The organism is Neorhizobium sp. NPDC001467 (assembly GCF_050275975.1).
Classification (GTDB): Bacteria; Pseudomonadota; Alphaproteobacteria; order Rhizobiales; family Rhizobiaceae; genus Neorhizobium.
Window position 1 is genome coordinate 668,238 of record NZ_JBNNPS010000001.1, and the last position, 57,671, is coordinate 725,908.

The window sequence follows — 57,671 nt, forward strand, 5'->3', positions numbered from 1 at the left end:
AAGGGGCCCCGTATTACCGCGGCAGGCCGGTCGAAAGATCACCAAAAATCAGTCCCCCAGTCTTCCGCCCGGAGTTGTTTGCGCCTCCGGATCGCATTGATTATTAGGTCTTCCCGTGCTCGCAAATTGCCCGAACGGACGCAGATTGCTGTGTTTGTTGGAAATTGGCAAGAAAAAGTTTTCTAACACTCGTTGAAACGACTCACAGGCCTGACGCGCGGAAAGCCTTGACAGGCAAGGCCTTAACGCCTGCTTCGCAAAAACGCGGACGGATTTTGGTCAGTAGCGGTAAGAATATCTAAATCAGTGTCGGAATTTGGCACAGAATCTCGCGGATGCCGGGGGTTGGGTGCTTATCCTCATGCTTCAGGCTGGCCTTATAGTCGTGACGGGTCATGCAATTTCCGCGAGCAGTCTTTGCGAGGGAAGGCGAAGGCCTCCGTGACCGGAGAGCGGCTTTCCGCCTGTGCGCGGCTGCGATGCCGTCACGGCGAGCACGGTAGCCAATCACCGCAAGAGCCGCTTGTCTGAAAGAACCGCCAGGCACCGCTTTATACTTGAATAAGGGCGGCACATTCGACATAGAACCAGATGGCAAAAATTCAGACTGTTCCCCTCTCGAACCCTTAGGATGACCTTATCATGGCCTTTCTTGCTGATGCCCTTTCCCGCGTAAAGCCCTCGGCTACCATCGCCGTTTCGCAGAAAGCGCGCGATCTCAAAGCAAAAGGCCGCGACGTGATCGGCCTGGGTGCCGGCGAGCCGGATTTCGATACGCCAGACAATGTCAAGCAGGCGGCAATCGATGCCATCAACCGCGGCGAGACGAAGTATACGCCGGTTGCCGGCATTCCGCAGCTGCGTGAGGCGATCGCTGCCAAGTTCAAGCGCGAGAACGGTCTCGACTACACCGCTGCCCAGACGATCGTCGGCACGGGCGGAAAACAGATTCTCTTCAATGCCTTCATGGCCACCCTTAACCCGGGCGATGAAGTGGTGATCCCTGCGCCTTACTGGGTGTCCTACCCGGAAATGGTGGCGATCTGCGGCGGCAGGCCGGTGTCGATCTCGACAAGCCAGGAGAACAATTTCAAGCTGACGGCCGCCGAACTCGAAAGCGCCATCACGCCGAAGACGAAATGGTTCGTGTTCAACTCGCCGTCCAACCCGACCGGCGCAGCCTATAGCCATGACGAACTGAAGGCACTGACGGATGTGTTGCTGAAGCATCCGCATGTGTGGATCCTGACGGACGACATGTACGAGCACCTGACTTTTGGCGACTTCAAGTTCGTCACCCCGGTCGAGGTCGAGCCGAAACTCTATGACCGTACGCTCACCATGAACGGTGTGTCGAAAGCCTATGCGATGACAGGCTGGCGGATCGGCTACGCTGCCGGGCCGATCGAGCTGATCAAGGCGATGGACATGATCCAGGGCCAGCAGACATCCGGCGCTTCTTCGATCGCCCAGTGGGCCGCTGTGGAAGCCCTGAACGGCCCGCAGGATTTCGTTGCCAAGAACAAGGCGATCTTCGAAGGCCGCCGCGATCTCGTCGTGTCCATGCTCAACCAGGCAAACGGCATTGTCTGCCCGAAGCCGGAAGGGGCGTTCTACGTCTATCCGTCCTGTGCCGGTTTGATCGGAAAGACCGCGCCGTCGGGCAAGATCATCGAAACGGACGAGGATTTCGTCACCGAACTTCTGGAAACCGAAGGCGTGGCGGTCGTCCACGGTTCGGCTTTCGGCCTCGGTCCGAATTTCCGCATTTCCTACGCGACGTCGGAGGAGCTTCTCGAGGAAGCCTGCACGCGCATCCAGCGCTTTTGCGCTGCCTGCCGCTGAGCGCTCTGCACGGCTAACGAAACGGAAATGGTCCGCTGGAAACGGCGGGCCATTTTCTATTTGCAATCCCGGTTACGGATTTTGCTGTCCGGCAGGCGGTTCAATGTCAAGCTTGCCCGCGGGAGAGACGTCAGGCCTTGGTCAGCCTGACGATGGTGGAGCTGCCGCCGCGGCTTTCGGTGACGGCGTAGACGGCGCCATCCGGCCCGACCTTGACGTCGCGAACGCGGGCATCGAGCGAGACGCGTTCCTCATGCGCGACCTTGTCGCCATCCATATGTAAGATGACGACCCCTTGCGAGACGAGACCGCCGACGAGGAAGGCGCCTTTCCATTCGGGAATAGCGTCACCGTCGTAAAAGGCCATGCCGGACGGTGCGATGACCGGGTCCCAGTAATAGACCGGCTGTTCGGTCTGCGCCTTGGCGGTAATGCCGTCGCCGACCGGGCTACCGCTATATTCGACGCCGTAGGTCACTTCGGGCCAGCCGTAATTCTTTCCCGCTTGCGGACGGTTCAGTTCGTCGCCGCCCTTGGGGCCGTGTTCGACCGTCCACAGCCGTCCCTGGCCGTCGAGCGTCGCGGCCTGAAGGTTGCGATGGCCGAGGCTCCAGATCTCCGGGCGCGCGTCCTGCGTCGATACGAACGGATTGTCTGCCGGAGCCTTCCCCGCAGGATCGATGCGGAAAACCTTGCCGAGGCCGCTGGACAGGTCCTGCGCCTGCACGCGTGGCTCAGGGTCGGAGCGTTCGCCGACCGTGACATAGAGATGGCCTTCCGGGGAGAAGACGAGGCGCGAACCGAAGTGCTTGTTTCCGTCATAGCTCGGCATCTGCTGGAAGATGACGGCGACGTCTTCGAGCCTGCCGCCGCCGGCCTCATCAGCCACGAGTTTCGCGGTTGCGACGGACGTGCCGTTGCCGTCTTCGCGCTCTTCCGAGAAGGAGAAATAGATCCGGCCCGAATCCTGGTAATCGGGAGCGAGCGCGACATCGAGCAGACCGCCCTGGCCGGCGGAGAGAACATCCGGAACGCCTTCGATCTCGGGACCAGCCTTGCCGTCCTTCGAAACGATGTGCATGGCGCCCTGTTTGGCGGTCACCAACATTCGGCCATCGGGAAGAAATTCCATGGACCACAGATGCGGAAGGTCCTCGGCTACCGTCTCGGTCGCAATCTTCGGCATGGCATTCGGCTGCGGGGCGCGCGTCTGGTTGGCGAAGGCGGGCTTCTGCTCAGGCGCGTTTGCGGCTTTCGTTTCCGCGGGGCGGGGGCCGGCGCTGGTCTGGGCCAGAACGGGGCCGGCGAGGACGGTGGTGGCGAGCATGGTACCGGTAAGCAGGCGGATCAGGCGCGTCATGAGGAAATCCTTCTCGTCGCAGTGGCGCCGACATGACACGACATGCCGGCAGGATACGCGCTCTATCTAGAGCGCCACCGCGCGAGAGCCGCACACGCCGTGTTCAACATTACTTTATCATCCGCGCCGCCCTGGCCCGGGGACCTGACGCGACGCTCGAAAGGCTTGCGCAAACGATCCCGCTTCCGCCGGCAAGTGGCGGAAGCAACTGGCTTTTCGCCCTCAGAGCCCAAGCACCGTCAGCATGATGAACGTGGCAAACAGCACGAAATGCGTCATGCCCTCGATTGCATTGGTCTCGCCATCGTTGAGATTGATGGCGGCGACGACCAGGGTGATGACGACCATCACCGTCTGCACCGGCGTCATTGCCATGATGAAGGGCTGGCCGGTATAAAGGGCGATCGCTTCCATCACCGGCACGGTCAGGATGACGGTAGACAGCGAGGCGCCCATGGCGATGTTGATGACATTCTGCATCCGGTTCCTGAGCGCCGCACGCAGGGCGGTCAGGATTTCCGGCGCAGCAGAGATCAGGGCAACGACGACCGCCATGAGAGCGGGCGGCGCAGCTGTTCCTTCCAAGCCTGAATCAAGGAATGCGGCCATGAATTCGGCGAGAAAGCCGATGACCACGACGCCGACAAGGATGACGCCGATGGAAACCGCAGCACTCGTGTCGTCGCTGTCCGCGGCGCTGTCCTGGACGGTATGCGCTACTTCACCCCCCGTGACCCCCGGCTGGTCGCCAGACGCGCGAACAGCGGTGTCGACGGAGTGCGGGGCAGCGTTGATGGCGGCGAGAGGGCTGGAAACGGAAAGAGGGACCGCAGCCGCATTAGTGACGGCACCGACGGGCTGGGCGCCGCGGGATGTCTGGCGCGGCTTCGTGTAGCTGTAGCTGAAGAAGTAGCTGTGCGGGCCGACCTGCATCTTCAGGAAGAGCGCATAGAGCGCCACCATCGCGACGATCGTGAAACCGGAATAGTAGTGCCAGCGGTCGTCGGGAACGAATTCCGGCACGATCATAGATATGCCCATGGCGGTAAGAATCATCACGCCATAGGTCTTTCCCGAATTGTCGTTATAGGGCTGTTCGCCGTGGCGCAGGCCGCCGAGCAAGGCGGCGAGCCCGAGAATGCCGTTGATGTCCAGCATGACGGCCGAATAAATCGTGTCGCGCACGAGGGTCGGCGAGCTGCTGCTGCCGAGCATGATGGCAAGGATCATCACCTCGACGGCGACTGCCGAGAGGGTGAGGATCATCGTGCCATAGGGATCGCCGACCTTGTGGGCAAGGATTTCGGCATGATGGGCGACACGGGTCGATGCCAGAACGATGACGGCAATCAGGACGGCTGCGGCGAACAACGACACTATATGCCCGGCGCCGAGCAGGCTGTGTTCGACGAAGATGCAGGCGATGGCCACAAGTGCCGCCAGGATCAGCGATTTCTCTTCTTTCAGCAGCAGCGCTAGGTCCGTCATGAGTTCCATCGATGCGATTGTTCAGGAGCCGGCATGTAACGCCGAAGCCGCAACCATCAAGCCCAGTTTTGCGCGGCGCCACTATTGGTGCCATAGTTGCAGCAGCGGGTGGGAACTTCGGGCCTTCTCGACGCTTCTCTCCTGCATGCGAATGCCGGCGCGGTCCCATCGGATCATGCCGGCGGCGTGACAAGACTGCCCAGATCAAGGAGGGAAAGCATGACCAAGGTTGTCTATCAGATCGTCGAACACGACGGAGGCTGGGCCTACCGCCTGGACGGCGTTTATTCCGAGACGTTTTCGACCCATCAGGACGCGCTTGCAGCAGCGCGGATCGTGGCGGCGGAACAGCAGGTAGGCGGCGAGCCGGAAGAGATCAGCTGGCAGGATTCCAAGGGTGTATGGCACACCGAATACAGCGATGGCGGTGATCGGCCGGAAGCCGAAGTCGTGGACGAAAATGACGACGCGGCGCGGCGCGCCTGAGCCGCCGTGGTCCTGAGGACATTGCAAACGGATCAGGCCCGCCGCTGGCGGGCCCTCATGCTTCGATCAGGCGGTATCAGGCCGGTACAGCTTCCAGGGACGGATAGTCGGTATAGCCCTTGGCACCGCCACCGTAGAAGGTTTCGACTTCCGGTTTGTTGAGCGGCGCGCCGGTCTCGAGGCGTTCGACCAGATCGGGATTGGCGATGAAGGTCCGACCAAAGGCGACGACATCAGCATAGCCGCTTTCAACCGCCGCCTTGGCGCTTTCGGCGTCATAACCGTTGTTGACCATCCAGGCGCCGGTTCCGCCGGCTGCGCGATATGCCGACTTCATGGCGTGGTAGTCGAAGGCTTCGTTGCCCTGCTTGAAATCGCGCGGACCGCCGGTTGCCCCCTCGATGACGTGGATGAAGGCAAGATGGCGCTTGCCAAGTTCGCCGGCGACGTAATCGAACAGCGGTTGCGGCTCTTCCTCGACAATGTTGTTGGCCGGCGTGACCGGCGACAGACGCAGGCCGGTCCGGCCGCCGCCGATTTCTGCAGCAACGGCATCAACGATTTCGAGAAGAAGGCGGGCTCGGTTTTCGATCGATCCGCCATACGCATCGCTGCGCTGATTGGCGCCGCGCTTCAAGAACTGGTCGATCAGATAGCCATTGGCGCCGTGAATCTCGACGCCGTCGAAGCCGGCCGCGATAGCGGCGCGGGCGCCCTTGCGGAAGTCTTCGACGATGCCGGGGATTTCGGACAGTTCCAACGCGCGCGGTGCGGACGTTTCGACAAACGCGCCGCTGCCGTCCGGGTTGACGACATAAGTCTTGCCATTGGCGGGAAGGGCGGATGGGGCGACGGGCGCATCACCGTTCGGCTGCAGCGACGTGTGGGATACCCGGCCGACGTGCCAGATCTGCGCCACGATCTTGCCGCCGCGCTGGTGAACAGCCTCCGTCACCTTCTTCCAGCCTTCGATGGCCTGGGGCAGGTACAGACCCGGCACGTCGGCATAGCCCTGGCCCTGCTGCGTGACCGGCGTACCTTCGGTGATGATCAGGCCTGCGCTGGCGCGTTGTTCGTAATAAACCACATTGAGATCATTGGGCACGGCCTGGGGCGAACGGTTGCGGGTAAGCGGCGCCATCGCCACGCGGTTCTGGACGGCGATATCGCCAATTGTTGTCGGGTCGAACAGGCTGGTCATGAAGGCTCCTTTTGCTTCACAGGAATGGTCGGGTTTCAGAGGGTCTTGCGCAGGTCTTCGATGAAGGCTGTGATCCTGTCCTCGTTGCGATGGTAGAAGGACCACTGGCCAACACGCCTGAGCGTGATGAGGCCGGCTTTTTCGAGAACCGAGAGATGTTGGGAAACGGTGGACTGCGACAGGCCGCAGCATTTTTCGAACTGGCCGGCGCAAATCCCCACTTCGAGCGGATGCGCCTGGCTCGCGAAGTGGTTTTCCGGTGCGCGCATCCATTCCAGAAATTCGACGCGTTTCGGATGCGAAAGCGCCTTGAGGATTTCCGCCCTTTCGTCAGGGTCGAATGGATGTTTATGCATATCGGTCATGGACGATATATAAATCGGCGCGATCCGATTTAAAGACGTAGGCGCGGACGTTTCCCATGTCGAAGGCAAAAAAAAGGGCCAGCGGATATCCGTGGCCCGTAGGTGTGAAGGTTTTCAAACCTCCAGAGGGGAACAGCCGGCAAGACGACGAGGGGTTCGTCAATACGGCCGGCTGATCACGGACATGGGGTTTCGGCCCATGGCTGACAAGAGGGCCATCGGTCTGCGACGGTATTTTTGTTGGCGTGAAAAACACGGTGCGGCAACCCGGGGCAAGGGCAGAAGAGCGGGCAAAAAAAAGGGCCACCGGATTGCTCCAGGGCCCTATAGGTATGAAGGTCAAAAACCTCCAGAGGGGAACAGCTGCTGCGGTGGAACTGGGAGGAAAGCCACCATGTGCATCAGCTGTGTGCGATATGGGCGTTTTTTGTGCAGCCCGCAACGCTTTATTGTGCAATCCAGCTATGTTCCCGGCGCAGCCCTGACGTCACGAGCCTGTCACATTCTGCACGGGTTGCTGCGAGAAGCTCAGCCTGAGGGGGGCCGTGGTTAGAAATTCCAGTTGCGGGCCTTGGCGACGATAAAGTCCCGGAAAACCTTGAGTTTTGCGGCGTTCTTGATTTCGTCGGGATAACAGAAATAGGTATCGAAGGAGGGAATGTCGGCGTTGATAGCCAACTGGATCAGGCCCGGATCCCGCCCGACGATATAGTCTGGCAAGACGGCAATGCCGATGCCGAGAAGGCAGGCGCGTTTGATAGACGTCTGGCTGTTGATCTGCAGATGCGGGGTGCGGGGATTATCGGATGAGCGGCCTGCATCTTCGAGCCAGTTCACGTCCAGCAGGTAATTCGGTGCCGGCAGGCCGAAACTGATGATTCGGTGATTGTCGAGGTCCTCGACCGTCTGTGGCTCTCCGAATCGATTGATGTAGGACGGTGCCGCATAGACGTGCATGTGCACGGTGAAGAGCTTGCGCTGGATAAGGTCGGACTGCTGCGGCTGGCGCAGGCGGATGGCGCAGTCCGCATGGCGCATGTTGACGTCGACTTCTTCGTTGTCGAGGATCAGCTGAATCGACATTTCCGGATACAGTTGCAGGAATTCCTGCACCTTGTCCGTCAGCCAGCCCTGGCCGAGACCAACCGTCGTGGTGACGCGCAGCTTCCCGGACGGTTTGTCCGTCGTCTCGGTCAGCTGCATCTTCACCGTTTCGAGCTTCAGGAGCACGTCATGGGCGGTGCGATACAGCAATTCGCCCTGTTCGGTGAGAATCAGGCCGCGGGCATGACGATGGAACAGTTTGACGCCGACATCCTGTTCCAGCGCGCTGACCTGACGGCTGATTGCCGACTGGGACAGATGCAGCTTGTCCGCCGCATGGGTGAAGGACCCAGCCTCCGCCGCCGCGTGAAAAATGCGCAATTTGTCCCAGTCCAGAGGCACCACCATGCGATGTCCTTCTCGTCGTCGTTATTCGGCGGCTTCTGCAATCGGCAGGATGCCGGCAAGGAAACGTTCCGCCTCGAGGGCAGCCATGCAGCCCATTCCCGCCGCCGTGATGGCCTGCCGGAACGTGTCGTCGGTGACGTCGCCGGCGGCAAAAATGCCGGGCACGTCGGTCGCGGTCGAATCCGGCGCAGTCCAAAGATAACCGTTGGACTTCACTTTCAGCTTGCCCTTGAACAACTCCACGGCCGGCGCGTGGCCGATCGCCACGAAAACACCGTCGATCGTGCTGTCACTGATCGCTCCGGTGCGGGTGTCGCGCAGACGCACGCCTGACACCGAAGGCGGCATGGGCGGCTTGGCCGGCGTGCCGGTAATTTCGGCGATCTCGGTGTTCCACAAGATCTTGACGTTCTCGCGCTGGAACAGGCGTTCCTGCAGAATTTTTTCCGACCGGAAGCTGTCGCGGCGGTGCACGACCGTGACCGTCCTGGCAATGTTGGAGAGGTAGAGGGCTTCCTCTACGGCGGAATTTCCGCCGCCGACAACGATCACGTCCTTGTTGCGGTAGAAGAAACCGTCGCAGGTGGCGCAGGCGGAAACGCCAAAGCCCTGGAAAACCTGCTCGCTCTCGATGCCGAGCCACTTTGCCTTGGCGCCGGTGGCGATGATGAGCGTGTCGGCGGTCCAGACCTGGCCACTATCCGTCTTCACCGTGAAGGGGCGACGTGTGGTTTCAACTTCAACGACGAGGTCGTTGACGATTTCGGCGCCCACATGCCGTGCCTGACCGAGCATCTGGTCCATCAGCCACGGACCCTGGATCGGGTCGGCAAAGCCCGGATAATTCTCGACGTCGGTGGTGATCATCAACTGGCCGCCCTGTTCCATCCCGGCGATCAGCACGGGCTTCAGCATAGCGCGCGCGGCATAGATCGCCGCCGTATATCCGGCAGGGCCGGAGCCGATGATGAGAACCTGAGTGTGGCGGGCAGACATGGGACGATCCTTATACACTGTCGCGGCGCAGGGCCTGGAATGTTTGAAAGCTCGACCTCTATATGGTGACGCCTCGGCATTCCACCGCCGACGAACCTTCATTTATGATTGTTCCATGCGGAGATTCAAGGGCAGCCATGCATTTCCAACAGGTCTTCGCGCGGCTGTGCAACAAACCATCGTCCTGATGGAAGATTGTTGCGGAAGACGGCGATTGCTGTAGAGGATGCTTGCGTGAGCAAGACAGAAAGGCAAAGCCGTGATCCGCGTCGAACTGGACAGCATTGATCTGAAAATTCTGCGCGAATTGCAGGCGGATGGTCGCATGACCAATGTCGAACTTGCCGACCGGGTCGGTATTTCCGCTCCACCCTGTCTGCGGCGGGTGCGCAAGCTGGAAGAGAGCGGCATTATCGAAGGCTATCATGCCATGCTCAACGGACCGAAGCTCGGCTTCGATCTCGTGGCGTTCTGCATCGTCGGACTGAAGCACCAATCGGAAGCCAACCTCAAATCCTTTGCCGCTGCGACAGGCGAATGGCCGACGGTGCGGCAAGCGTGGATGGTCTCCGGCGACAGCGACTTCCTGCTCCATTGCGTTTCGGAAAATCTGACCAAATTCCAGGACTTCGTGATTGAGGTTCTGACCGCGAACGAGCATGTGGACACTGTCCGGACGATGCTGACGATCCGTGAAGTCAAGAAGATGGGACTGATCGAGATGTGAGGCGCCACTGGTCTGCGCATGCCGAGACATGCCAGGCCATCGCTTCGAGCCGCTCGAACGTCAGGCCAAGTCGTTGCCGCTGGCTTTTCTCAAACGCCGTGCGCCGGGATGCGGATGCGAAATTGATGACAATGACGCGCATGCGCGGATCTTGTCCGGAAGCTTCTCAGACGCTGGTCGTGAGACAATGACCGCCAGCCAGACGGGTGTAGATGGCGTTCAATTTCGCAGCCTCTTCCTCGATGCTGAACTGTTCGGCAGCCCGCGCAAGCGCGCAGGCGGCGGCCGAGACCCGACGCGGTTCGTCATCCATGAAGCCCGCGGTCGCGATCGTCATGGCGTCGAGATCGTCGCGCGGCACAATGCTGCCGGTTTCGTGTTGGCCGGTCTCGACGAGTTCAGAAAAGGCGCCGACATCGGTGGCCACCACCGGCACGGCGGTCGCCATCGCTTCCAGAGGGGTCAGTCCGAACCCTTCCCAGCGCTGCGGTGCGACGAAAAGATCAAGCGCTCTATACCAGTCGGCGATATTGGTGTGCTCGCCCACGAACAGGATCCGATCGGAAAGCCCGGCTGCGGCGACGCGGGCCTTGAGATCGTTTTCGAAACTCACATGCGGCGCGGTCGCACGACCGGCAACGATGGCCGTCCAGTCAGGGCGCTGCGGCAAAAGACGGATCATGCTGTCGACAAACAGGTCCGTGCCTTTCTGGTGACGCACCCTGCCGAAACAGCCGACAATCTTCTTTGCGCTATCCAGCTTGCAGGCGCGCTTGGCTGCGGCTCTATCGGCCGGCGGTGAGAAACGTACCGTGTCTATGCCGTGCAGCACGACCGTGCTGGGCACGTGGAGATAGGCCGCCGTGCGCGCGCTGGTGGCCACCACGGCATCCATTTTCGAAATCAGCCAGCGCGTCCAACGGGTGTGCGCTCGCTGCGAAGCGGACGTGAAGACGACGCGGATCTTCATCCGAAGCACATCGCGCATGACGATGGCCGGCAGCATTTCGAGATTGCGGCGGGCATGCCAGACGCGCACCTGCCCGTCCGCAGGCGCTGCCCATAGCTGCGCGAGGTCCCTAAACCGTATAAAGGGGAGGGTGCTGGGCAGGCCAGGCCCCAGCGACGCAACATGCTGACCCTGCCGGTTCTGGACCGGCAGAAGCTGGATGATGGTCGATGTCACGCCCGAGAGACGGCGTTTGAAATTCGGCGCAATCACCTGCACCTTGCGAATGTCGGCAAGCGGCACGTCGGGCTCCGGCAGGAAGGCGTGGGGCTGTTCAGCCCCAGGTAACGGCGATGATTTCGTAGGCCTTGGAGCCGCCGGGAGCGACAACCTCGATCGAATCGCCCGCTTCCTTGCCGATCATCGCACGAGCGATCGGAGAGGAAATGGAAATGCGGCCCTGTTTCACATCGGCTTCCTGATCGCCGACAATCTGATAAGTCTTCTCCTCGTCGGTGTCCTCATCGACGAGCTTGACCGTGGCGCCGAACTTGATGGTCGAGCCGGACATTTTCGACAGATCGATGACCTCGGCGCGCGCCGTCAGGTCCTCAAGTTCCGTCACCCGGCCTTCGTTGTGGCTCTGTGCTTCCTTGGCTGCATGATATTCGGCATTTTCCGAAAGATCGCCATGCGCGCGCGCTTCAGCGATGGCCTCGATGATGCGCGGACGTTCTTCCTGCTGGCGCCAACGCAGCTCCTCCTGAAGCTTCAGGAACCCGTTCGACGTCATCGGTACTTTTTCCACCATTTCCTCGTCCTCGACCCTGTATCCGCCACGCGCGGACACAAAAAGAAAGAGGTCCCGGAGCAAAACTCCGGAACCGTCCGAAAATCATTATTTGCATCAGTATAACAGAATTCTGACGGCAAATTCCAACAAAAACGAAGATAGGGCAGGCGGCGCGATTTTCACAGAGGGACGCCGGTTTTTACAGACTTTCTTGACAAGGCGGCCAAGAACGGATAGTGAACGCGCTAATGAAGAAGTCGCTCAAAGAACGTCTCGCCATTCTGTCCGATGCCGCCAAATATGATGCGTCCTGCGCATCGAGCGGCACGACGAAAAGGGATTCGTCAAAGAGTGGCGGGCTGGGTTCGACGGAAGGCTCAGGCATCTGCCACGCCTATGCACCGGATGGTCGCTGCATTTCGCTCCTCAAGATCCTGATGACGAATTTCTGCATTTATGACTGCGCCTATTGCATCAACCGGTCGTCAAGCAATGTCGAGCGGGCGCGCTTTTCGGTCGAGGAAGTCATCTGGCTGACGCTCGAATTTTACCGGCGCAATTATATAGAAGGTCTTTTCCTGTCCTCCGGCATCATCCGGTCGTCCGACCATACGATGGAGGAAATGGTACGCATTGCGCGTGAACTGCGCACCGTCCACAATTTTCGCGGTTACATCCATCTGAAATCCATACCGGAAGCTTCGGCGCATCTGATCGAGGAGGCGGGTCTTTATGCCGATCGGCTGTCGATCAATATCGAATTGCCGACGGATGCCGGGATCGGCAAGTTCGCGCCCGAAAAGCATCCTGACAATATTCGCCGGTCGATGGGCAATCTGCGGCTCAAGATCGAGGAAATGGCCGATCCGACTATGCAGACGAAGCGGCGCCGAAAATTTGCGCCGGCAGGACAGAGCACGCAGATGATCGTAGGGGCGGATGCAGCCGACGATGCCACCATTCTGGGCACCAGTGCGCGTCTTTACGGAAGCTATGGCCTCAAACGGGTCTATTACTCGGCATTCAGCCCCATCCCTGATTCCTCGAAGAACCTGCCGCTGATCAAGCCGCCTTTAATGCGGGAGCATCGTCTGTACCAGGCGGATTGGCTTTATCGGTTCTATGGTTTCGACATCAGCGAAATCACGTCATCGCAACCGGGCGGCATGCTGGATCTCGATCTGGATCCAAAGCTGGCCTGGGCGCTGGGCCATCGCGACCGGTTTCCCGTCGATGTCAATCGCGCCGACAAGGAGACCCTTTTGCGCGTGCCCGGCTTTGGCACCAAGACGGTAAAATCCGTTCTGTCGGCGCGCCGGTTCCGGCGGTTGCGGCTTGAGGATATCGGACGACTCGGTGTTTCGCTGAAAAAGGTGCAAGCCTTTATCGTCGCCGAAGGATGGACACCGCATCGACTGGTTGATCGCACCGATCTGCGCGCAATGTTCATGCCCAAGCCGGAGCAATTGTCGCTGCTATGACAGAGACCTGCTTTCTGGAGGGGCGAGGCGAGCTTCGCGAATGGCGGGATGCGGCAAGACGCTTCCTTCTGGCGGGCATCGAACCGCAGCACATCGACTGGCGATTGCGCAGCGAGGCGCAGGGGCTGTTCGATGATGATCCATCCGACACGCGGGATCTGGCCGTCACGAACCCGGACCGGCAGATCCATGTGCCGCCGGCGTTTCTCAAGCTTGCGGATGCTGTCGTCTGCCATTCCGATCCGGGCCGCTTCGCGCTGCTCTATCGCCTGCTGTACCGTCTGTTGCAGGATCGCCATCTTCTGGACGTCAAATCGGATGTTGATGTGGTGTCGGCGTATAAGATGCAGAAATCGATCGGCCGCGACTACCATAAGATGACCGCCTTCGTGCGTTTCAAGGAACTGCCGCTGGCGCCGGGTGTCGCCGGTCGGCGGCGCTTCTTTGCCTGGTTCGAGCCGGATCACTTCATTGTCGCCCGCGTCGCGCCATTCTTCCAGCGACGCTTCACCGACATGGACTGGATCATTGCCACACCGAAGGGATCGGCATCCTGGGACGGGGACAGTTTGCGCACGACGACCGGTCCCGCCACAAAGCCGGATGTAAAGGACGACACGGAAGAACTGTGGCGCACCTATTACGCATCCATCTTCAACCCGGCCCGGCTGAAGGTGAAGATGATGATGACGGAAATGCCGAAGAAATACTGGAAGAACCTGCCTGAGGCCGACCTGATACCGGGGCTGATTGCCGGTGCGGAAGCCAGCGTGATCGACATGGCGCGTCGGCAGGCGAGCGAGCCGCTGCCCTTTCACCACCGACTGCAGGAAGCGGCCGCCCGGGTGCCGGCAATGCCGGCCCCGACGGCCGGAACGATCGATGCCCTGCGCGAGGAGGCGCGCCATTGCAGCCGTTGCGACCTTCACTGTCGCGCCACACAGACGGTTTTCGGAGAAGGGCCGGCCGATGCGCGGGTGATGATTGTTGGAGAACAGCCCGGCGATCACGAGGATCTTGCCGGACATCCGTTCGTTGGGCCTGCCGGACGGGTGTTCGACAATGCCTTGTCGCTCGCCGGGATCGAGCGTCACCGGCTCTACGTCACCAATGCCGTCAAGCATTTCAAGTATGAACCGCGCGGCAAGCGGCGCATTCACCAGCGTCCGAACATGGGAGAAGTGCAGCAATGCCGCTGGTGGCTGACGCAGGAAATCGATCTGGTCAAGCCGCGCCTGATCGTTGCCATGGGTGCGACGGCTCTGTTTTCGCTGATCGACCGGAAAGACCGGCTGGATGATGTGCGAGGACGGCCGATTCGGATGGACGCTGAGCGAACGCTTTTCGTGACGGTTCATCCATCCTACCTGCTGCGAATACCGGATGAGGGGCGCAAAGCGCAGGAGCTGGGCCGCTTTCACGACGATATGGCGCATGTCGCCCGCCTGGCATCGTGATGTCCGTCATACGCGCTGACGGTCAGCGCCACAGACCCTCCTCATTCGCCGCCTTGACGAAATCGATGAAGGCACGCAGCGGTGCGGGTACCAGCCGGCGGCCGGGATAATAGAGAAAAGGGCCGGAATAACTCTGCCACCAGTTTTTCAGGACGGGTTCGAGTAGCCCGCTATCGAAATAGGGTTGCAGCCAGTCTTCGAAGAGGGCGATGATGCCGGTGCCGGCAATGGCCGCCTCGACAGCGAGATCGCTGGCGCCACCCGCCGAAACGATCAGCGGCCCGACCGGGTCTACGCGGACGATCTCGTCATCCCTTTCGAATTCCCAGGGTGTCGTCATCGCTCCGCTTGGAAAGCGCCCGCGGATGCAGGCGTGACCCAGCAGATCACTCGGATGCTGCGGTCGGCCGGCGCGGTCGAGATAGGCGGGTGAGGCGGCTGTGGCACTGCGCTGGATGCGCGGGCCGATCGGCACCGCGATCATGTCCTGCTCCAGCCTTTCGTCATAACGGATGCCGGCATCGCAGCCCGCCGCCAGAATATCGACAAAACTTTCATTGGTGACGATTTCGAGGCGGATATCGGGATAGGCCGCGAGGAAAGGCGAAACGATCTTCGGCAGGACGAGGCGGGCAGCGCTGACCGGAACGTTGAGGCGAAGCGTGCCGGCCGGGCGATCGCGAAAACCATTGACGACGTCGAGGGCGGCCTCGACTTCGCTCAGTGCCGGCGTCAGTCGATCCAGCAGGCCTTGGCCGGCCTCGGTCGGGCCGACGCTGCGGGTCGTGCGGTTGAGCAGCCGGACGCCAAAATGGGTTTCGAGGCGGCGCACCGCGTCGCTCAACCCGGAGGCGCTGCTCCCGGTCACACGCGCGGCCTCTCGAAATCCGCCGGCGCGCGCCACCGCAACGAAAGCGTTAAGATCGCCCAGATCGATATTCATTGTCCGTTTCTCCGCACAAGCCGTACGGATTGTACGCCATTCTCCAAGACATAGTCGTGATCTATCTTCATCTCAACGCAACAGGAGAACGACCATGACCAATATCGAGAAAGCAGGGACGTACAAACTCGGCGACCGGACGGTGAAGCGCCTTGGTTACGGCGCCATGCAGCTTGCCGGGCCGGGCGTCTTCGGGCCTCCGAAGGATCGCGGCGGCGCGCTGGCCGTCCTGCGTGCGGCTGTGGACGCCGGCGTTGATCATATCGATACGAGCGATTTCTATGGCCCGCATGTCACCAACCAGTTGATCCGCGAAGCCCTGCATCCCTATCCCGACGATCTGACCATCGTCACCAAGGTCGGGGCGAGCCGTGGCGCCGACAAGTCCTGGAATGTTGCCGCTTCGCCGGAAGAACTGACCAGCGCGGTCCACGACAATCTGCGCAACCTCGGTCTTGATGCGATCGACGTCGTCAACCTGCGCATCATGTTCGACGTGCACGGACCGGCGGAAGGTTCCATCGAACCCATGCTGATACCGCTTGTCGAGCTTCAGCAGAAGGGCCTGATCCGCCATATCGGTCTGAGCAACGTCACCGCGAACCAGGTGGCTGAAGGTCGCCGGATTGCCGACATCGTCTGCGTCCAGAACATGTATAATCTCGCCCATCATCAGGATGACGGCCTGATCGACGAACTCGCACAGGCCGGCATTGCCTATGTGCCGTTCTTCCCGCTCGGTGGTTTCAGCCCGCTGCAATCGACCACCCTGTCGGACGTGTCGGCACGCCTCGGCGCGACACCCATGCAGGTGGCGCTGGCCTGGCTCCTGCATCGTTCGCCCAATATCCTGCTGATACCCGGCACATCCTCGGTCGCACATCTGACGGAAAACCTGGCAGCGGCCGATCTGGTTCTGTCGGATGATGTGCTCAAGGACCTGGACGCCGTGTCGAATGGCTAGCTTTTACCCCGAATAACAAAAGGCGCCGGGCGATGACTGTTGCAGTCTCGCCCGGCGCCCGTTTTTCAGCTCTCGATTTCCGCCCTCGCGGAACCCGAAAGCCTCGTCTTATCCAAAATAGCTCTGCAGCGGGCGGACTTCGAGGTTTCCGGCCTTCAGCGCCTTGATCGCCAGGGCGGCGGCTTCGGCACCGGCCATGGTGGTGTAATAGGGCACTTTCTGCATCAGCGTGGCGCGACGCAGCGACTTGCTATCCGAGATCGCCTTGTTGCTGTCGGTCGTGTTGATGACCAGCTGGACCTGACGGTTGCGGATGGCGTCCTCGATATGCGGGCGACCTTCCAGAACCTTGTTGACCTTGGTCGCCTCGATGCCGTTTTCACCGAGGAAACGGGCGGTGCCGCCGGTCGCCAGAACCTTGAAGCCGATCTCGACAAGAAGGCGGATGGCGGGCAGGACGCGTTGCTTGTCGCTGTCGCGCACCGAAACGAAGACCGCGCCATCACGCGGCAGTTCAACGCCGGCACCGAGCTGGCTCTTGGCAAAGGCCAGCGCGAAATCGGTATCGAGACCGATGACTTCGCCGGTAGAGCGCATTTCGGGACCAAGCAGCGTATCGACGCCCGGGAAGCGGGCGAAGGGGAACACGGCTTCCTTGACGGCGATGTGCTTGAGGTTGCGCGGGTCCGGCTTGGTGCCGTAGGCGGCAAAGGTCGCGTCAAGCTGTTCGCCGGCCATGGCGCGGGCGGCAATTTTGGCGATCGGCGCACCGATCGTCTTGGCGACGAAGGGCACGGTACGGGAGGCGCGCGGATTGACTTCCAGCACGTAGACCGTCTCGTCCTTGATGGCGAACTGGACGTTCATCAGGCCAACGACGTTGAGCGCCTTGGCCATGGCGGTTGCCTGACGTTCCAGCTCATCGATCATCGCGTCCGACAAGGTGCGCGGCGGCAGCGAGCAGGCGCTATCGCCCGAGTGAATGCCGGCTTCCTCGATATGCTCCATGATGCCGGCAACGAAGACGTCCTTCCCGTCGCAGAGGCAGTCGACATCCACTTCGATGGCGTTGGACAGGTAGCTGTCGAACAGAAGCGGGTTCTTGCCGAGAAGCGTGTTGATCTGTCCGGTCTTGTCGTTCGGATAACGCTGCTTGATGTCTTCCGGCACCAGTTCCGGCACGGTATCGAGCAGGTAAGTCTGCAGTTGACTTTCCTGGTGGATGATCTGCATGGCGCGGCCGCCGAGAACATAGGACGGGCGCACGACCAGCGGGAAGCCGATCTCGGACGCGACGGTGCGGGCCTGTTCGACCGAATAGGCGATGCCGTTGTTGGGCTGCGTCAGGTCGAGCTTCATGAGCAGCTTCTGGAAGCGGTCGCGGTCTTCGGCCAGATCGATCATGTCGGGGGCAGTGCCGAGGATCGGGATGCCGTTCTTTTCCAGCGCCTCGGCGAGCTTCAGCGGGGTCTGCCCGCCGAACTGCACGATAACACCGACGACTTCGCCCTTCTCCTGCTCCGCGCGCAGAATTTCGATGACGTCTTCCGCCGTCAGCGGCTCGAAGTACAGGCGGTCGGACGTGTCGTAGTCGGTCGACACGGTTTCCGGGTTGCAGTTGATCATGATCGCCTCATAGCCGGCATCCTTCAGCGCGAAGGCGGCGTGGCAGCAGCAATAGTCGAACTCGATGCCCTGGCCGATACGGTTCGGTCCGCCGCCGAGGATGACGACCTTCTTGGCGTCCGACACTTCGGCTTCCGAGCGCAGCGCGCCGACGAAAGGCGTTTCGTAGGTCGAGTACATGTAGGCGGTCGGCGAGGCGAATTCGGCAGCGCATGTGTCGATGCGCTTGAACACGGGCCGCACGTTCAGTGCGTTGCGCAGTTCCGCGACTTCCTTCGGGCGCTTGGCGCTGAGCGAGGCGAGGCGGGCATCGGAGAAACCCATGGCCTTCAGCTTGCGCAGGTTTTCCGCATCGGTCGGCAGGCCATGCTCGCGGATGCGGGCTTCCATGTCGACGATCGCCTTGAACTGCGAGATGAACCACGGATCGATCTTGCAGGCTTCGTGCACTTCAGCTTCCGACATGCCGAGACGCAGGGCCTGTGCAACCTGGCGCAGGCGGTCCGGGGTAGGCGTGCCGATGGCGGCGCGAATGGCGTTCTTGGAGCCTTCGCCTTCCTCGATACCGGGGATCTCGATTTCATCGAGACCGGTGAGGCCGGTTTCAAGGCCTCGCAGCGCTTTCTGCAGCGATTCGGCAAAGGTGCGGCCGATCGCCATGACTTCACCGACCGACTTCATGGCAGTGGTCAGGACCGGCGAAGCGCCCGGGAATTTTTCGAAGGCAAAACGCGGGATTTTTGTGACGACATAATCGATCGACGGTTCGAACGAGGCAGGCGTTGCGCCGCCGGTGATGTCGTTTTCCAGTTCGTCCAGCGTGTAGCCGATGGCGAGTTTTGCCGCCACCTTGGCGATCGGGAAGCCGGTGGCCTTGGATGCCAGAGCCGAGGAGCGCGAGACGCGCGGGTTCATTTCGATGACGACGAGGCGGCCGTCCTTCGGGTTGACGGCGAACTGCACGTTCGAACCGCCGGTCTCGACGCCGATCTCGCGCAGAACCGCGATCGAGGCGTTGCGCATGATCTGGTATTCCTTGTCGGTCAGCGTCAAAGCCGGCGCGACAGTGATGGAATCGCCCGTGTGGACGCCCATCGGATCGATGTTCTCGATCGAGCAGATGATGATGCAATTGTCCGCCGTGTCGCGGACAACTTCCATCTCGTATTCCTTCCAGCCAAGCACCGACTCTTCGATCAGCACTTCCGTGGTCGGCGAGGCATCGAGGCCGGAATTGACGATCTCGAAGAATTCCGAACGGTTATAGGCAATGCCGCCGCCGGTGCCGCCGAGCGTGAAGGAGGGACGGATGATGGCGGGCAGGCCGACATGATCGATCGCCTGGGCGGCGATGGCCACCGCATGCGCCATGTAACGCTGCTTGCGATCGGTCTCGCCGAGGTTCCACTGGTTTTCCAGCTCGTCCAGCGCCTTGTCGAGCGCATCGCCGGACAGCGTGTCCCGCAGTTTGGTGCGTTCGGCCTCATGGGTCTTGCGGTCGGCATCCTTGATGTCGGTGGCGTTGGCAAGCATCGAGCGCGGGGTTTCCAGGCCAATGCGGGCCATGGCCTCGCGGAACAACGCGCGGTCCTCGGCCATGTCGATGGCGGCCGGCTTGGCGCCGATCATCTCGACATTGTAGCGGTCAAGCACGCCCATGCGCTTCAGCGACAGCGCGGTGTTGAGCGCTGTCTGGCCGCCCATGGTCGGCAGCAGCGCGTCCGGGCGTTCCTTGGCGATGATTTTTGCCACGACTTCAGGGGTGATCGGCTCGACGTAAGTTGCGTCGGCGAGGCCCGGATCGGTCATGATCGTGGCTGGGTTGGAGTTGACCAGAATGACGCGAAAACCTTCCTCGCGCAGCGCCTTGCACGCCTGGGTGCCGGAATAGTCGAATTCGCATGCCTGGCCGATGACGATCGGACCCGCGCCGATGATGAGGATCGATTTGATATCTTGGCGCTTTGGCATGGTCTCTATCCGTCGTTTCTGCGCGAAAAGCCGGCTCGGGGCGTGGAAGCTCCGGTCGGGTCGCGTGCGTAACATTTTTTCTGGCTAGACGCGGCTTATAGGCAAATGTGCCGGGTATGAGAACCCCATAAATCGGCAAATCGACAGGTTTCCTGTCATATCTGTCCTTGCGTCCTAACCAAACATTAACGGCGGGCCAATACAGCCAATTTCGAGCATTCTAAGTATTTCTACAATTCCAGGGGGGTGGGGTTGCATGTTTTACGAAGGCATTTCCGGTATTCATTCCGCATTCATAGCGATAGTCCGCGCTCGCCTTCGAAGCGATGCTTACGCGTATATTATAATAATTTTATATACGATGTCGTGTATCGGTATTGTCTGGGCATACGGCGCAGCCGAGAAACTGTCGCACGCCTTATACTTCGGTCAATGGACGGCGGTGTTTCTGCTGACGATGCTGTTTGCCGCACTGGTATTCGATTTCGCGCGGCTTCTGCACCGTTTCAACAGGCGGCGCGGTCTGGCGTTCAGGCGCATTTTCTCTGCAGAGCGCATGGCAGCATTGGTGTCAGGCATATTGCTGATGGGCGCACTGATGTTCTTTCAAGGCTCGTTCACGACGATCAAGAACATGCTGCCGCTTTTCAAGGGCGGGTTCACCGACGACCGTTTTCAGGCAGAGCTCGATGCCTGGCTGCATCTGGGTTTCGATCCCTGGTCATGGGTACACATGCTGGGCAGCGGCTTGGTGACGCGCGTGCTGGAATTCAATTACAGCGTGCTATGGTTCGCGCTGTGCTTCGGCATCCTGTTTTTCGTTGCGACATCACCGCTGGCCGACGGCGTGCGCAGACGCTATCTGGCGATGTTCATTTTCGTCTGGATCATCTGCGGCAACGTGCTGGCCGGACTGTTCCTGTCGGCCGGTCCGCTGTTTTACGGCGAAGTCGTGGGCGATCACGAGCGTTTCGCCGAACTCATCGCATGGCTGGGACGTGGGCAGGATGCGAATATCGTCATGGGCTATCGCGATTACCTTTGGGAGCTTCACGACAGCGGCAAAGCCGGGTTCGGTAGCGGTATCTCGGCTTTTCCGAGCGTTCACGTCGCGCTGACCATGATGAACGCGCTGTTCGTCAACCATTATTCGCGGCGCCTGGGGCTGTTTGCCTTTGCCTATGTGGCGGTTATACAATTCAGTTCGGTCTATCTCGGCTGGCATTATGCCATCGACGGATATGTTTCGATCGTGGCCGTCACCGCAGCCTACCTGTTGATTGACATGCTTTCGCGTCGGCGCCCGGGCGGCGCTCCGGCCGGACTGCCAGTGCCGTCTGCCGCCTAAGCTGCGCTCTCTCGGTGTTTCCGCATACAGCACCCGTGGATTTCGACGGGTGCCCGCCTATATATCGCTGCCTGTCATCGGACCCTGGAGGATGAAGCATGCAGTGGAGAGGTCGGCGCCAGTCGGACAATGTCGAGGACCGTCGCGGCGGTGGATCGCTGGGCGGGGGCGGTTTTCGCATTCCCATCGGCGGCGGCGGGCGCGGCGGCGGCATCAGCATCGGCGGCCTTGTGCTCATTCTCGGTATCTGCTGGCTGACCGGCATCAATCCGCTGACACTACTGTCCGGCGGGGATATCATGGGCGATGGCGGAAGCGGCTATGAGCAGACTGCGCAGCGCCGCGCGCCTGCCGACGACGAGATGAGCCAGTTCGTGCGCACCATTCTGGCCGATACCGAGGATACCTGGACCCGCGTGTTCCAGAAGGCCGGCGAGCGCTACCAGGCGCCGACGCTCGTCATGTTCAGCGGTGGAACCAGATCGGCCTGCGGTACAGCCTCTTCGGCAACGGGTCCGTTCTATTGTCCGAGCGACCGCAAGGTTTATCTCGACACCGGTTTTTTCCGTGAGCTCGATCAGCGCTTCGGCGCTTCCGGCGATTTTGCCGAAGCCTACGTCGTGGCGCACGAGATCGGCCACCATGTCCAAAACCTTTTGGGCGTGCTGCCCAAATTCAACCAGGCGCGGCAGCGTATGAGCGAGGTCGAGGCAAACCGCATGTCGGTGCGGGTCGAGCTTCAGGCGGACTGCTTTGCCGGCGTCTGGGGCAAATATACCCAGCAGGAAGGCATTCTCGAAAGCGGCGATCTGGAGGAGGCGCTGAACGCCGCGCAGCAGATCGGCGACGACACGTTGCAGAAGCGCAGCCAGGGCTATGTCGTGCCGGACAGCTTCAACCACGGTACGTCGGCACAGCGGGTCAAGTGGTTCAAGCGCGGCTTCGACAGCGGCGATATCGGCAGCTGCGATACGTTTTCGGGCGATGTCTGACAGAAGGCTGGGTTGAGCAGACGTCAATCGTGATTTCGCGCGCAGAAATCGTGCCGGTTGGATGCGCCTATGTCTTGCTATCACGTCCGATATGGGGCGGCCGGAGAGGGTTTGCGGCCGCTACGGCAATCCGGGCTTCGACGCGTCATGCTTCTCGACATGAAGCCGAAACGGGATGAGCACGCCGATGACCGGCCGAGCGGTCGTCGCGGCTTGCCCTGCCGCGTGCTCTGGTCTAAGGCGAAAGCCTATCGCCGCTTTCGGGACCTGGAAGCGGCGTTTTCCATTCGGAGATTCATGGCATGTCAGTGGCAGCGGCGGTTCCCGTAACGGCACCTGAAAAGAGGGTGGACAACAGGTGGCTGACGCATATGCGGGCGACCCTGCTTCTCGGCGTGCCGCTGGTCGGCGCGCAACTGGCGCAGGTGGCGATCCATACGACTGACGTCATTCTGGTGGGCTGGCTCGGCACGACGGAGCTCGCCTCGGTGGTCATCGCCACCCAGCTTTATTTCATCGCCTTCATTTTCGGCAGCGGCTTTACCAGCGCGATCGTTCCGATGGTGGCGCAGGCAATCGGCCACGGCGATACGACCGGCGTGCGTCGTTCTGTACGCATGGGACTTTGGGTCGTGCTGGCCTATTGCGTTCTGGTCTCGCCAATCCTGTGGTTTTCCGAACCACTGCTTCTGGCCTTCGGCCAGGAACCGGATGTGGCCGCCACCGCGCAGACCTATCTGCGGATCGCGCAATGGGGCATATTCCCGGCGCTCGGCTTTTTCGCGCTGCGTGCCTTCGTCACGGGGCTGGAAAAGGGCGGCATGGTGCTGTTCGTCACGCTCGGCATGTTCGCAATCAACCTGATTGTCGCCTATGTCCTGATCTTCGGTCATTTCGGTGCGCCGCAGCTGGGCTTGCGCGGTGCCGCGATCGCCGCCGTGTGCGCCAACCTGACCGGTTTCGTCATCATCGTTGCCTATATCGAGGTTCTCAAGGACACGCGATCCTATGAGATTTTCGTACGGTTCTGGCGGCCCGACTGGGGGATGATCCGCGAAGTGTTCGTGCTCGGCCTGCCGATCAGCTTTACGATCCTTGCCGAAACCAGCCTGTTTGCCGCAGCCGCCCTGTTGATGGGCATGATCGGCAAGCTGGAACTGGCGGCACATGGCATTGCGCTGCAGCTGGCGTCCATCGCCTTCATGATCCCGCTCGGCCTCGCGCAGGTGGCGACCGTTCGCGTCGGCCTGGCGCATGGCCGCCGCGACCTTCTGGGTGTGCGGCGCGCAGCCCTTTCCGCGCTCGTAATCGGCGCTGTGTTCACCATGATCGGCGGCTTGCTGTTCATGGGGCTGCCGCGTTTCTTCGGCGGCCTGTTTCTCGATACCAGCAAGCCTGACGCGGATATGGTTCTCGGCCTTGCGACGCCGCTGATCATGCTTGCCGGTGTCTTTCAGCTCGTCGACGGTTTACAGGCGGTGGGAGCGGGTATCCTGCGTGGGCTCAAGGACACGACGATCCCGATGATCCTGGCGCTGATCGCCTATTGGCCGATCGGCTTTGTCTGCGCATGGGTGTTTGCTTTTCCGCTCGGTCTGCGCGGCGAGGGGGTCTGGATCGGTTTCGTCCTGGGCCTGGCGGCGGCGGCCGCCTTCCTGTGCGGCCGTTTCTGGATGCTGGTCAGGCACCAAAAAGAAACGGCCCGCTGAAAGCGGGCCGTTCGTTTGTCTTGCTGACTTGGCGTCTCAGCGCTCGGCAAGCGCCGGCTCGCCCTTGTTCTCGCGCAGCATGTTGATGAAGCGACGGAAGAGGTAATGACTGTCCTGCGGGCCCGGAGATGCTTCCGGGTGATGCTGGACGGAGAAGACCGGCTTGCCGGAGAGACGCAGGCCGCAATTCGAACCGTCGAACAGCGAAATGTGAGTCTCTTCAACGCCTTCCGGCAGCGACTTCGAGGATACCGCGAAGCCGTGGTTCATCGACACGATCTCGACCTTGCCGGTCGTGTGATCCTTGACCGGATGGTTGCCGCCGTGATGGCCCTGATGCATCTTCTCGGTGGTGGCGCCGAGCGCCAGGCCAAGCATCTGGTGGCCAAGGCAGATGCCGAAGGTCGGCAGCCCGGAATTGACGATGTCCTGAATGACCGGAACGGCATAGGTGCCGGTGGCAGCCGGATCGCCGGGGCCGTTGGACAGGAAGACGCCATCGGGCTTGAGGCCGAGGATGGTTTCGCTCGACGTGTCGGCCGGAACCACTGTCACCTTGCAGTCGAGGCCGGCAAACAGGCGCAGGATGTTGCGCTTGACGCCGTAATCGACGCAGACGACGTGGTATTTGGCATCGGCCGGATCGAGATCCGCAAACTCCTCGTTCCAGACCCAGGGTTTCTGTGCCCATTGCGAGGACTGGCCCGACGAGGCTTCCTTAGCGAGATCAAGGCCCACAAGACCGCCCCAGGCCTTGGCTTCGGCTTTCAGCGCCTCGATGTCGAAATTGCCGTTCGGATCATGGGCGATCACCGCATTGGGGGCACCATTGGCGCGAATCCAGGCGGTCAGCGCGCGCGTATCGATGCCGGACAGGCCGATGACGCCGCGGGCTTTCAGCCACGCGTCGAGATGCTTTGCCGCGCGGTAGTTCGACGGTTCGGTAATATCTGCCTTGAAGATGGTGCCGACGGCGCCGCGGCGCGCTGCCGGCGTCAGGTCTTCGATATCTTCCTCGTTGGTGCCGACATTGCCGATATGCGGGAAGGTGAAGGTAACGATCTGGCCGAGATAGGAAGGGTCGGTGAGGATTTCCTCGTAACCGGTCAGCGCCGTGTTGAAGCAGACTTCCGCGGTTACCTTGCCGGTCGCGCCGATGCCGGTGCCCTCGATTACGGTGCCGTCGGCAAGCACGAGAAGAGCGGTGGGTTTGCTGGTCGTCCAGGGAGCGGTAGAGGGGGCTGTCGCGGTCATTCGGTTCGTCTCCGCCCGTGTCCGCCAGAGGGTTCTAGCAGAGTGCAGGGCCATCACTGTGGTCGCAAGGGAAGGGGCGCGCGAGTGCTCGCGCGAAAACCTTCGTTCAATTGGGTGCTAGGTGCGGGAAAATATCGAAGCACGGGTTCGCGGTCAACCGATTGCGCCAACGGTTTGGCCATTTATTCCTGTATCGGTCGATTGAACGGGCGATGCGCCTCGTCTATCTAGGCCTGACACTGTCATATCAGGTCGAAACGGCCTTCAAGGAGTAAGCCCATGATCCGCGAAACGCTTTCCACAGCCATGAAGGAAGCGATGAAGGCCAAGGACACCCGCCGTCTTTCGACCGTGCGGCTGATGCAGGCCGCCATCAAGGATCGCGACATCGCCAATCGCGGTGCCGGCAAAGAGGACACGAGCGAAGACGAAATTCTGCAGATCCTGCAGAAACTGGTCAAGCAGCGCGAGGAATCTGCCAAGATCTACGACGAGGCCGGCCGCGCCGAACTCGCGACGCAGGAGCGCGAGGAAATCGCCGTCATCAAGACCTTCATGCCGGAACAGCTGTCCGACGAGAAGGTGGCTGAAATCATCGCCGGTATCATCGCCGAGACAGGCGCCTCCGGCATCAAGGACATGGGCAAGGTGATGGCGGCGCTGCGCGAGCGTTATGCCGGCCAGATGGATTTCGGCAAGGCATCGGGCACGATCAAGGCGCAGCTCGGCTGAGGCAGGTCGAGCCAGGCACAGGCAAGGACCTGAACAGGAAAAGGCCGGGATCCGATCATGGGCCCCGGCCTTTTGCTCTTCATCCATCCCGCCGGCCGACTGCGGACTGGCCGCCGGCGAGGTAGGCGGCCAATATCGCCATGATGGCGACATCTCCACCCGAAGAGCGAAGGAAGTTTGCACCCGGTTGCGCGGTGCATTATCGGCGCTTCACAAAAAGCCGCTGACGCTTCCTGACCTGCGTGGAGATTGCGTCCGCAAAAGACGTTTTTCAAATTACAAGAATGTAATTTGTTCGCGGGTGATGTTGCCGCAAATCCGCCTGATCCTCGGCGTTGGGATGCCGGATTGGCCTGTGAATAGCGGGCACGACGCCTGCGGACTCATGCTATGGAATGGTGTTTCGGCCGACGGCTGCTTATATGGAAGCAGGCTTTGAGGTGACAATGCGCTTTTCCGATACCTTTCTTGATGAAATCCGTGACCGCGTGCCGATCTCTTCGGTGATCGGACGCCGCGTCACGTGGGATCGCAAGAAGACAAATGTATCGCGCGGCGATTACTGGGCCTGCTGCCCGTTCCATGGCGAAAAGAGCCCGAGCTTTCACTGCGAAGACCGCAAGGGCCGTTACCACTGCTTCGGTTGTGGCGTTTCCGGCGATCATTTTCGCTTCCTGACCGAGCTGGAAGGACTGAACTTCCCCGAGGCCGTGCAGCAGATTGCCGACATGGCCGGCGTTTCCTTACCCGCGCCGGACGTGCAGGCCCAGAAGCGCGAGCAGCAGCGCACCAGCCTGCAGGACGTCATGGAAATGGCGACGCTGTTCTTTCAGGAACAGCTGCATGCCCCTATCGGCGCCAAGGCGCGCGCCTATCTGCGCGATCGCGGGCTGACCGCCAAGACCATCGAGACGTTCCGACTGGGCTTTGCCGCCGACAGCCGCAATGCGCTGAAGGAGCATCTTGCCGGCAAGGGCGTATCCAAGGAGCAGATCGAGGCCTGCGGGCTCGTTCGCCACGGCGAAGGCATTTCGGTGTCCTACGACTATTTCCGCGATCGCATCATGTTCCCGATCCTGTCGGTGCGGGAAAAGGTGATCGCCTTCGGTGGCCGCGCCATGGCGCCCGATGCGCCGGCCAAATACATGAACTCGCCCGAGACCGAACTCTTTCACAAGGGCAATGTGCTTTATAACCATGCGCGGGCGCGTCAGTCGGCCCTACTGGCCGGTCGGCAGGCCGGACGCAGCGAGCCGGGCGATGTGATTGCCGTCGAAGGTTATATGGATGTGATCGCGCTGTATCAGGCCGGCGTGGAAAATGCCGTCGCGCCGCTCGGCACTGCGCTCACCGAAAACCAGCTGGAACTGATGTGGCGGATGACGCCGCAGCCGATCCTCTGTTTCGATGGCGACAGCGCTGGCATCCGCGCCGCCAATCGCGCTGCCGATCTGGCGCTGCCGCATATCAAGCCTGGCCGGTCGGTTCGTTTTGCGATGTTGCCGGACGGCAAGGATCCCGACGACCTCGTGCGGCAGGAGGGGCGTGCGCCATTCGATCGCGTTCTGGCTGACGCCAAGCCGCTCGCGACCATGATCTGGCAGCGCGAGTCGACTGGCGCGACGTTCGATACGCCGGAGCGGCGGGCCGAGCTCGAGGCGCGGCTGAAGCAGATCGTCTCCGTCATTGCCGATGAAAACGTGCGCCGCTATTACCAGCAGCATATGCGCGACCAGCTGAACACGCTGTTTCGCGGGTCGGAGCGTCGCTCCGGTTTCCAGCCGGGCGGTGGCGGTGGCCGCCAGAATTTTCGCGGCGGATCGCAGCAGGGCCGCGGCGAGTTTCGCGGCAGCATGACAGTGTCTGACCGGCTGGCGAAATCCGGCCTGGTGCGTGGTCATCTGGAACTGCCGGCGCTGCGCGAAGTGGTCCTGGCGCTCACCGTCGTCAACCATCCGCAGCTTCTGCTCGACCAGTATGATGATGTCTCCACAGTCGAATTCGAAAACCGAGATCTGCAGCGGTTCTGGGCCTGCGTGCTGGCCATCATTACCAAGGCGGGAACGCGGGCGACGCCGGCACTGGTGCGCGAAGAGCTGGAGGAGAACGGTTTCGCCGATCTGCTCAAATCGATGACCGTCCAGGTGCGCAATGCCCGCCTTTGGACCGCCACGGAAGAGGCGGACATGCAGGACGCGCTGCAGGCCTATATGCAGACCCTGGCGCTTTATCTGCGCAACAAGGAACTGCGCTGGCAGAAGATCGAGCTGGAGCGGGAAATCGCCGAGACACCCGGCGACGAGCCGGAACGCGGCGACGCTCTTTTGCGCGCGTTGTCGGAGGTTCACAACGAGATCCTTCGGCTCGAAAACCAGGAAGCGATCATCGATGGTTTTGGTGTCATGTCGGGCCGGATCAAGGGTGCCGCCGTGGGGCATGGATAGCCAGACGTGCCATCTGTTTTTGTACCCAACCGAGACTTGTCTTTGCCGAGGGTCTGCCTACATATCAGCCGGACGTAGTGATAGGGGTCTAAATCCCGCGTACCCAGCGCTCTCAAATTTTTCCGGTCAGGGCCCGATTTAAGTGGGTATTTGCCCGGAAGAGCTTGACGGGAAGGAATTTTGTGGGAATCACCGTTTCAGGCAGAATTAGGTGGACGGATCGGACAGGCCAAGGAGCTGCAAGCTGGGCTCCGATGGCAGACCGATCCTTTATGGCGAACGCCGGCGGCGTGGTTAAGCACGAATTAAAGGTCAGTCGGTTAGGTGAGTGATTGCGATTCGCGGTGGCGGGTGGCACATCACCCGTAATAGGCATTACCCGTAACCGCGACGGAATGGCGTCCAGGGAAAGCGACGAAATAAATGGCAACTAAAGTCAAAGAAAACGAAGAAGCAGAAACCGAACGCGAAGGCGCTACGGATGGTCCGCTTCTCGATCTTTCCGATGACGCGGTCAAGAAAATGATCAAGGCCGCCAAGAAGCGCGGCTATGTGACCATGGACGAGCTGAATTCGGTGCTTCCCTCCGAAGAAGTGACGTCCGAGCAGATCGAAGACACGATGGCCATGCTTTCGGACATGGGTATCAACGTTGTCGAGGACGAGGAAGCCGAGGAAAAGGCCGAATCGGACGACGACGGTGACGACGATTCCGACAGCGAGGGTGGCGAACTGGCGCCCAGCGGCGGCACGGCCGTCGCGACCGCAAAGAAGAAGGAACCGACCGACCGTACCGACGATCCGGTGCGCATGTACCTGCGCGAAATGGGGTCGGTGGAGCTGCTGTCGCGCGAAGGCGAAATCGCCATTGCCAAGCGCATCGAGGCCGGCCGCGAGACGATGATTTCCGGTCTCTGCGAGAGCCCGTTGACGTTCCAGGCGCTGATTATCTGGCGCGACGAACTCAACGAAGGCACGACGCTGCTGCGCGAGATCATCGACCTCGAAACCACCTATTCCGGCCCGGAAGCCAAGGCTGCGCCGCAGTTCCAGAGCCCGGAAAAGATCGAGGCCGACCGCAAGGCCGCCGAGGAAAAGGAAAAGACCCGGCGCGCCCGCAATCCTGCCAATGACGACGACATCACCAATGTCGGCGGCGGCGACATGCCGGCCGAGGAAGAGGAAGAGGACGACGACGAATCGAGCCTATCGCTTGCCGCCATGGAAGCGGAACTGCGTCCGCAGGTCATGGAAACGCTCGACGTCATCGCCGATACCTACAAGAAGCTGCGCAAGCTGCAGGATCAGCAGGTCGAGGCCCGCCTTTCCTGCACCGGCACGCTTTCGAGCGGGCAGGAGCGTCGTTACAAGGAGCTTAAGGATCAGCTGATCACGGCGGTCAAGTCGCTGTCGCTGAACCAGAACCGCGTCGACAGCCTGGTCGAACAGCTCTACGACATCTCCAAGCGTCTGATGCAGAACGAGGGCCGTCTGCTGCGTCTGGCCGAATCCTATGGCGTCAAGCGCGATTCGTTCCTTGAACAGTATCAGGGTGCCGAGCTCGATCCGCACTGGATGAAGTCGATCGCCAATCTTGGCGCGCGCGGCTGGAAGGAATTTGCCAAGTCGGAAAACGACACGATCCGCGACATCCGTCAGGAGATCCAGAATCTGGCAACGGAAACCGGTATTTCGATTTCGGAATTCCGGCGCATCGTGTCGATGGTACAGAAGGGCGAGCGCGAAGCGCGGATCGCCAAGAAGGAAATGGTCGAAGCAAATCTTCGCCTCGTCATCTCCATCGCCAAGAAGTACACCAATCGCGGCCTGCAGTTCCTCGACCTCATTCAGGAAGGCAATATCGGCCTGATGAAGGCGGTCGACAAGTTCGAATACCGTCGCGGTTACAAGTTCTCGACCTATGCGACCTGGTGGATCCGTCAGGCGATCACCCGTTCGATTGCCGACCAGGCCCGCACGATCCGTATCCCGGTGCACATGATCGAGACGATCAACAAGATCGTTCGCACGTCGCGCCAGATGTTGCACGAGATCGGTCGCGAGCCGACGCCGGAAGAGCTGGCCGAAAAGCTTGCGATGCCGCTCGAAAAGGTCCGCAAGGTCCTGAAGATCGCCAAGGAGCCGATCTCGCTCGAAACCCCGGTGGGTGACGAAGAGGATAGCCACCTCGGTGACTTCATCGAGGACAAGAACGCGCTTCTGCCGATCGACGCCGCCATTCAGGCGAACCTGCGCGAAACGACGACCCGTGTCCTGGCATCGCTCACCCCGCGTGAAGAGCGCGTTCTGCGCATGCGTTTCGGTATTGGCATGAATACCGACCACACGCTCGAGGAAGTCGGCCAGCAGTTCTCGGTTACCCGCGAACGTATCCGCCAGATCGAAGCGAAGGCCCTGCGCAAACTGAAGCACCCGAGCCGTTCGCGCAAGCTGCGCTCGTTCCTCGACAGCTGATCGGCTGACGGTACGAAGACATCAACAGACCCGGTCCACCGAAAGGTTGGCCGGGTTTTTGTTTGGCTCAAGAGTGTGTTCAGAGCAGTGTGCAGCGGGCGCCAAGGGTATTGGCGGCGGTGGCGAAGCGTTTGTCGAGTGTGACAATTTCTGCGTTGAGTTCCGTCGCTGCGGCGAGGTGAAGGGCGGCGCCGGAGCGGAGGCCGGTTTGGCGGTGATTGCAGTATGTTGCTGCGATATTGAAATGTGCGCGCTTGATCGGGAAAAGCCGGAGCGATTTATCCAGCAGCAGGGAGGACTCCAGAAGCGCAGCCTGATGTTTCTCAGCGGAAATCTGCCCAGTCCGATATTTGAGGGATAGGGCAGAGAAAATCTCTGTCAGCGTCCAGTCGCTTACCGCAAATGCCGAAGAGCCTTGTTTTTCAAACCACGCTTCGACCTTGGGCGCCTCGCCTTCATCAGTTAGAAAAGCGATGATAACCGACGTGTCGATGTAAAGCATCAGTAGCGCTCGTCGTCACGCATCCGCCGCATGAATGTGCCGGCGTCCTCACTTTGGGGAGGCATGCCGTTCCTCAGAATACGGAGCCGTTCGAAGTCGATAGGTTCCTTCTTTCGTCCACTGTCATGGGGCCTGACAGGCGCGCTCAACGTCGCCACCGGCTCGCCATCCCGCAGGATCTCCACCCTTTCGCCGCGTGCCACGCGGTCGATCAATTCGCCGAGCTTTTCCTGCGCTTCTGCAACTGACACGGCTGCCATCGGAACCTCCAGGCTTCACGGCAGGCATCATACGCTCGGGCAGATATTCCTGCAATCAATGAGAAACGCTGTTGGAAAACACGTTGACCACCACGACGCCGGCAATGATCAGGCCAAGGCCGATGATGGCGGCAAGATCGAGCGTCTGCTTGAACAGGAACACGCCGACCGCCGATACCAGCACAATGCCAAGTGCACTCCAAATGGCATAGGCAATACCGACCGGCATGGTTCTGAGCACGATCGACAGTAGATAGAAGGCGGCGCCGTAACACAGCGCCATGCCGATCGTCGGCAACGGCCGGGTGAATTGCTGGCTCTGCTGCAGGAGCGTCGTGCCAACGACTTCGAGCGCGATGGCGGCGGCCAGCGAACCATAGGTGAGGAGAACAGGGTTCATGGTTTCGATGTCATGGTGTTGAGTTGAGCATGCAGCCGGTCGAGTTCGCCGGCCGGTAGACCGGCAATTTCGGTGAGGTTGGCAAGCCAGATGCCGTCCGCCGCGTAGCGCGCCAGTGCCAGCTGCGGATCGCTATCGGTCGCGGCATGGCGCTTCACACGTTCCCGCATCCAGTCGCACCACAGCCCGCGCAGCCTGGCATCCGTCATGCATGAGAGGGACAACGCCGCCCATGGGCTGCTGGCGCCCTCCCGGGTCACCTGAAAAAAGGCGTCGATATAGGCGCGGGTGAAACGGCCGTGTGAGACCGGGTCCGACGCCATGCGGGTGTCGATCTCATCGTCGAGCGTGGCAAGGAGGTCTTCGAACACAGCCGCAATCAGCGCCTGCTTGCTCGGAAAATGATGCAGCAACCCGCCCTTCGTCACCTGCGCGGCATCAGCAACGGTTTGCAGGGTCAGGGCGGTGAGCCCCTCTTCGGCGGCTTGGCGGGCGGCGTGGTCGAGAAGGGAGCGGCGGACCGCATCCGGCTGTTTTTCGCGACGATGAGCTTGTGACATGGCCTAAACATACCGGTTGGTCGGTTTGTTTGCAAGGGAGCGAAGATGCTGCGTGATCGTCTTTTGATCGCCGCCAGACTCGATCCGGCCGGACATTCGTTCTACATCAGCACAATGGTGGACAGGACGACGGACAGCGCGACGACACGACAGCGGATGCTGGGTTGGGGGATTGCCGCCTCGCTTGGCATCCATGCCGTTATTGCCTTCATCGCCCTTTACGACCTTCCGGCCGTTCTGCCGCAGCAGCCGGCGGAAGAGGCGCTTAATGTGGAGATCGTCATGCCGATAGCCGGGCAGGAGAACCCACGGGGCGAAACCCACGCGCAGCCCGACCCTACGACGCCAGAGGCGGCCGAGCCGGACACGGTGGAGCCTCCATCCGCTGCGCCGCCGCAGTTGTCATCCGCGGAAAAACCGCAGCTGCTGCCTGCGGGCAACAAACCGGCCGGGCCTTCCGCGAGCGAGAAATCGCCAAATGAGATAGACCTGGCTGAGAAAGCTCCGGCAGGCTTGCCCGGGGCCGCTGCCGTCAAATCTCCGGCAACCGCAGAGGATCAGGCCGCAGACGCTGGGGCAGCTGAACCTCTGCCGCAAGGCGCCGCCCCCACGGCGCCGCAGCCGGAGCTGGCTCAGGTTGATAGGGCCCAGTCGACGCCATCCCAATCTCGGCAGCACAGTTCGCAGGAGGCCCAACCCGTAGAGCCAAGGCCGGAAAAAACCGAGGCCGAGGCGGCCCAGGACGCCGAAGCCGCGCCCATGCCGCAAGCCGAGCAGAGGGAGCCATCGCAGCGCGCGGCCGGCACGCCTCTGGATCGTCTGCGCCCGGTCTTCCAGTTTGGCGACACCGATGCGAACCTGGATACCGGTGGGGGTCCGGATAGCCAGGCTGACGCCGACGCCGCATCCACGTTTGCCGCGGAGGACGAAGCGGCAACCGTGGCCGGCATTGCGGATGAGCCGAATGCCGAGCCGCCAACCGACCTCACCAACCCTGCCTCCCAGAGGCCTACGGATGGTGCCGCCGCGGACGCAGCCGGGACGACAGGTCGCGGAACGGATGGGACCGAGGCGGATGGTCCCAGAACGGCTGATCCGGTAACGGACAGTGTCGCGAAGGACGAGTCTACAACGGGCGAGGTGGCGACGACGGGCGAGGCGGCAGCGATGGACGGTGCCGGTACGCGTGAAGTCGGGACAAATGACGCCAGTGACGAGGCAAGGCCCAAAGCCGACGGTGGCGCTGGCGATGAGCCGCGGCCCGACGTGTCCGAACAAGACGGCCTTGCTGCGGCCGCCGTTCAGCCGGATCGAGAGCGAGCTGAAGGAAAGGACGACGGCCAGGGTGCCGGCGAGGGCGCCGGCAACGAAGACGAGCCGGGTGCTGACAAAGGCCTGAGTGCTTATGACGGCGCGGTCGCTGGCGATGGCCAGGATGGTGGCATGGGGCGGAATGCCGTCGTTGGCCAAGGCGTTGACGCGGCCGACGCCGAGACTGGAGCTTCAACCCCTGCCGTTCCACAGATACTGTCGGTGCCGCAGAGCGGGGCGGGTGCGGACGGTCGCCCCAGCGTGCCTGCCGCCTCGCAAGCGCCTGGCCAATCGCCTTACCAGGCGGCGGAGGGAGCCCGGCCTGACTCTGTCAGTGATGGTTCGAATGGGGCCGGCAAAGACGCGACGTCAAAGTCGGGCGGCGGGGCCAACGCCAACGCCGTTGGCGGGGCCGGCCCGGACGCAGTTGCCGGGGTACGCGACGCGCCTGCCGGCGTGAAACGCGACGACGCAGCCGGCAGCGGACGCGACGATGCTGCCGGCGGCACGAGTGGGCGCACTTCTGGTGGGGCGGACGAGAACGCCGGATCTTCGGCGTCCGGTGGACCGGAGGCGATGTCCGACCGACCTGGCGGCAGGGCAAATGAACAGGGCGCACCAGGCGACGCGGCAGCCATGGCGCCGGCAAAGCGCCTGTTTTCGCGCCGTGTCGCCAATCAGCCGATGGCCGTCATGGCGATGAACGTGATGACCCGGGAGCAGCGCGCCGCCGAATTATGCAGTACGGAGCTGCGCGAACAGCTGCGGCATGGCACGCCCGTCTATAATCCCGATATCCTGCCGCGGCCGCAGCTGACGGGAGAAAACAGCATCGAGGTTCAGGCGGTGGGCTTTCGTGCCCGACAAAGGTGGCATGAGGTCAGCTTCCGCTGCGTCGTGGACAAGGATGCCCGCAAAGTGATTTCCTTTGCCCATCGCGTTGGCGGCGCAATTCCCAAAAGTGAATGGCGCAAACGCGGCTTCCCGGCCTATTGAGCGTCCTATTGACCAGGTACGCCGGACAGTCCGGCGATGTCGCGGGTGCTGTCCCGGTCCCCGATCGGCTCGACATCCGACAGGCGCACGAAGGCGACGCCGCGCTTTTTCAAGGCGAGCAGCGCGCGTGCCACGCCTTCTCCCGCCGCATGGCTCGGCTGATTGATATGGGCAAGTATCACGTCGCCGTCGCTGGCCGATGCGATCCTCTTTTCCGCAAGCGCGGCGCCAAGCAGCGAGCCGCCATCGCCGTTCACGGAATAGCCGGCGATCCTGTAGCCCATGGCGCGGATCTGGCGAATGGCGCTCGCATCGTATTTCGCGGTTGCGCCACGAAACCAGTGGGGCGGCGAGAGGCCGGCCTGTCGCATGGCGTCGGCTCCGCCCGCCACTTCGTCGTGGACACCCTTCGGGGAACCGGCCGACGCGATGCCGTAGATCGTCGTCTTAGTCTCAACTGCCGGCACGTGATTCTGCCCGTGATTTTCGACCTCGAACAGGTCGGGATTCTGCTGGAGAAGCGCCACGGCCTGCGGATTGCCGCGTAGCCAGCGGGCCGTGACAAAGATCGTTGCCGGAATGCGCTCGGCCACCAGAACGGAGAGGATGCGATCGTCGGTCTTGCCCATGCAGGCATCAAAGGTCAGCGCTATACGCGGCTGCCTGACATTGCCGGTCCCCGGAATATGCAGACCGGGTTCAGCAAGTGTCCGGTCTGGCCGGATACGGCTTTCGAGCGCTTGGGCCTGCAGTGCACGGTCCGTCATTGCCCGTTCCGATGGGGTGTGGGCAGTGTGGGATTGGCCTGTTTTCAGGCTGCTAGTCTGGACGGGGTTTGGCGCGGAGGAACCGCTTTGACGTTGCGGTGAGAAGGGCCGGCCAGTCTGCGCCCGGTTCGCCGGGACTGCATCCTCAGGGAGGTCCTCGCCGGGCCGTTGGCGACCGGAGATCTGAGGGCCGGGCTTTTGCCGTGTCAGGCTATGCCGCACGGCGCCTGGAGCCACATGCACCTCCTGCGACCGGGCGGGCGTAGTCTGTGAACCGATCGCCGCAAGACCGGGCATGCGGTCGGCCGCCGCCGCTGGCGCCATGGCCGCCCGCCCGGATTCACGCACGACCCCGGTGGGGGCCCCTTCCTGCGCCTGTGCATTGGAGGCAAGAAGGACAAGGGCGACGAGCCCGAGGTGGGAATGGGACATGATCGAGGCTGGCCGCATGTGAAAAAGTTGAAACGCCATAGGGGAACCGGGCCGAAAAAGCCATGGCGGTGCCCACGAAAAGGCCGCGGCAAGACCGAAAAGACGGGAAGGTGTTGCCGCCGCATGATAATCGTGGCCGTTGACGATTGCCCATCGCCCATCTTGCGGAAATCGTCGACCGCACCATCTGAGGTCTCCGACATCTGGCAGGAAGGATCTTGAACCATGCCGCAAACGATCATCAGCGTGACGACGCGCGGCCAGGGCCTTTACGCGATCACGACACAGGTCGAGGATTTTCTGCGCGCAAACGATGTGAACGAAGGTTTGTTGACTGTTTTCGTGCGTCACACATCCTGCTCGCTGCTCATCCAGGAAAATGCCGATCCCGACGTGCGGCATGACCTTCGGCAATTCTTCCGGCACATCGCTCCTCCCTCGGACGATCCGTCGATGCGATGGATGCGCCATACGACAGAGGGGCCCGACGACATGCCGGCCCATATCAAGGCGGCGCTGACGGCGGTCTCCCTCGGCATTCCGGTGTCGCGCGGCGCCATGGTTCTGGGCACCTGGCAGGGCATTTACCTGTTCGAACATCGCGATCGTGCGCACCGCCGCGAGGTCGTGCTGCATCTGAGCGCCTGAGCCGCATGCTGGCTTTTCGCGTGTCCCCTTGATGAACGCAGGATGAATGCTTGCTTCGGACCCGGTTCAGGTGTCTCTGCCTAATCTGCCAGCATCTCCGGATAACCGGAGCCATTCATTGCTGGAGAGAACAGTGACCCATATCGTTGTGAAGGCTGGACTTGCAGCCCTGGTCGCCTTGACTTCTTTTGGCGCCACCCTGACCGGTGCCGCTGCTGCCGGACCCGATTACGGCGTCTATGTCCAATATTACGATCGTGACCGTGGTCCGCCGCCACGCGATTTCCGCGGCCCGCCGCGCCGTGACCGCTGCGATTCCTGGCTTGCCGAGGAAAAGGCCAGCCGCATGGGCCTTCGCCGCGCCCGCGTCGTTGACGTATCCCGACGGGTGGTCGTTGTCGAAGGTTTCGACCGTCGCGGCCGCGACCGTATCGTGTTTGCCAATGAACGCGGCTGCCCGGTCATCCGTCGCTGACGGATCGGCTCCCTGCCGAAAGAATTCCATCTCCGTCGCCCGTTGATGGAATATGGCCGCTCTTCGTTTCGTCTCCCCGACTGGCGAAGAGCGGTTTTTTTATGGGAAATTGGTGGGCCCGGAGGGACTCGAACCCCCAACCAAGCGGTTATGAGCCGCCGGCTCTAACCATTGAGCTACAGGCCCCGGCCGTCGGCGACGGCTGGCGTTGGCGCAATGGTTCGCCGTCCGCGCAACCGCTCTAACGTAATTTGACAGACGTCACAAGCCGTTGCCGCATTAGGTTCACAATCGTTCGCCACCACAACGCGTCGAACCGCTTTCATTCACACAAGGATCGTTTTCATGCGCTGCACTCCTCATCGTTCCATCGCCGGCCGGCTTTCCACCGTGGTTGCGGCGACGCTCGTTGCACTGCCGCTTGCCGCCACGTCCGTCAGCGCGCAGGATCGCGCCCCCCATGAGCCGGTCGTCCGGGTCAGCGGTACCGGCGAAGCCTCGGTCGCGCCGGACATGGCGATCATCAACCTGACCGTTGCCCGCAATGGCGAAACCGCACAAAAGGCACTCGCCGACAACAATGCGGCGATGAACCAGGTCCTGACCGCGCTCAAGAAGGCCGGCATTGCCGACAAGGATCTGCAGACCAGCAATTTCTCGATCTATCCGCAATACCAGCAAAACGAGCCAAAGGACGGTCGCGTCGACCCGCCCCGGATCATCGGCTACGAGGTGCAGAACGGTCTGACGGTGAAGATCCGCGACCTCAAGGCTTTGGGCAATATCATCGACCAGTCGGTCACGCTCGGCGTCAATCAGGGCGGCCAGATCACCTTCACCAATGACGACCCCTCCGCCGCACGCAGCGAAGCCCGCAAGAAGGCGGTGGCGGACGCCATGGATAAGGCCCTCACGCTGACTGAGGCTGCCGGTGTCAAGGTCGGAAAGGTGATCGATATCAGCGAGGGCGAGGATCGCTTCATGCCGCCGTCGCCCGCACCGCGCATGGCGATGATGAAGGCTCAGTCCGATGGCGTGGCGGTGGCTGCCGGCGAAAACACCTATTCGATCGCGGTCACGATGACGTTTGCGATCGAGGACAAATAAGAGGCGCTTGCCGCTGGGAGGAGGGTGCGCCTTCCTCTTTCTTTTTCGCAAAGATGTCTCGCGAGATGGCGGTCAATATCCGGGCCGTCAGTCGTGGGGCGGTGCTGCTATCCGCCTGTTCGCACGCATTTTTTTGACTTCCAATCCCCGCTTTGCGCGGGTTGGTGCGGCTGTCTTTCGCTCACGTTAACGCTTTACTTTAAAGCTAAATATACCGAATTTGGCCTGCGATCTTCTGTAGTCTCGCGCATATGGGGAACTATGGGGGACTGAGAATGCATGATCTCGAGAACGTCGTGGCCGGATTGAAGAAGGTCCGCGAAGAGGTGCGCATCATCGACGATCGCAGTACCATGTCGCATTTGGTGGCGCTAGCGCTGCACGAGGCCCTGCTGGCGGCCTGGGATTCGGTGATGCGCGATCCCGACGAGAAGCGCAAGGCGGCGCGGTTCTTCCGCCTTTACGCGATCATGCCCAAGGACTGACGCCAGCTATGTCGTAATACCGTCGCGGAAGCTTCATAATTCTGCGCCGGAACTAACGCGGAGCGTCGGAACATGGCAACACTGGAAGAGGTGGCGAGACGGGCAGGCTGTTCCGTGGCAACGGCCAGCCGGGCCCTTTCCGACCGGGGTGCGGTCAGCGACAGTGCGCGCAGGCGGGTGGTCAAGGCGGCGGCCGAGCTCGGTTACCGCGCATCGGTGATGGCCGCCGGCAAGGCAGCGCGGCGGCCGGTCATCGGGCTTCTGATCCCAAGTATCACCAACCCGGTGTTTGCCACATCGGTATCGGTGATCCAGAACCGCATGCTGGTGGGCGGTCACGGCGTGCTGATCGCCCAGTCGAATTACGATCCGGCGCAGGAGGCGAATGCGATCGCCGCGCTTTTGAACGAGCGACCGACCGGCCTGATCCTGACGCTTTGCGACGCCGCCAGTTACCAGCCGCCCGATGGAGACATGCCGCCGACCGTGCTGATGCACAACCGACCGACAAGCGCGTTCACGGCGGCGGTCACCACGGATAATTTCGCGGCAAGCCGAACGATGACCGATCACATGATCGCGCACGGGCACAGCCGCATTCTGTTCGTGTCCGGCCGTTTTGCGGCCTCGGACCGGGCGCGGCATCGGTATGAGGGCCATGTCGGAGCCATGCGGCGGGCGGGGCTGGAACCGATCCCGGCAGTGGAGATCGGTTTTACCGAATATGATCGGCTCGATCTCGGCGAGGCTTTGCGACTGACGCGACCGACGGCGATCATTGCTTCAAACGATTTGTTGGCGTTGGGCGTGATCGGTGCCCTGAAGCGTGAGGGGCTTTCGGTTCCAGGCGATGTGTCGGTTGGCGGGTTCGATGGGATTTCCATCGGCCGGCTGATCGATCCGGTGCTGACGACGATCGAGATGCCGGATGTCAGCATGGGGGCGGCGGCCGCGTCGTTGCTGCTGGATATCGCCGAAAACCAAGCGCCGACGCGGCATCTCGATGTGCCGTTCACGATGCGACCCGGCGGCACTGTCCGGGCAATCTGATCTTCCATAAATCAAAACCGCCGCACGATTTTTCGTACGGCGGCTTTCTACAGAGATGAAGAGCTTAGCTGCGCGGCAGCAGGCGCTTCACTTCCTTGGCGGCATCGTCCAGTGCTTCTTCCGGCTTGGCCGACCGGTCAACGACGCGCGAAGAGTTGTCGACGATCGTCTGGGTGACGCGCACGCCATTGGAACCCGGGAAGGCGTACCACGGGATCATGCGCGGCATCTGCTTCAGGCCAGCCTGGAAGAGCGGGTTCTTGGCGTAGAAATCACCGAGATATTCCGGCGACTTGGCAGCCAGTTCGTTGTTCGGAACGTAGCCGGTGCCGGGAACGACAACCGAGGCGCCGTAAGGGCCGGCTGCGAACTTGGCGAACTTCCAGGCAGCGTCCTGCTTGGCTGCATCCTTGGTCAGGATGACGACGGCGTTGCCGCCGGTCGGCAGCTTGCCGCCCACCGGGTCGAGTAGCGGGATTTCTGCCGTGCGCAGGTCGAACTTGCCGCCAACGTTCTTGATGGTGTTGGCAAGAGCACCCGTCGTCTGGAAGGCGAAACCGACCTTGCCGGCAACGAAGGCCTGCTCACCGGCAGCCTTGGTGAAGACCGGCATGCCGGCTTCCTTGACCAGACGGTCGAGCACGCCAAAAGCCTTCTGGCCTTCAGGACCGTTGAACGCGACCTTGCTTTCGTCTTCCGACAGCATGGTGCCGCCGGCGCCGAACAGCAGCGCGGAGAACATCCAGTCGTCACCCTGCCAGCGGAAATCGACCGAGTCGACGCCGTTGCCGAGCGCCTTGATCTTGGCGCCAAGAGCGATCACTTCGTCCCAGGTCTTCGGCGGCTGGTCGGGGTTGCCACCGGCAGCTTTTACCAGATCGGCATTGTAGTACATGATCGGGTTCGAGGTCGCGAAAGCGAGACCGACCTGCTTGCCGTTGACCTGTGCCAGCTTCAGGATCGTGTCCGAAAAGCCCTGTTCCGCCATCGAGGCTTTGTCCTTGGCCATGAACGGCGCGAGATCGACCGGGATCGAGCGCTCGTCGGCCATGCGCAGGCGGTTGAGGCCGATAAAGGTCAGGTCCGGCATTTCGGACGTGCCGGCCTGGCGCATGATCGTCTGGATGCCTTCCTCATAGGTCGGCGACGGGTTTGCGAACTCTATTCTGATGTCCGGGTTTTCTTCCATGAACTTCTTGGACACCTTGTCCATGACGTCCTTGAAGAAGCCGGGCATCGGGTAATGCACCGTCAGCGTGGTTTCGGCGTGGGCCGGGAAAGCGGCTGCCATGGTGATGGCGGCGGCCGAGAGAAGTTTTGCAAAATGCTTCACTGCATTTCTCCTTGGGAGGATGGGCGGGAGGATTGGGGATAGGTGAGGCGACCGGTTGGTTGGGCTATCCCTTCAGACCGGTCATGGTGATGCCCTCGACGAAGCGTTTTTGTGCGAGAAGGAATGCCGCAACGAGGGGAAGGGTGATAATCAGGGTGGCGGCCATCAGCGCGCCGTAGTCGTCGCCTGCTTCGGCTGCCCGGAAGAACAAGAGGCCGAGTGGCGGGGTGGCATAGTCCTGGTTGGAGACGACGATCAGCGGCCAATAGAGGTCGTTCCAGTGGGCAACCACGGAAAAGATCGCGAAGGCGGTGATGGCCGGCCAGGCATTGGGCACGATGACGCGCATGACGATGCCGAGTTCCGACATGCCGTCCAGACGGGCGGCGTGGATGAGATCGTCCGGCATGGCGCGAAAAAACTGCAGGAACAGGAAGATCGCAAAGACCGAGATCGAGAACGGGGCAACAAGCGCCGTGTAGCTGTTCAGAAGCGCGGCGCTGTCGAAGGCGACATAGAGCGGCAGCGAGGTGGCATGGATCGGCACCAGCAGGCCGAGCATGACCAGCGCCATCAGCAGGCGGGCAGCGCCGAATTTCAGCTTGGCCATGGCATAGGCGCAAGGGATGGCGATGATCACCTGGATGACGAAGATCAGGCCGCAGACGATGACGCCGTTCCAGAGCAATTGGCCCATCGAGACGCGGCCAAAAGCCTTGGCGAAATTCTCGAGGTAAAAGAACTGCGTCGGGATGAGCGACAGCGACGAGGTAAAAATCTCGCTCTGGCCCTTGCCGGCGGTGGAGATCATGAAGATGTAGGGCGCGAGGAAGATGAGTGCGCCGAGCGACAGGAGGGTGAGGCGGATGGCGCGGCCGAGGGAAAAGGTTTCGGTCATCAGTAGTGCACCTTCCGGTCGACGAGGCGGTATTGCGCGAACATCATCACCACCAGCACGGCGAGGAAAACCACGGTCATGGCCGAGGCGTACCCGACGCGCAGGTAGACAAAACCTTCCTGGTAGATGGTGAAGAGCAGGACTTCCGATGCCTTGTTGGGGCCGCCTTCGGTAAGCGTTTTCACCGTCTCGAAAACCTTCACCGCATTGATGATGCTGATCGCGGTGACGAAGACCGTGGTGGGGCCGAGCATGGGCAGGGTGACGAGGAAAAAGCGATCGAGCGAGGACTTTGCGCCATCGATTTCGGCGGCGGCGTAGAGATCACGCGGGATGGCTGTGAGACCGGCGAGGAACAGGATCATGTTGAACCCGACCGTCTGCCAGACGCCGATCATCGACAGGCTGTAGAGAACGGTGCCGGCGGAACCGAGCCAGTTGGGGCCGGGCAGGCCCATCAGGTTGAGCAGGCTGTTGACCGGGCCGATGGTGGGGTGCAGCAGGTACTGCCAGACGGTGGCCATGGCGACGAGCAGCGAAGCGACCGGCAGGAAATAGGCCGTGCGGAAGAAGGAGCGGCCGAGCTTTTCGCTTTCGATCAGCAAAGCCACACCGAGGCCGAGCAGGATCGAAGCGGGTGCGACGATCGCGGTATAGACGGCGGTGTTCCACAAAGACTGGCGGAACGTGCGGTCGCCCATCAGTTCGGCGTAGTTTTCAAAACCGATAAACTTGAACGTGCTGTAACCCAGTTCGAAATCGGTGAAGCCGAGCGTGATGACGGCGACGACCGGGGCGAGGATGAACAGCACGATCAGGATCATGGCCGGTGCCGCCAACATCCAGGCGACGCGGGCTTCGTGACGTTCACTGACGTTGACGATCGGGCGTGATTTCTCGACGGGGATAGAGATGGCGGTCATGTCAGCCATGCGCCCGCTCCAGCTGGGTGGTGAAGGTGAGATCGGCGCGCAGGCGGGCGCCATCGGCACCGAACACCATCAGGCGTTCGCCCTGCGGAACTAATGTCACCGGCTTGCCGGCAACAAGGCCCTTGGCTTCCGAAGGCGCGAGCTTGACGACCATGCTTTCGCCGATCGCGTCGAGCTTGGTGTAGACGATCACTTCCGAGCCCAAAAATTCGAGACGCTCGATATGGGCGGGCAGGCCCGGCGTGCCGAGATCGGCAATCGAGAGGAATTCCGAGCGGATGGCAACGGTAATGTCAGCGCCCGGCGACAGACGTTCATGCGGCTGCAGGCGCCAGGTGCCGAGCGTGACGGCGCCATCGACATCGACGCGGCTGGCAATGGTGTTGATACGCGGCTGGCCGACGAATCTGGCCACTTCGATATGGGCCGGATCGTCGTAGATCACTTCCGGCGCTGCAAGCTGCAGCAGGTTGCCGGACATCATGACGGCGACGCGGTCGGCCATGGACAAAGCTTCGGCCTGATCGTGCGTGACGTAAAGCGTCGGGACACCGGCGCGGCGGTGCAGGTCGACGATTTCGCCACGGGCATGGACGCGCAGGTTGGCATCGAGGTTGGAAAGCGGCTCGTCCATCAGGAACAGGCCGGGCTGGCGCACCATGGCGCGGGCAAGCGCCACACGCTGACGCTGACCGCCGGACATCTGGCCCGGCTTGCGGTCGAGCAGGTGGTCGATCTTCAGCGAGCGGGCCATGTCGGTGACCTGTCGCATGATGTCCTTGCGGATTTTGCGCTGGCTCGGCAGAGCCGAGCCGATGATTGGCAGGCGCTGCATCGAGGTCAGGTTGCGCATGGCGAGCGGCACGGCGATGTTCTGGCCGGCGGTCAGATGCGGATAAAGCGCGTAGGACTGGAACACCATGGCGACGTTGCGTTCGGCCGCGACCAGGCGCGTCAGGTCGCGGCCGCCGGCAACGATCTCACCGCTGTCGGCGCCTTCAAGACCGGCGACGATGCGCAGCAGCGTGCTCTTGCCGCAGCCGGAGGGGCCGACCAGCGCGATGAACTCGCCGGCTTCCGCCTCCAGGCTGATGCCCTTCAAGATGTGGTTGTCACCGAAGGACTTGGTGACGTTCCTGATGGAAAGCGCGCTCATTCGGCCGCCTCCGGTGCAGCTTTCTTGGCGCTCTGCGGATAAACTTCCTCGATGACGTCATCGATGACATGGGCGACCATGCCCGGAACGGCGACGATGGTGCTCTTGACCGTGTTCCCGAATTCGTGGACGACGGCACCGACTAGACGTTCGCCCGGCATTTCGCGCTCAAGCGTGTCGATGATGAAGGCGGCGGCCGGCCCCCAGACGAGGGCAGTGTTCTCAAACTTGCCTTCCCATGCCCAGTGCAGATGGCCGCTGGCGAACAGGGCGACGTCGTGGGCGGCGATCAGATCAAACATGCGGCCGCGCTGGGCCGGACGCAGGCCCCAGTAGCCGGTGTCGCCTTCCTGTGGTTCATCGACGAACAGCGGCTTGTGCGAGAACATGGCGACGCGGCGGTCGCCACGGTTTTCCAGCACTTCCTTCAGCCAGACGAACTGGGCTTCTTCTTCCGTGCCATCGGCGTCGTCGCCCTGGCCGAACAGGAGGGCGTTGAGGCCGATGAAACGCCAGTTGCCGTTCTCGGTGTCGGCATCGTGGAACCAGTAATCGCGACCGACCATGTCGCGCCAGCGGCTGAGGCGCTCGGCGTTGACGGGCTGCGGTGAGCCGGGCAGGTGGCCGACATCGTGGTTGCCGGGCAGGATCAGCATCGGCGCTGACGTTTCGCGCATCAGGTCCATGGAGAAGGAGAGGTCGTTGCCGTGGTCCGCGCCATCGACTGAAAGGTCGCCCGTGTGAATGACCAGATCCGGCTCTTCTGCCTCGATCCACTGCAGGAGCGGCGCCCAGTTGCCATTGAAATGCGGTTTTGTGGGGCTCAGGTGTGTATCGGTGATCTGGATGACTTTCATGGGGCAAACTCCAACATTCCGGCGGGCAGCCTTCATGGCGCCCCGCATCTGTTGAGCGGCGTCTTAGCGAGCTTGCTTGTCAGTCAAATTACAGGGGTTTCCAGTTTGCTTCCATTTTCGTCATGGAACCGTCATCTGGTCGCTCCCGCTTCAGGCGAAAAGCGCCTGCCATGACGAAAAAGGAAAGACTGAAATAAACCTGTCGCATGAAGTGTGTATTGGCCGGCGCAAAGGAGCCAAGATCATGTTTCGAGACCTCACGCTGCACCAGGCCATTCAGGACCCGCTGATCGCGCAGATGCGCAAGGCGGATGGCATCGGCATGGAGGAATTCGCGACATTTCTGATGAAGGCTGCCGACCATTATCGCGTCACTGAGCTTGAAAGTCTGCAGCGCCGCCGGGTCGACCAGTTCTACCGGCTGATCGGCGCCGGTGACATTCACATGCCGCCGCCCCGCGACGTGCCGCGCCATGTGGTCAAGGGGCCGATCTGGGACCTTTGCTGAGGTTGAAACCGGCGCGCTATACGCCATTGCCGAAGCCCGATGAGGGTGCTTACACTTGAGGCATCCATCAAAGGGGTGCCGCGCATGAATCCCTCGACCTATTATTCCGCATTGGGCGGCCTGCCGTCGCAGACGCAGACGCTCTCCAGCAAGGCCGTCTTCACCACGGCCTATGCGGTTATCCCGAAAACCGTGATGACCGATATCGTGACCTCGCTCCTGCCGCATTGGGACAGGACGCGGGCCTGGATACTGGCGCGTCCGATGACCGGTTTTGCCGAGACGTTTTCGCAATATATCGTCGAGATCTTGCCGGGTGGCGGCAGCGCGCGGCCGGAGCCGGATGCGCGGGTGCAAGCCGCGCTCTTCGTCGTGTCGGGCTGCATGGCGGTCACGCTGGATGGTGAAAAGCATGAATTGAAAACGGGATCGTTTGCCTATGTGCCGGCCGGTTCTGTCTGGACGATCTCCAACGACACCGGCGAGGTGGTCCGATTCCATTGGGTGCGCAAGGTCTTCAAAGTGGTGGACGGGCTGGAGGCGCCGCCGGCGATCTTCTCCCACGAGGACGATTGCGCAATGCACCCCATGCCGGATACCGATGGACGCTGGGCGACGACGCGCTTCATCGATCCGTCCGATCCGCGCTACGACATGCATCTCAATATCGTGACGTTCGAACCGGGCGGGACCATTCCGTTCATGGAAACTCATGTCATGGAGCACGGACTTTATGTACTGGAAGGCAAGGCTGTCTACCGGCTGAACGCCGACTGGGTAGAGGTGGAGGCCGGCGATTTCATGTGGCTGCGCGCCTTTTGTCCGCAAGCCTGTTATGCCGGCGGGCCGGGGCGGTTCCGCTATCTGCTCTACAAGGACGTGAACCGCCACGCCGATCTCTGGTAGCCGTATGGTCCAGGTTGAGGGACGGGATGCAGATGCGCCGCTTCGGAACCGTCCTCGTTCGTCGACGTTGTTTCTGAGATAGAAACGATGGAGGATCCGATGGGAATGACGCCTGACAATACCAGCAATGCGCCGTCCGAAGCGGTAAAATCGCTTCAGGACGAAAAGAGCGAGCAGCGGCGCCAGGAAACCGAAAGCGAACTGGACGAGGGGCTTGAGGACACGTTTCCCGCCAGCGACCCGGTTTCCGTGACCCGTCCGGACAAGACCGCCAACGACCGGGACCTCTGAGAAACGCATGGGCTTCGATACCCGCCCGGTGCCGAGCGTCTGACTGCAATCCCACGGCCCCGTGACGGGGCGGCCGCAGTGCCCATTGAAGGCGAGGCGGACGTCCCGTTACGGCTTGTCGAACAAAAAACTGTACGATCCGCAATCTTGTCTTAATAATGCCCCACCTTATCTGTTCTGAAACGGGGTCCGTCGGACGGCCCCTGTTCGTTCCATGCCCGGTTCATGCCGCGCGGCCGACAACCAGAACAACAGAGACAGCCCCGGGGGTACCGAAATGAGCGACCTGCAGCAGCAACGCCGAATCCTGATGGTCGATGACGACGTGCTGATCGCCATGACCTCCGTCGATATGCTGGAGGAACTGGGCCATACCGTTGTCGAGGCGCATTCCGGTCGCGAAGCGCTTGAACTGCTCGGCAAGGCTGTCGAGGGTGGCAGTCCCATCGACCTGATGATCACCGATTTTTCCATGCCGGGCATGAACGGCGCCGAACTGGCACAGCATGCGCGCAAACTCGTACCTGGCTTGCCTATCCTGCTTGCCAGTGGTTACACCGATCTGCCGCAGGGCATGGATATCGATGTCGGGCGGTTGGGCAAACCTTACTCACAGGAAGAACTGGCGAGCGAAATCGCCAAGGTACTGGTGGAATAGTTTTCGCTGCTATCAATGACGCTTGACGGTCCGGGTTTGGTGCCGGGGCCGTGCGTCCTAGGGCTTGCCGGTTGGTTGTTTGCTCTTCGGTGCTTGCCGTTGCACAGGACCGGGACGGTTTTGTTAAAAGACATATGGCAGGCTTGGTGCTTCTGCCGGAACAACGCAAAGGCCCGGGGCATGACTGCTCCGGGCCTTTGTGCATGTCGGGTCTTGGGAGGACCTGATTACTCGGCCGGCTGCAATGCTGCCGGGGTCGGTTCGCCGGAAATTTCGCCGGCCATCGCCTTGTCGAGCAGCGTCTTGTCCAGTTCGCCTTCCCAGCGGGCAACGACGATGGTGGCGACCGCATTGCCGACAAGATTGGTGAGCGCGCGGCATTCCGACATGAAACGGTCGATGCCGAGGATCAGCGCCATGCCGGCGACGGGAACGGCGGGGACGACCGAGAGGGTCGCCGCAAGGGTGATGAAGCCCGCACCGGTAATGCCGGCGGCGCCCTTCGACGAAAGCATTGCGACAAGCAGAAGCAGGATCTGGTCGGTGAGCGAGAGGTTGATACCGGTCGCCTGGGCGATGAAGAGGGCAGCCAGCGTCATGTAGATATTGGTGCCGTCGAGGTTGAAGGAATAGCCGGTCGGGATGACAAGGCCGACCACCGAGCGCTTGCAGCCGGCGCGTTCCATCTTCTGCATCAGGTTGGGCAGGGCCGCTTCCGAGGAGGAGGTGCCGAGAACCAGAAGCAGTTCCTCCTTGATGTAGCGGATCAGCGCCAGGATGGAGAAGCCGTTATACTTGGCGACCGCACCAAGCACGACCAGCACGAAGACGAGGGCCGTGATGTAGAAGGTGAGGATGAGGAAGGCCAGGTTGGCAACCGAGCCGATGCCATACTTGCCGATGGTGAATGCCATCGCGCCGAAGGCGCCGATCGGGGCGGCCTTCATCAGGATGGCGACGAGACGGAAGATCGGGGCGGTAAGCGCGGTCAGGAAGTCGAGAACCGGCTTGCCCTTTTCACCGACCATGCCGAGCGCAATCCCGAACAGGACCGAGAAGAACAGGACCTGCAGGATATCGCCCTGCGCAAAGGCGCCCACGATGGTTTCTGGGATGATGTTCATCAGGAACCCGGTGATCGTCGTTTCATGCGCCTTGGTGGCGTAGGTGGCGACCGCCTTGCCATCGAGCGAGGCCGGATCGATGTTCATGCCGGCACCCGGCTGCAACAGGTTGCCAATGACCAGGCCGACGATCAGCGCGAGGGTCGAGAAGGTGAGGAAGTAGATCATCGCCTTGCCGGCGACGCGGCCAACTTTCTTCAGATCCGCCATGCCGGCAATGCCGGTGGCGACCGTCAGGAAGATGACCGGGGCGATGATCATCTTCACCAGACGAATGAAGGCGTCGCCCAGCGGCTTCAGGCTGGCGCCGAATTCCGGGTAAAAATGGCCCAGCAGCATGCCGGCGATGATGGCCGTCACAACCTGGAAATACAGGTGGCGATAGAAGGGAAGGGCCTCCGCCTTCGGTGCAGCGGGTGCATGAATATCCATAATGTCCTCCAGATGCCCCGCTCAAGGTTTCCTACCCGGGGCAGCAGTTGATAGAATGTGAACAGAACAGCAAGCGCCATGCCAACTCTTGTTTCAATCGATTAAGTCATTGATATTATGGTGGTACCGAAGACCTTAGGAAAAAGTCCTGCCACCATTTGTGCGAAATTCCGCACTCGATCTTGAGATGTGTGTGGAATCATGCTCATTGGCGTCATGTCGTCTCTCCTGGGCCATCAAACCGAAGACCTGCTGCAGAAGCGGTTTCGCCGTGCATGGGCATTGTTTGCCATTGTCGCCCTTGGTCTCGGTATTCTGCTCGGCGGTGTCGTGGAAAGGTTCGCGCGCGTGTCAGCGCTCGCCGGCCTGGAAGCACGCGGCCGCACCGAGGCGGATCTCAAGGTGGCGCTGTTGCGCGCGTCGCTGGAGCGGCCGCGCGCCCTGCCTCTGCTTCTGGCCGGCGACCGCGACGTGCGCGAGGTGCTGAGCGCGGTGTCGGGTGACAAGTCGGGCGATCCCGGGGCATCCAGCGATCGTCAAAGAGCGCTGAATGCCAAGCTGGAGGATCTGGTCGTCCAGACCAATGCGTCGGTCATTTATGTGATCGGACGCGACGGAATTGCTATCGCATCCAGCAACTGGCGCGAACCGACCAGTTTCGTTGGCAACGACTACGCGTTTCGCGCCTATTTCTCCGGGGCGATGAGGGATGGTTCAGCCGAGCATTTCGCGCTCGGGAGCGTCAGCAATCGGCCGGGGCTCTATATCTCGCAGCGGGTCGGGCCGCCGGAGGCTCCGGTCGGCGTCGTGGTCGCCAAGATGGAGTTCGACGCGCTGGAGGCGGAATGGCGCAATTCCGGCCGGCCATCCTATGTAATCGACAGCAATCATGTCGTGCTGGTATCAAGCGTGCCTTCCTGGCGGTTCATGACCACGCAGGCCCTGCAGCCGGCGGCGCTCGGCGCCATCCGCGAAAGCCTGCAATTCGGCGATGCGCCGCTTCTGCCGCTGCCGTTTTCATCCGAGCGCCGGGTGAGTGACGGGGCAGCGCTGGTATGGGCAGTGATGCCTGGCGAGGCGGGCCCGGAGGATTTTCTGCGAATCGATGCGCCGATCGCTTCCACGCCGTGGATGTTCGAATACCTGATGCCGGTCCGTCTGGCGCTTGCCGACGCCATGCGCGAGGCGCGGCTGACGGCGCTTCTCGGCTGGGTCTGCGTGGCGGCGCTGGCCGGCCTGCTTTTGCGGCGGCGGCAGGTGACGGTCATGACCATGGCGCGTGAGCAAAGGGCGCGCGAGGATCTGGAAGAGCGGGTGGCAGCCCGCACGATCGACCTCAGCCTGGCGCGCGACCGGCTGGAGGCCGAAATCGCCGACCATGAGATGACCGACCGCAAGCTGCAGGCGGTGCAGCAAGACCTGGTTCAGGCCAACCGGCTGGCCATTCTGGGCCAGGTGGCGGCCGGCGTGGCGCATGAGATCAACCAACCGCTCGCCACCATCCGTGCCTATGCCGACAATTCCAAAGTGTTTCTCGAGCGTGGAAAGACCGAGAGCGCCGTCGAAAATCTCAGCCTGATCGCGTCGTTGACCGAGCGGATCGGCATCATTACCGAGGACCTCAAGGCCCTGGCGCGAAAAGGGCGAGCGGAAGCGGTGCCGGTCCTTCTCAAAGATGTTTTGGCTGGAGCGCTGATGCTGGTACGCAGCCGCTTTGCGGGCAAGCTGGACATGCTGACAATTTTCCCACCACCGCCCGGGCTGCAGGTCATGGGCAGCCGGTTGCGGCTCGAGCAGGTGTTCATCAACCTCATGTTGAATGCGCTGGAGGCGGTCGAGGGACAGCCGGATGCGCATATTACGGTCACTACGGAGGTTGCCGGCGAGCGGGTGGCGGTCCGCGTGTCCGACAACGGTCCGGGCGTGCCGGCGAAAATTCTGGCGGCCATGTTCGAGCCGTTCAACTCCACCAAGGAACGTGGCCTCGGTCTCGGGCTGGTGATTTCCAAGGACATCGTTTCCGATTACGGCGGCCGTATTGCGGTGGAAAGCGAGCCGGGCCATTCCTGCTTCACGGTGTTTCTGGCAAGCGTGGAAGCGCAGGAAAGCAAGGAGGACCCATGAACGGTGCAACGCCTGTCTTTCTGATCGATGACGATGCGGATCTGCTGCGCGCTACGGGCCAGACGCTTGAGCTTGCGGGTTTCGACGCATCGCTGTTTGCCTCGGCAACAGAGGCGCTGTCCCGGCTCGATGCCGGTTTCGCAGGCGTGATCGTGTCGGATATCCGCATGCCGGGTCTGGACGGAATGGATTTTTTCGAGCGCGTAAAGGCGCTGGATGCGGAGCTTCCGGTCATTCTGATGACGGGCCATGGCGATATTCCGATGGCGGTCAGAGCCATCCAGAACGGTGTATACGATTTTATCGCCAAGCCCTTCGCCACCGAACGCCTGCTGCACTGCATTCGCCGGGCGGCGGAAAGACGTCGGCTGACGCTGGACAATCGCCGCTTGCGGCAGGCGGCGGAGGAGGAGGACGGGGCTGGCCCGCAACTGCTCGGCCAGTCGCCGGTCATGGTGCGGCTGCGCCAGACGCTGAAACAGATCGCCGATACGGATGTGGACGTACTGGTGACCGGCGAAACCGGCAGCGGCAAGGAAGTGGTGGCAAGCCTGTTGCACCGCTGGGGGCGCCGCGCGCAGGGCCACTTCGTCGCCCTCAATTGCGGGGCGCTGCCGGAACAGATCATCGAGAGCGAGCTTTTCGGCCACGAGGCCGGCGCCTTTACCGGGGCGCAGAAGAAACGGGTCGGCCGTATCGAACATTCCGATGGTGGGACGCTATTCCTCGACGAGATCGAAAGCATGCCGATGGCGACACAGGTGCGGATGCTGCGCGTCCTGGAAATGCGCGAGGTGGCGCCGCTTGGCACCAACGACATTCGCCCGATCGACCTGCGGGTGGTAGCGGCGTCCAAGGTGGATCTGGGCGATCCCGCAAGGCGGGAGAGCTTTCGCGAGGACCTCTATTATCGGCTGAACGTCGTGTCGCTTGCCATACCGCCGCTGCGCGAACGGCGGGAGGATGTGCCGCTGCTGTTTGGTTATTTCGCGGAAAAGGCGGCGCGGCGATTCTCGCGCGATCTGCCCGTGCTGTCGGATGCGGTGACGCGACATCTCGCCGATCATCACTGGCCGGGCAATGTGCGTGAGCTTTCGCATTTTGCAGAACGCATCACGCTCGGTCTCGAGCCGATGCCGGATCCCGCGCCGACGAAGGCGGGAAGGGGAGGGGAGGAGGCGCGCTCCCTGCCGGAGCGGATCGATGCGCATGAAGCGCAGATCATCCGCGATACGCTGACCGCCTTTGAAGGCGATGTGCAGCAGACCATCGCAGCGTTAAAAATTCCCCGCAAGACCTTTTACGACAAGCTGCAGCGCCATGGCATCGTGCGCTCGGATTTTGCTGGCAGGTAGGCACGCGTTTACGCGAGCTGACCATTGAAAGGTGATTTCTCCCTGGTAATTTCCTCATTTCTGTCAATGGGATGGCCGTATTTCTCCTGCATTTTTCTGCCAAGTCGGCGGTTCTCGGAATGGCACGGCCACCGGTGTTCGAAACAACCTGTTAACCTTTATTTTCTATCTCTAGTCCGTTCGTGCCACTCCTGTCCTTCGTTCGGTGCCCATGCAGTTTTCTCGTCATAATCATCCTCAGAACAACGAAAACGACATCGCCGCAGAGGGCGGATCGCAGAGCGTTGACGCCGCTCCGACGCCGTCTCTGGCCGAGCAGGAAACGGCCTATGCGGCCGCGCAGGCGCGCAAGGACCTTCTTGCCCGCATGCAGGCCCCCGTCCAGCTTTCGGCACAGGCGCGCAAAGCCGCAGCTTCGGCTTCAACCGCAGCTTCCGGCGAGGCGGCACGTCAGAAGGAGGACGAGGTCTGGCAGCAGGCCTTTCGTCTGGCGCCGAATGTGCGCTTCACCCGTACGCCGGAAGCCACGCTGTCCTTACGCCATGCGGATGCGCATGAGCCCGCAGCGGCGGCCATGCCGGATGCCTATGCGCAGCTTTCGATCGAGGGCGGCGGGGAGCACGCCGCCCGCAAGCTGGCTGCCGGGCCGGCCGTCGATGCTGCTGCCGGTGCCGAACGGCAGGCTGCCGACGCTGCCGCAGCTCGGGCCGCCGCGGCCGAAGCTTTTCGCAATTCTCTGCCCAGAACGGGGTCTCCGCTGATCGTGCCGCGGCGCGCGCCGGCGCCGGTCGCAGCACCGGCAGTGCCGATGCCGATGACGCCCATCAGCGGTCCGGTTTCGCAGATCCCTGCGCAAGCGCAGGTCCCGGCTCAGGCTCTGGCGCAGGCCGATGCGCAGCAGATGGTCGCCACCACTGCCGCCGTCGCGGTGCCGTCGATCCTGATGCCGGATGGTTTCGATGGCTATGTGGCGAGCGTGCCGCAGGCGCCGACCGTCCACCCGAAATTCTCGTCTAGCGGTCCGGTCGACACGATCGCCGGCTTGCAGCAACTGGCTGCCGCCATGCGTCGCGGTCTCGTGCAGACGATCCCGCAGCCGGCCGGTTCGCTGGCGGCAAACGATGTGGCGCCGGTGGCAGCACCGGCATGGAGTATCGCGCCGACGTCGGGCGTCGCTCAGACTGGTGGCGGTTCTCACGCGGTTTCGGCCGCGGTCGCCGCGCCGCAGGCTGCCGAAGCTTACGCACCCGCCGCCATGCAGGGGGCAGCCGCGCCCATTGCCGTTTCCGACTTCGCCTTCTGGGAAGTGATGCCTTTCGACATCGCCGATCCTTCGCAGAGCCGCGATGCGCTGGAAGGTCATCAGGTTGCCACGCCGGTGATAAAACCTGTCGCCGGTGCGCCGCTGCCGGTGATCGTCCAGACGCCGCCGCCTGCCAAGCCGGCGCTCGCCGCCGAAGTGCTCACACTGTTGAATTCCAAGCGCCGCTATGCGCCTGCCGGTTCGGTCGTGGCTCTCTACCGCGAAGTGGCCACCGCGAAACACGCACAGGCCCTGGCCGAACTGCCTTCGCTGCCTCCGCTTCTACAGGCCGCGTTGGAAGGGCCAATCCAGCATGCGACTCAGCCCACCGTACAGGCCGCGCAGACCGCCGCGATGTCGACATCGTCCACGATAACGCCGGCTGTTTCGCCAGTCGTTGCGACCGCAATGCTGTCTACGTCCGTGCCCGTGCCCGCCAATGAAGCGGCTCCAGCCTCGCTGCCGCTGGTCGCCAATGGGCATCCCATGATGAGCGCGTTGACGGCGGCGGCAATGGTGCAGCCGATCGCTGCGACCGAGGCTTTGCCGATGGCCGCGACCGGCGCTTTTCGTGCCGCGACCGCCTTCGCTCCACCGGCGCCGGTTGTTGCCGAACCGATGCCGGGTGCGACCGCCCTGCGTTTTGCCGCGGCAGCCACGTTCGGGACGTCTGTCTTCGGCACGGCCGCTTTTGGCGGGACGTCTTTCGCAAAGCCAGTGCCCGCCGCCGCACCGACCGTGGCTCCGGCGGAGGCTGCAACGGTGGTGCCGACATTCGCCGCCGTAGCGACCGTGCCTGCCATGGACCAGCCGGCGGTGATCACGGCGCCCGCGGCACCGGTCCCGCATGCGGTCGCCGAAGCCGTTGCCGCTCCGGTCTCCACGCCGAGCAATGTCACCATTACCGTTCCGGCCGCGACACCAGCCCGTGCGCAGACCGTGCGTCCGAGCCTTGCCGAATACGAGTTCCCGCCGATCGGCCTGTTGCAGGAGCCGCGCGGCGAGCGTGGCCAAGCCATGCAGCCCGATGCGCTGCAGCAGAGTGCCGGTCTGCTCGAAAGCATTCTGGAAGATTTTGGCGTCAAGGGCGAGATCATCGACGTGCGCCCAGGCCCGGTCGTCACGCTTTATGAGTTTGAGCCGGCTCCTGGCGTCAAGTCCTCGCGCGTCATCGGTCTCGCCGACGATATCGCCCGTTCGATGTCGGCGCTGTCGGCTCGCGTCGCCGTGGTACCCGGGCGCAACGTCATCGGCATTGAACTGCCGAATGCCGTGCGCGAAACCGTGTTCTTCCGCGAGTTGATCGAGTGCGAGGACTATTGGGAAACCAAGCACCGTCTGGCGCTTTGCCTCGGCAAGACGATCGGTGGCGAACCGGTGATCGCCGAGCTTGCCAAGATGCCGCATCTGCTTGTGGCCGGCACGACCGGCTCGGGCAAGTCGGTTGCCATCAACACGATGATTCTATCGCTCCTCTACCGGCTGCGCCCGGAAGAATGCCGCCTGATCATGATCGACCCGAAGATGCTGGAACTGTCCGTCTATGACGGCATCCCGCACCTGCTGACCCCTGTCGTCACCGACCCGAAGAAGGCCGTTCTGGCGCTGAAATGGGCCGTGCGCGAGATGGAAGACCGCTATCGCAAGATGTCGCGTCTCGCCGTCCGCAATATCGACGGCTACAACCAGCGTGCTGCCGCCGCCCGCGAGGCCGGCGAGGTGATCACCGTCAACGTGCAGGTCGGTTTCGACCGTCACAATGGCGAGATCGTCTACGAGGAACAGGAGATGGACCTCGCGCCGATGCCTTACATCGTCGTCATCATCGACGAGATGGCCGACCTGATGATGGTGGCCGGCAAGGAAATCGAAGGTGCCGTCCAGCGTCTGGCGCAAATGGCGCGTGCCGCCGGTATCCATGTGATCATGGCAACCCAGCGTCCCTCGGTCGATGTCATCACCGGCACGATCAAGGCCAACTTCCCGACGCGCATCTCCTTCCAGGTGACGTCGAAGATCGACAGCCGCACCATTCTGGGTGAACAGGGCGCCGAAAACCTGCTTGGCCAGGGCGACATGCTCCACATGGCTGGCGGTGGACGCATTTCGCGCGTGCACGGGCCCTTCGTCTCGGATGCCGAGGTCGAACATGTGGTCAAGCACCTGAAGGCGCAGGGCCGCCCCGAATATCTCGGCACCGTGACAGAGGACGAGGAAGAAGCCAGCGTCGAGGAAACGGGCGACGAAGCCGTGTTCGACAAGAGCAGCATGGGTTCGGAAGACGGCGGTGACGATCTTTACGAAAAGGCCGTCAAGGTCGTGCTCAAGGATCGCAAATGCTCGACCTCCTACATCCAGCGCCGCCTGTCGGTCGGCTATAACCGCGCCGCCTCGCTGGTGGAACGGATGGAGCAGGAAGGGCTGGTCGGCCCCGCCAACCATGTCGGCAAGCGCGAGATCATCGGTGACGGTCGCGGCGTCCCGTCAGGGAGCATGGACGACTGAGGTTTTTTACACACGCTGCAGTTTCGAAAAAAAAGGGTCCGCTTGCGGGCCCTTTGTCGTTTGGTATGGAAGCGGGTGGAAGGGGACGATCGGTCAGCCGCTGCTGGCCGATCTGCCTGAAGCGGAAGGGTTGTGTGGCGACAGGCGCTTGGCGACGGCCTCTGCCGGTTCCGGGCGACCGAAGTGATAGCCCTGGAACACATCGCAACCGAGCCGGCGGAGCGCCTCGGCATGCTGGCGTGTTTCGATCCCCTCGGCAACGACCCCGACCTTGAGCGTTTGGGCGATCTGGATGATCGATTTCAGGATGCGCCGCTGTTCGACTGAGACGACGACGTCCTTGACGAGATTGCGGTCGATTTTCAGCCGGTCCGGCCGGATTTTCACAAGCCCCAGCAGCGAGGCATGGCCGGAACCGAAATCGTCGAGTTCGATCTCGATGCCGAGGCTACGCAGGATACGAATGCGATCGAGAATCTCGTCTGAGGATTCGTCGAGGAAAATGGTCTCGACCAGCTCGAAGGCGATGCCGTGAAAATCGATATGCCGTCGTTCCAGTTCGGTCAGAAGTTCGGCATCGTGCAGTCTGGACGCGGAGACATTGACGGCGATCCGGGGAACGGACAAGCCTTGAGCGCGCCAGCGGGCGCGATCTTCCAGCACATGGTCGAGAACGGCGGCGTCGATCAGGTTCGAAAGGCCGGCTTCCTGGGCAACGGCAAGAAACGCGAAGGGCGACAGCAGGCCGCGGCTTGGATGGTTCCAGCGGACGAGGGCTTCGAGCCCGCAGATCGCGCCGGTGGCAGCATCGACCTGGACCTGGTAATGGGGCTGCACCTCGCGGCGGTCCAGCGCTTCCTGCAATTCCAGGGCCAGCGTCCGGCGCTCCGACAGTTCGTCCTGCAGGGCAGGGTCGAAAAAGGCGATACGGCTTCGGCCGAGCCGCTTGGCCTGATAGAGCGCCACGTCGGATTCGGTCAGAAGGTTGACGCTGCGATGCGCGTCGAGCGTATAGGCGATACCGATCGAGACGCCTGACCGCAGCATGTCGTTGCCAAATGCCACCGGTTCGCTCAGCGCCTTCTGGATCCGCCGTGCGATGGTCTCCAGCGCATCTGTCGAGGAAAAGTCGGTAAGGACAATGACGAATTCGTCACCGCCGGTGCGTGCGGCCACCGCCTCCTGCGGACAGGCGGCAATGATACGGGATGCGGCGACCCGCAGGACATGATCGCCGG

48 protein-coding genes, 1 tRNA gene and 1 pseudogene (1 of these 50 only partly in view) are annotated in these 57,671 nt (G+C 61.9%); 25 read left to right on the top strand and 25 right to left on the bottom strand.

What is annotated here, in order from left to right:
- The first annotated feature begins 642 nt into the window (after positions 1–642).
- Positions 643–1,845 (top strand): pyridoxal phosphate-dependent aminotransferase, encoded by a 1,203-nt coding sequence (locus ACQKKX_RS03415; RefSeq protein WP_427568819.1) that lies wholly within the window; start codon positions 643–645, stop codon positions 1,843–1,845.
- A gap of 130 nt (positions 1,846–1,975) precedes the next feature.
- On the opposite strand, the gene ACQKKX_RS03420 is transcribed toward ACQKKX_RS03415, so the two are convergent.
- Both ACQKKX_RS03420 and ACQKKX_RS03425 read right to left on the bottom strand, forming a co-directional pair.
- Positions 1,976–3,205, bottom strand: coding sequence for a PQQ-dependent sugar dehydrogenase (locus ACQKKX_RS03420; protein ID WP_427568821.1), 1,230 nt, complete (start codon positions 3,203–3,205; stop codon positions 1,976–1,978).
- A 222-nt stretch (positions 3,206–3,427) separates the two neighbouring features.
- A complete protein-coding gene (locus ACQKKX_RS03425) occupies positions 3,428–4,693 on the bottom strand; it encodes a calcium:proton antiporter (RefSeq protein WP_427568823.1) in 1,266 nt (421 codons plus the stop codon).
- Positions 4,694–4,912: 219 nt separating this feature from the next.
- Between ACQKKX_RS03425 and ACQKKX_RS03430 the strand changes: the two genes are divergently transcribed.
- Positions 4,913–5,179 carry a DUF2188 domain-containing protein gene (locus ACQKKX_RS03430; RefSeq protein ID WP_427568826.1) on the top strand — a complete coding sequence of 89 codons (267 nt, stop codon included), beginning with the start codon at positions 4,913–4,915 and terminating at the stop codon, positions 5,177–5,179.
- Between the two features lie 76 nt (positions 5,180–5,255).
- Here the strand turns inward: ACQKKX_RS03430 and ACQKKX_RS03435 are convergent, their stop codons facing one another.
- The 5 genes from ACQKKX_RS03435 to trxB all read right to left on the bottom strand — a co-directional run bounded on the left by ACQKKX_RS03435 (position 5,256) and on the right by trxB (position 9,193).
- A complete protein-coding gene (locus ACQKKX_RS03435) occupies positions 5,256–6,380 on the bottom strand; it encodes an alkene reductase (RefSeq protein ID WP_427568828.1) in 1,125 nt (374 codons plus the stop codon).
- Positions 6,381–6,415: 35 nt separating this feature from the next.
- Positions 6,416–6,745: an ArsR/SmtB family transcription factor gene (locus tag ACQKKX_RS03440; RefSeq protein ID WP_427568830.1), complete on the bottom strand. Its 330-nt coding sequence runs from the start codon at positions 6,743–6,745 to the stop codon at positions 6,416–6,418.
- A complete protein-coding gene (locus ACQKKX_RS03445; RefSeq protein WP_427568831.1) occupies positions 6,729–7,052 on the bottom strand; it encodes a hypothetical protein in 324 nt (107 codons plus the stop codon). Before ACQKKX_RS03445 ends, ACQKKX_RS03440 begins: the two co-directional genes overlap by 17 nt.
- A gap of 242 nt (positions 7,053–7,294) precedes the next feature.
- Complete coding sequence (locus ACQKKX_RS03450; RefSeq protein WP_162700796.1) at positions 7,295–8,191, bottom strand: LysR family transcriptional regulator VtlR; 897 nt, start codon at positions 8,189–8,191, stop codon at positions 7,295–7,297.
- 27 nt (positions 8,192–8,218) lie between these two features.
- Complete coding sequence (gene trxB, locus ACQKKX_RS03455) at positions 8,219–9,193, bottom strand: thioredoxin-disulfide reductase (RefSeq protein WP_427568833.1); 975 nt, start codon at positions 9,191–9,193, stop codon at positions 8,219–8,221.
- A gap of 259 nt (positions 9,194–9,452) precedes the next feature.
- Between trxB and ACQKKX_RS03460 the strand changes: the two genes are divergently transcribed.
- Entirely contained in the window at positions 9,453–9,920 is a 468-nt protein-coding gene (locus ACQKKX_RS03460; protein WP_427568835.1) for an Lrp/AsnC family transcriptional regulator, read from the top strand.
- Between the two features lie 166 nt (positions 9,921–10,086).
- On the opposite strand, the gene ACQKKX_RS03465 is transcribed toward ACQKKX_RS03460, so the two are convergent.
- Both ACQKKX_RS03465 and greA read right to left on the bottom strand, forming a co-directional pair.
- Positions 10,087–11,172, bottom strand: coding sequence for a glycosyltransferase family 4 protein (locus ACQKKX_RS03465; RefSeq protein WP_427568837.1), 1,086 nt, complete (start codon positions 11,170–11,172; stop codon positions 10,087–10,089).
- Positions 11,173–11,203: 31 nt separating this feature from the next.
- Positions 11,204–11,680 (bottom strand): transcription elongation factor GreA, encoded by a 477-nt coding sequence (gene greA, locus ACQKKX_RS03470; RefSeq protein WP_427568839.1) that lies wholly within the window; start codon positions 11,678–11,680, stop codon positions 11,204–11,206.
- Positions 11,681–11,910: 230 nt separating this feature from the next.
- Between greA and ACQKKX_RS03475 the strand changes: the two genes are divergently transcribed.
- Both ACQKKX_RS03475 and ACQKKX_RS03480 read left to right on the top strand, forming a co-directional pair.
- Entirely contained in the window at positions 11,911–13,143 is a 1,233-nt protein-coding gene (locus ACQKKX_RS03475) for a putative DNA modification/repair radical SAM protein (protein WP_427568841.1), read from the top strand.
- Positions 13,140–14,600, top strand: coding sequence for a UdgX family uracil-DNA binding protein (locus ACQKKX_RS03480; protein WP_427568843.1), 1,461 nt, complete (start codon positions 13,140–13,142; stop codon positions 14,598–14,600). The genes ACQKKX_RS03475 and ACQKKX_RS03480 overlap by 4 nt, the downstream gene beginning before the upstream one ends.
- Positions 14,601–14,622: 22 nt before the next feature.
- Here ACQKKX_RS03480 and ACQKKX_RS03485 read toward each other — a convergent pair whose 3' ends face one another.
- Complete coding sequence (locus ACQKKX_RS03485) at positions 14,623–15,543, bottom strand: LysR family transcriptional regulator (RefSeq protein WP_427568846.1); 921 nt, start codon at positions 15,541–15,543, stop codon at positions 14,623–14,625.
- 94 nt (positions 15,544–15,637) lie between these two features.
- On the opposite strand from ACQKKX_RS03485, the gene ACQKKX_RS03490 reads away from it, so the two are divergent.
- Complete coding sequence (locus tag ACQKKX_RS03490) at positions 15,638–16,507, top strand: aldo/keto reductase family oxidoreductase (protein WP_427568848.1); 870 nt, start codon at positions 15,638–15,640, stop codon at positions 16,505–16,507.
- Between the two features lie 108 nt (positions 16,508–16,615).
- On the opposite strand, the gene carB is transcribed toward ACQKKX_RS03490, so the two are convergent.
- Complete coding sequence (carB, locus tag ACQKKX_RS03495; protein ID WP_427568851.1) at positions 16,616–20,104, bottom strand: carbamoyl-phosphate synthase large subunit; 3,489 nt, start codon at positions 20,102–20,104, stop codon at positions 16,616–16,618.
- A gap of 442 nt (positions 20,105–20,546) precedes the next feature.
- Between carB and ACQKKX_RS03500 the strand changes: the two genes are divergently transcribed.
- From ACQKKX_RS03500 to ACQKKX_RS03510, 3 genes are all read left to right on the top strand, one after another.
- Positions 20,547–21,452, top strand: a complete 906-nt coding sequence (locus tag ACQKKX_RS03500; protein WP_427568853.1) for a phosphatase PAP2 family protein — start codon at positions 20,547–20,549, stop codon at positions 21,450–21,452.
- 98 nt (positions 21,453–21,550) lie between these two features.
- Positions 21,551–22,444, top strand: coding sequence for a KPN_02809 family neutral zinc metallopeptidase (gene ypfJ, locus ACQKKX_RS03505; protein ID WP_427568856.1), 894 nt, complete (start codon positions 21,551–21,553; stop codon positions 22,442–22,444).
- Between the two features lie 302 nt (positions 22,445–22,746).
- Positions 22,747–24,153: an MATE family efflux transporter gene (locus tag ACQKKX_RS03510; protein ID WP_427568859.1), complete on the top strand. Its 1,407-nt coding sequence runs from the start codon at positions 22,747–22,749 to the stop codon at positions 24,151–24,153.
- 36 nt (positions 24,154–24,189) lie between these two features.
- On the opposite strand, the gene carA is transcribed toward ACQKKX_RS03510, so the two are convergent.
- Positions 24,190–25,407, bottom strand: a complete 1,218-nt coding sequence (carA, locus tag ACQKKX_RS03515) for a glutamine-hydrolyzing carbamoyl-phosphate synthase small subunit (protein WP_427568861.1) — start codon at positions 25,405–25,407, stop codon at positions 24,190–24,192.
- Positions 25,408–25,686: 279 nt separating this feature from the next.
- On the opposite strand from carA, the gene ACQKKX_RS03520 reads away from it, so the two are divergent.
- The 3 genes from ACQKKX_RS03520 to rpoD all read left to right on the top strand — a co-directional run bounded on the left by ACQKKX_RS03520 (position 25,687) and on the right by rpoD (position 31,058).
- Entirely contained in the window at positions 25,687–26,139 is a 453-nt protein-coding gene (locus ACQKKX_RS03520) for a GatB/YqeY domain-containing protein (RefSeq protein ID WP_427568863.1), read from the top strand.
- A gap of 446 nt (positions 26,140–26,585) precedes the next feature.
- Complete coding sequence (gene dnaG, locus ACQKKX_RS03525; RefSeq protein WP_427568865.1) at positions 26,586–28,583, top strand: DNA primase; 1,998 nt, start codon at positions 26,586–26,588, stop codon at positions 28,581–28,583.
- Positions 28,584–29,006: 423 nt separating this feature from the next.
- Positions 29,007–31,058 carry an RNA polymerase sigma factor RpoD gene (rpoD, locus tag ACQKKX_RS03530; protein WP_427568867.1) on the top strand — a complete coding sequence of 684 codons (2,052 nt, stop codon included), beginning with the start codon at positions 29,007–29,009 and terminating at the stop codon, positions 31,056–31,058.
- A 79-nt stretch (positions 31,059–31,137) separates the two neighbouring features.
- Here rpoD and ACQKKX_RS03535 read toward each other — a convergent pair whose 3' ends face one another.
- The 4 genes from ACQKKX_RS03535 to ACQKKX_RS03550 are packed head-to-tail and all read right to left on the bottom strand — an operon-like array spanning position 31,138 to position 32,780.
- Entirely contained in the window at positions 31,138–31,560 is a 423-nt protein-coding gene (locus ACQKKX_RS03535; RefSeq protein ID WP_427568869.1) for a type II toxin-antitoxin system VapC family toxin, read from the bottom strand.
- Positions 31,560–31,820 carry a type II toxin-antitoxin system Phd/YefM family antitoxin gene (locus ACQKKX_RS03540; protein ID WP_427568870.1) on the bottom strand — a complete coding sequence of 87 codons (261 nt, stop codon included), beginning with the start codon at positions 31,818–31,820 and terminating at the stop codon, positions 31,560–31,562. Before ACQKKX_RS03540 ends, ACQKKX_RS03535 begins: the two co-directional genes overlap by 1 nt.
- Before the next feature lie 55 nt (positions 31,821–31,875).
- The gene (locus tag ACQKKX_RS03545) at positions 31,876–32,220 is read right to left on the bottom strand and encodes a DMT family transporter (RefSeq protein ID WP_427568873.1); all 345 of its coding nucleotides are present in this window, start codon (positions 32,218–32,220) and stop codon (positions 31,876–31,878) included.
- Positions 32,217–32,780 (bottom strand): TetR/AcrR family transcriptional regulator, encoded by a 564-nt coding sequence (locus ACQKKX_RS03550; protein ID WP_427568875.1) that lies wholly within the window; start codon positions 32,778–32,780, stop codon positions 32,217–32,219. Before ACQKKX_RS03550 ends, ACQKKX_RS03545 begins: the two co-directional genes overlap by 4 nt.
- A gap of 45 nt (positions 32,781–32,825) precedes the next feature.
- Here ACQKKX_RS03550 and ACQKKX_RS03555 point away from each other — a divergent pair, with 45 nt between their 5' ends.
- Complete coding sequence (locus tag ACQKKX_RS03555; protein ID WP_427568877.1) at positions 32,826–35,087, top strand: DUF930 domain-containing protein; 2,262 nt, start codon at positions 32,826–32,828, stop codon at positions 35,085–35,087.
- A 5-nt stretch (positions 35,088–35,092) separates the two neighbouring features.
- On the opposite strand, the gene ACQKKX_RS03560 is transcribed toward ACQKKX_RS03555, so the two are convergent.
- Positions 35,093–35,854: a polysaccharide deacetylase family protein gene (locus ACQKKX_RS03560; protein WP_427568878.1), complete on the bottom strand. Its 762-nt coding sequence runs from the start codon at positions 35,852–35,854 to the stop codon at positions 35,093–35,095.
- Between the two features lie 657 nt (positions 35,855–36,511).
- On the opposite strand from ACQKKX_RS03560, the gene ACQKKX_RS03565 reads away from it, so the two are divergent.
- Positions 36,512–36,934 (top strand): secondary thiamine-phosphate synthase enzyme YjbQ, encoded by a 423-nt coding sequence (locus tag ACQKKX_RS03565; protein ID WP_427568880.1) that lies wholly within the window; start codon positions 36,512–36,514, stop codon positions 36,932–36,934.
- 133 nt (positions 36,935–37,067) lie between these two features.
- Positions 37,068–37,409 carry a hypothetical protein gene (locus ACQKKX_RS03570; protein ID WP_427568882.1) on the top strand — a complete coding sequence of 114 codons (342 nt, stop codon included), beginning with the start codon at positions 37,068–37,070 and terminating at the stop codon, positions 37,407–37,409.
- 110 nt (positions 37,410–37,519) lie between these two features.
- Here the strand turns inward: ACQKKX_RS03570 and ACQKKX_RS03575 are convergent.
- A tRNA-Ile gene (locus ACQKKX_RS03575) sits at positions 37,520–37,595 on the bottom strand.
- Positions 37,596–37,754: 159 nt separating this feature from the next.
- On the opposite strand from ACQKKX_RS03575, the gene ACQKKX_RS03580 reads away from it, so the two are divergent.
- From ACQKKX_RS03580 to ACQKKX_RS03590, 3 genes are all read left to right on the top strand, one after another.
- Positions 37,755–38,516 carry an SIMPL domain-containing protein gene (locus ACQKKX_RS03580; protein ID WP_427568884.1) on the top strand — a complete coding sequence of 254 codons (762 nt, stop codon included), beginning with the start codon at positions 37,755–37,757 and terminating at the stop codon, positions 38,514–38,516.
- A gap of 275 nt (positions 38,517–38,791) precedes the next feature.
- Complete coding sequence (locus ACQKKX_RS03585; RefSeq protein WP_427568886.1) at positions 38,792–39,001, top strand: hypothetical protein; 210 nt, start codon at positions 38,792–38,794, stop codon at positions 38,999–39,001.
- Between the two features lie 72 nt (positions 39,002–39,073).
- On the top strand, positions 39,074–40,051 hold the full coding sequence (locus ACQKKX_RS03590; RefSeq protein WP_427568888.1) for a LacI family DNA-binding transcriptional regulator: 978 nt from the start codon (positions 39,074–39,076) through the stop codon (positions 40,049–40,051).
- A 64-nt stretch (positions 40,052–40,115) separates the two neighbouring features.
- Here ACQKKX_RS03590 and ACQKKX_RS03595 read toward each other — a convergent pair whose 3' ends face one another.
- From ACQKKX_RS03595 to ACQKKX_RS03615, 5 genes are all read right to left on the bottom strand, one after another.
- The gene (locus ACQKKX_RS03595; RefSeq protein WP_427568890.1) at positions 40,116–41,384 is read right to left on the bottom strand and encodes an ABC transporter substrate-binding protein; all 1,269 of its coding nucleotides are present in this window, start codon (positions 41,382–41,384) and stop codon (positions 40,116–40,118) included.
- Between the two features lie 64 nt (positions 41,385–41,448).
- Positions 41,449–42,285, bottom strand: a complete 837-nt coding sequence (locus ACQKKX_RS03600) for a carbohydrate ABC transporter permease (RefSeq protein ID WP_427569341.1) — start codon at positions 42,283–42,285, stop codon at positions 41,449–41,451.
- Entirely contained in the window at positions 42,282–43,214 is a 933-nt protein-coding gene (locus ACQKKX_RS03605) for a carbohydrate ABC transporter permease (RefSeq protein WP_427568892.1), read from the bottom strand. Before ACQKKX_RS03605 ends, ACQKKX_RS03600 begins: the two co-directional genes overlap by 4 nt.
- Complete coding sequence (locus ACQKKX_RS03610; RefSeq protein ID WP_427568894.1) at positions 43,207–44,370, bottom strand: ABC transporter ATP-binding protein; 1,164 nt, start codon at positions 44,368–44,370, stop codon at positions 43,207–43,209. Before ACQKKX_RS03610 ends, ACQKKX_RS03605 begins: the two co-directional genes overlap by 8 nt.
- Positions 44,367–45,227 (bottom strand): metallophosphoesterase family protein, encoded by an 861-nt coding sequence (locus ACQKKX_RS03615; protein WP_427568896.1) that lies wholly within the window; start codon positions 45,225–45,227, stop codon positions 44,367–44,369. The genes ACQKKX_RS03610 and ACQKKX_RS03615 overlap by 4 nt, the downstream gene beginning before the upstream one ends.
- Positions 45,228–45,471: 244 nt before the next feature.
- Here ACQKKX_RS03615 and ACQKKX_RS03620 point away from each other — a divergent pair, with 244 nt between their 5' ends.
- The 4 genes and pseudogenes from ACQKKX_RS03620 to ACQKKX_RS03635 all read left to right on the top strand — a co-directional run.
- On the top strand, positions 45,472–45,735 hold the full coding sequence (locus ACQKKX_RS03620; RefSeq protein ID WP_427568898.1) for a hypothetical protein: 264 nt from the start codon (positions 45,472–45,474) through the stop codon (positions 45,733–45,735).
- A gap of 84 nt (positions 45,736–45,819) precedes the next feature.
- Positions 45,820–46,641, top strand: coding sequence for a bifunctional allantoicase/(S)-ureidoglycine aminohydrolase (locus ACQKKX_RS03625; RefSeq protein ID WP_427568899.1), 822 nt, complete (start codon positions 45,820–45,822; stop codon positions 46,639–46,641).
- Positions 46,642–46,740: 99 nt separating this feature from the next.
- Entirely contained in the window at positions 46,741–46,932 is a 192-nt protein-coding gene (locus ACQKKX_RS03630; protein ID WP_427568901.1) for a hypothetical protein, read from the top strand.
- Between the two features lie 301 nt (positions 46,933–47,233).
- Positions 47,234–47,590, top strand: a pseudogene (locus tag ACQKKX_RS03635) (response regulator); the annotation flags it as partial.
- Positions 47,591–47,817: 227 nt separating this feature from the next.
- Here ACQKKX_RS03635 and ACQKKX_RS03640 read toward each other — a convergent pair.
- The gene (locus tag ACQKKX_RS03640) at positions 47,818–49,146 is read right to left on the bottom strand and encodes a dicarboxylate/amino acid:cation symporter (RefSeq protein WP_427568903.1); all 1,329 of its coding nucleotides are present in this window, start codon (positions 49,144–49,146) and stop codon (positions 47,818–47,820) included.
- A gap of 201 nt (positions 49,147–49,347) precedes the next feature.
- Between ACQKKX_RS03640 and ACQKKX_RS03645 the strand changes: the two genes are divergently transcribed.
- The 3 genes from ACQKKX_RS03645 to ACQKKX_RS03655 all read left to right on the top strand — a co-directional run bounded on the left by ACQKKX_RS03645 (position 49,348) and on the right by ACQKKX_RS03655 (position 56,433).
- Entirely contained in the window at positions 49,348–51,270 is a 1,923-nt protein-coding gene (locus tag ACQKKX_RS03645) for a sensor histidine kinase (RefSeq protein WP_427568905.1), read from the top strand.
- Positions 51,267–52,625, top strand: coding sequence for a sigma-54-dependent transcriptional regulator (locus tag ACQKKX_RS03650; RefSeq protein WP_427568907.1), 1,359 nt, complete (start codon positions 51,267–51,269; stop codon positions 52,623–52,625). The genes ACQKKX_RS03645 and ACQKKX_RS03650 overlap by 4 nt, the downstream gene beginning before the upstream one ends.
- Positions 52,626–52,836: 211 nt before the next feature.
- On the top strand, positions 52,837–56,433 hold the full coding sequence (locus tag ACQKKX_RS03655) for a DNA translocase FtsK (protein WP_427568909.1): 3,597 nt from the start codon (positions 52,837–52,839) through the stop codon (positions 56,431–56,433).
- A gap of 93 nt (positions 56,434–56,526) precedes the next feature.
- Here the strand turns inward: ACQKKX_RS03655 and ACQKKX_RS03660 are convergent, their stop codons facing one another.
- A protein-coding gene (locus tag ACQKKX_RS03660; protein ID WP_427568911.1) for a putative bifunctional diguanylate cyclase/phosphodiesterase crosses the window boundary here: on the bottom strand, positions 56,527–57,671 show its 3' portion. 640 nt of this gene lie beyond the right edge of the window; 1,145 of the gene's 1,785 nt are visible here — the last part of the coding sequence; its start codon lies off the right edge, out of view; the stop codon is at positions 56,527–56,529.

Coding starts and splice junctions, on each gene's coding strand:
- ACQKKX_RS03540 (WP_427568870.1), bottom strand. CDS start 31,820: ATGGCAGCCGTGTCAGTTGCAGAAGCGCAGGAAAAGCTCGGCGAATTG.
- ACQKKX_RS03415 (WP_427568819.1), top strand. CDS start 643: ATGGCCTTTCTTGCTGATGCCCTTTCCCGCGTAAAGCCCTCGGCTACC.
- ACQKKX_RS03590 (WP_427568888.1), top strand. CDS start 39,074: ATGGCAACACTGGAAGAGGTGGCGAGACGGGCAGGCTGTTCCGTGGCA.
- rpoD (WP_427568867.1), top strand. CDS start 29,007: ATGGCAACTAAAGTCAAAGAAAACGAAGAAGCAGAAACCGAACGCGAA.
- ACQKKX_RS03640 (WP_427568903.1), bottom strand. CDS start 49,146: ATGGATATTCATGCACCCGCTGCACCGAAGGCGGAGGCCCTTCCCTTC.
- ACQKKX_RS03630 (WP_427568901.1), top strand. CDS start 46,741: ATGGGAATGACGCCTGACAATACCAGCAATGCGCCGTCCGAAGCGGTA.
- ACQKKX_RS03430 (WP_427568826.1), top strand. CDS start 4,913: ATGACCAAGGTTGTCTATCAGATCGTCGAACACGACGGAGGCTGGGCC.
- ACQKKX_RS03435 (WP_427568828.1), bottom strand. CDS start 6,380: ATGACCAGCCTGTTCGACCCGACAACAATTGGCGATATCGCCGTCCAG.
- ACQKKX_RS03535 (WP_427568869.1), bottom strand. CDS start 31,560: ATGCTTTACATCGACACGTCGGTTATCATCGCTTTTCTAACTGATGAA.
- ACQKKX_RS03655 (WP_427568909.1), top strand. CDS start 52,837: ATGCAGTTTTCTCGTCATAATCATCCTCAGAACAACGAAAACGACATC.
- ACQKKX_RS03425 (WP_427568823.1), bottom strand. CDS start 4,693: ATGACGGACCTAGCGCTGCTGCTGAAAGAAGAGAAATCGCTGATCCTG.
- ACQKKX_RS03610 (WP_427568894.1), bottom strand. CDS start 44,370: ATGAGCGCGCTTTCCATCAGGAACGTCACCAAGTCCTTCGGTGACAAC.
- ACQKKX_RS03585 (WP_427568886.1), top strand. CDS start 38,792: ATGCATGATCTCGAGAACGTCGTGGCCGGATTGAAGAAGGTCCGCGAA.
- ACQKKX_RS03580 (WP_427568884.1), top strand. CDS start 37,755: ATGCGCTGCACTCCTCATCGTTCCATCGCCGGCCGGCTTTCCACCGTG.
- ypfJ (WP_427568856.1), top strand. CDS start 21,551: ATGCAGTGGAGAGGTCGGCGCCAGTCGGACAATGTCGAGGACCGTCGC.
- ACQKKX_RS03510 (WP_427568859.1), top strand. CDS start 22,747: ATGTCAGTGGCAGCGGCGGTTCCCGTAACGGCACCTGAAAAGAGGGTG.
- ACQKKX_RS03560 (WP_427568878.1), bottom strand. CDS start 35,854: ATGACGGACCGTGCACTGCAGGCCCAAGCGCTCGAAAGCCGTATCCGG.
- trxB (WP_427568833.1), bottom strand. CDS start 9,193: ATGTCTGCCCGCCACACTCAGGTTCTCATCATCGGCTCCGGCCCTGCC.
- ACQKKX_RS03550 (WP_427568875.1), bottom strand. CDS start 32,780: ATGTCACAAGCTCATCGTCGCGAAAAACAGCCGGATGCGGTCCGCCGC.
- ACQKKX_RS03615 (WP_427568896.1), bottom strand. CDS start 45,227: ATGAAAGTCATCCAGATCACCGATACACACCTGAGCCCCACAAAACCG.
- ACQKKX_RS03625 (WP_427568899.1), top strand. CDS start 45,820: ATGAATCCCTCGACCTATTATTCCGCATTGGGCGGCCTGCCGTCGCAG.
- ACQKKX_RS03545 (WP_427568873.1), bottom strand. CDS start 32,220: ATGAACCCTGTTCTCCTCACCTATGGTTCGCTGGCCGCCGCCATCGCG.
- ACQKKX_RS03420 (WP_427568821.1), bottom strand. CDS start 3,205: ATGACGCGCCTGATCCGCCTGCTTACCGGTACCATGCTCGCCACCACC.
- ACQKKX_RS03645 (WP_427568905.1), top strand. CDS start 49,348: ATGCTCATTGGCGTCATGTCGTCTCTCCTGGGCCATCAAACCGAAGAC.
- ACQKKX_RS03485 (WP_427568846.1), bottom strand. CDS start 15,543: ATGAATATCGATCTGGGCGATCTTAACGCTTTCGTTGCGGTGGCGCGC.
- ACQKKX_RS03475 (WP_427568841.1), top strand. CDS start 11,911: ATGAAGAAGTCGCTCAAAGAACGTCTCGCCATTCTGTCCGATGCCGCC.
- ACQKKX_RS03565 (WP_427568880.1), top strand. CDS start 36,512: ATGCCGCAAACGATCATCAGCGTGACGACGCGCGGCCAGGGCCTTTAC.
- ACQKKX_RS03520 (WP_427568863.1), top strand. CDS start 25,687: ATGATCCGCGAAACGCTTTCCACAGCCATGAAGGAAGCGATGAAGGCC.
- greA (WP_427568839.1), bottom strand. CDS start 11,680: ATGGTGGAAAAAGTACCGATGACGTCGAACGGGTTCCTGAAGCTTCAG.
- dnaG (WP_427568865.1), top strand. CDS start 26,586: ATGCGCTTTTCCGATACCTTTCTTGATGAAATCCGTGACCGCGTGCCG.
- ACQKKX_RS03620 (WP_427568898.1), top strand. CDS start 45,472: ATGTTTCGAGACCTCACGCTGCACCAGGCCATTCAGGACCCGCTGATC.
- ACQKKX_RS03490 (WP_427568848.1), top strand. CDS start 15,638: ATGACCAATATCGAGAAAGCAGGGACGTACAAACTCGGCGACCGGACG.
- ACQKKX_RS03605 (WP_427568892.1), bottom strand. CDS start 43,214: ATGGCTGACATGACCGCCATCTCTATCCCCGTCGAGAAATCACGCCCG.
- ACQKKX_RS03440 (WP_427568830.1), bottom strand. CDS start 6,745: ATGACCGATATGCATAAACATCCATTCGACCCTGACGAAAGGGCGGAA.
- ACQKKX_RS03480 (WP_427568843.1), top strand. CDS start 13,140: ATGACAGAGACCTGCTTTCTGGAGGGGCGAGGCGAGCTTCGCGAATGG.
- carB (WP_427568851.1), bottom strand. CDS start 20,104: ATGCCAAAGCGCCAAGATATCAAATCGATCCTCATCATCGGCGCGGGT.
- ACQKKX_RS03555 (WP_427568877.1), top strand. CDS start 32,826: ATGCTGCGTGATCGTCTTTTGATCGCCGCCAGACTCGATCCGGCCGGA.
- ACQKKX_RS03650 (WP_427568907.1), top strand. CDS start 51,267: ATGAACGGTGCAACGCCTGTCTTTCTGATCGATGACGATGCGGATCTG.
- carA (WP_427568861.1), bottom strand. CDS start 25,407: ATGACCGCGACAGCCCCCTCTACCGCTCCCTGGACGACCAGCAAACCC.